The organism is Burkholderia sp. BCC1999 (assembly GCF_905339975.1).
Taxonomy (GTDB): domain Bacteria; phylum Pseudomonadota; class Gammaproteobacteria; order Burkholderiales; family Burkholderiaceae; genus Burkholderia.
The window spans coordinates 57,236-105,300 of the sequence record NZ_CAJPHP010000028.1 but is presented as its reverse complement, the minus strand read 5'-3'; the positions used below and the strand labels follow the sequence as shown (position 1 = coordinate 105,300).

At 64.6% G+C, this 48,065-nt stretch carries 38 protein-coding genes, 1 pseudogene and 1 riboswitch (1 of these 40 cut by a window edge); of the genes and pseudogenes, 24 read left to right on the top strand and 15 right to left on the bottom strand.

The annotated features are described in order from the left end of the window. The first annotated feature begins 532 nt into the window (after positions 1-532). Positions 533-1,957, top strand: coding sequence for a DHA2 family efflux MFS transporter permease subunit (locus U5809_RS30645; protein WP_322089261.1), 1,425 nt, complete (start codon positions 533-535; stop codon positions 1,955-1,957). A gap of 224 nt (positions 1,958-2,181) precedes the next feature. Here U5809_RS30645 and U5809_RS30640 read toward each other — a convergent pair whose 3' ends face one another. From U5809_RS30640 to U5809_RS30630, 3 genes are all read right to left on the bottom strand, one after another. Continuing rightward, the gene (locus tag U5809_RS30640; RefSeq protein ID WP_322089260.1) at positions 2,182-2,925 is read right to left on the bottom strand and encodes a 2OG-Fe(II) oxygenase; all 744 of its coding nucleotides are present in this window, start codon (positions 2,923-2,925) and stop codon (positions 2,182-2,184) included. Positions 2,926-3,211: 286 nt separating this feature from the next. Next, the gene (locus tag U5809_RS30635) at positions 3,212-4,804 is read right to left on the bottom strand and encodes an inorganic phosphate transporter (protein WP_282508484.1); all 1,593 of its coding nucleotides are present in this window, start codon (positions 4,802-4,804) and stop codon (positions 3,212-3,214) included. Positions 4,805-4,972: 168 nt separating this feature from the next. After that, complete coding sequence (locus U5809_RS30630; RefSeq protein WP_322089259.1) at positions 4,973-5,560, bottom strand: histidine phosphatase family protein; 588 nt, start codon at positions 5,558-5,560, stop codon at positions 4,973-4,975. Between the two features lie 46 nt (positions 5,561-5,606). Continuing rightward, positions 5,607-5,750: riboswitch (cobalamin riboswitch) on the top strand. Positions 5,751-5,782: 32 nt separating this feature from the next. Between U5809_RS30630 and U5809_RS30625 the strand changes: the two genes are divergently transcribed. Together U5809_RS30625 and U5809_RS30620 are read left to right on the top strand one after the other, a co-directional pair. Next, positions 5,783-5,992 (top strand): CbtB domain-containing protein, encoded by a 210-nt coding sequence (locus tag U5809_RS30625; RefSeq protein WP_006488502.1) that lies wholly within the window; start codon positions 5,783-5,785, stop codon positions 5,990-5,992. Between the two features lie 13 nt (positions 5,993-6,005). After that, positions 6,006-6,728: a CbtA family protein gene (locus U5809_RS30620; protein ID WP_322089263.1), complete on the top strand. Its 723-nt coding sequence runs from the start codon at positions 6,006-6,008 to the stop codon at positions 6,726-6,728. A 27-nt stretch (positions 6,729-6,755) separates the two neighbouring features. Here U5809_RS30620 and U5809_RS30615 read toward each other — a convergent pair whose 3' ends face one another. After that, positions 6,756-7,664, bottom strand: coding sequence for a LysR family transcriptional regulator (locus tag U5809_RS30615; protein ID WP_282508486.1), 909 nt, complete (start codon positions 7,662-7,664; stop codon positions 6,756-6,758). Between the two features lie 128 nt (positions 7,665-7,792). On the opposite strand from U5809_RS30615, the gene metE reads away from it, so the two are divergent. Further along, entirely contained in the window at positions 7,793-10,087 is a 2,295-nt protein-coding gene (gene metE / locus U5809_RS30610) for a 5-methyltetrahydropteroyltriglutamate--homocysteine S-methyltransferase (protein ID WP_322089258.1), read from the top strand. Between the two features lie 171 nt (positions 10,088-10,258). Here the strand turns inward: metE and U5809_RS30605 are convergent, their stop codons facing one another. Both U5809_RS30605 and speB read right to left on the bottom strand, forming a co-directional pair. Then, a complete protein-coding gene (locus U5809_RS30605) occupies positions 10,259-11,584 on the bottom strand; it encodes an MFS transporter (protein ID WP_322089257.1) in 1,326 nt (441 codons plus the stop codon). 54 nt (positions 11,585-11,638) lie between these two features. Then, on the bottom strand, positions 11,639-12,595 hold the full coding sequence (gene speB, locus U5809_RS30600) for an agmatinase (RefSeq protein ID WP_011353980.1): 957 nt from the start codon (positions 12,593-12,595) through the stop codon (positions 11,639-11,641). Between the two features lie 133 nt (positions 12,596-12,728). On the opposite strand from speB, the gene U5809_RS30595 reads away from it, so the two are divergent. After that, the gene (locus tag U5809_RS30595) at positions 12,729-13,646 is read left to right on the top strand and encodes a LysR family transcriptional regulator (RefSeq protein ID WP_262389975.1); all 918 of its coding nucleotides are present in this window, start codon (positions 12,729-12,731) and stop codon (positions 13,644-13,646) included. A 63-nt stretch (positions 13,647-13,709) separates the two neighbouring features. Here U5809_RS30595 and U5809_RS30590 read toward each other — a convergent pair whose 3' ends face one another. Beyond that, positions 13,710-14,174 (bottom strand): Lrp/AsnC family transcriptional regulator, encoded by a 465-nt coding sequence (locus U5809_RS30590; RefSeq protein WP_059238912.1) that lies wholly within the window; start codon positions 14,172-14,174, stop codon positions 13,710-13,712. Positions 14,175-14,308: 134 nt separating this feature from the next. On the opposite strand from U5809_RS30590, the gene U5809_RS30585 reads away from it, so the two are divergent. The 3 genes from U5809_RS30585 (at position 14,309) to U5809_RS30575 (ending at position 18,536) form a co-directional block, all read left to right on the top strand. Next, on the top strand, positions 14,309-14,935 hold the full coding sequence (locus U5809_RS30585; protein WP_322089256.1) for a LysE family translocator: 627 nt from the start codon (positions 14,309-14,311) through the stop codon (positions 14,933-14,935). A 258-nt stretch (positions 14,936-15,193) separates the two neighbouring features. Further along, a complete protein-coding gene (locus U5809_RS30580; protein ID WP_322089255.1) occupies positions 15,194-16,786 on the top strand; it encodes a S53 family peptidase in 1,593 nt (530 codons plus the stop codon). A 73-nt stretch (positions 16,787-16,859) separates the two neighbouring features. Next, the gene (locus U5809_RS30575; protein WP_322089254.1) at positions 16,860-18,536 is read left to right on the top strand and encodes a S10 family serine carboxypeptidase-like protein; all 1,677 of its coding nucleotides are present in this window, start codon (positions 16,860-16,862) and stop codon (positions 18,534-18,536) included. A gap of 135 nt (positions 18,537-18,671) precedes the next feature. On the opposite strand, the gene nadE is transcribed toward U5809_RS30575, so the two are convergent. From nadE to U5809_RS30560, 3 genes are all read right to left on the bottom strand, one after another. After that, positions 18,672-19,520, bottom strand: a complete 849-nt coding sequence (nadE, locus tag U5809_RS30570) for an ammonia-dependent NAD(+) synthetase (RefSeq protein ID WP_176051804.1) — start codon at positions 19,518-19,520, stop codon at positions 18,672-18,674. 211 nt (positions 19,521-19,731) lie between these two features. Beyond that, positions 19,732-20,601: a DMT family transporter gene (locus U5809_RS30565; RefSeq protein ID WP_322089253.1), complete on the bottom strand. Its 870-nt coding sequence runs from the start codon at positions 20,599-20,601 to the stop codon at positions 19,732-19,734. A gap of 204 nt (positions 20,602-20,805) precedes the next feature. After that, positions 20,806-20,991, bottom strand: a complete 186-nt coding sequence (locus U5809_RS30560; protein ID WP_006480515.1) for a hypothetical protein — start codon at positions 20,989-20,991, stop codon at positions 20,806-20,808. Positions 20,992-21,198: 207 nt separating this feature from the next. Between U5809_RS30560 and U5809_RS30555 the strand changes: the two genes are divergently transcribed. Then, complete coding sequence (locus U5809_RS30555) at positions 21,199-21,957, top strand: DeoR/GlpR family DNA-binding transcription regulator (protein ID WP_059238924.1); 759 nt, start codon at positions 21,199-21,201, stop codon at positions 21,955-21,957. A gap of 105 nt (positions 21,958-22,062) precedes the next feature. After that, a complete protein-coding gene (locus tag U5809_RS30550; protein WP_322089252.1) occupies positions 22,063-23,880 on the top strand; it encodes a phospholipase D-like domain-containing protein in 1,818 nt (605 codons plus the stop codon). A gap of 73 nt (positions 23,881-23,953) precedes the next feature. Here U5809_RS30550 and U5809_RS30545 read toward each other — a convergent pair whose 3' ends face one another. From U5809_RS30545 to U5809_RS30535, 3 genes are all read right to left on the bottom strand, one after another. Further along, positions 23,954-24,628 carry a TetR family transcriptional regulator gene (locus U5809_RS30545; RefSeq protein WP_176048528.1) on the bottom strand — a complete coding sequence of 225 codons (675 nt, stop codon included), beginning with the start codon at positions 24,626-24,628 and terminating at the stop codon, positions 23,954-23,956. Positions 24,629-24,756: 128 nt separating this feature from the next. Beyond that, positions 24,757-26,025, bottom strand: coding sequence for an FAD-binding oxidoreductase (locus U5809_RS30540; protein ID WP_322089251.1), 1,269 nt, complete (start codon positions 26,023-26,025; stop codon positions 24,757-24,759). A gap of 146 nt (positions 26,026-26,171) precedes the next feature. After that, entirely contained in the window at positions 26,172-27,752 is a 1,581-nt protein-coding gene (locus tag U5809_RS30535; protein ID WP_322089250.1) for an amino acid permease, read from the bottom strand. Between the two features lie 634 nt (positions 27,753-28,386). Here U5809_RS30535 and U5809_RS30530 point away from each other — a divergent pair. After that, positions 28,387-29,898 (top strand): aldehyde dehydrogenase family protein, encoded by a 1,512-nt coding sequence (locus tag U5809_RS30530; RefSeq protein ID WP_322089249.1) that lies wholly within the window; start codon positions 28,387-28,389, stop codon positions 29,896-29,898. 123 nt (positions 29,899-30,021) lie between these two features. Here U5809_RS30530 and U5809_RS30525 read toward each other — a convergent pair whose 3' ends face one another. After that, a complete protein-coding gene (locus tag U5809_RS30525; RefSeq protein ID WP_322089248.1) occupies positions 30,022-32,478 on the bottom strand; it encodes a DUF3772 domain-containing protein in 2,457 nt (818 codons plus the stop codon). A 464-nt stretch (positions 32,479-32,942) separates the two neighbouring features. Here U5809_RS30525 and U5809_RS30520 point away from each other — a divergent pair, with 464 nt between their 5' ends. The 13 genes and pseudogenes from U5809_RS30520 to U5809_RS30465 all read left to right on the top strand — a co-directional run bounded on the left by U5809_RS30520 (position 32,943) and on the right by U5809_RS30465 (position 47,178). Then, a complete protein-coding gene (locus U5809_RS30520) occupies positions 32,943-37,556 on the top strand; it encodes an RHS repeat-associated core domain-containing protein (RefSeq protein WP_322089247.1) in 4,614 nt (1,537 codons plus the stop codon). 12 nt (positions 37,557-37,568) lie between these two features. Beyond that, complete coding sequence (locus U5809_RS30515; RefSeq protein WP_322089246.1) at positions 37,569-37,796, top strand: hypothetical protein; 228 nt, start codon at positions 37,569-37,571, stop codon at positions 37,794-37,796. 144 nt (positions 37,797-37,940) lie between these two features. Beyond that, a complete protein-coding gene (locus U5809_RS30510) occupies positions 37,941-38,201 on the top strand; it encodes a hypothetical protein (protein ID WP_322089245.1) in 261 nt (86 codons plus the stop codon). Between the two features lie 17 nt (positions 38,202-38,218). Further along, complete coding sequence (locus U5809_RS30505; protein ID WP_322089244.1) at positions 38,219-38,434, top strand: hypothetical protein; 216 nt, start codon at positions 38,219-38,221, stop codon at positions 38,432-38,434. A 36-nt stretch (positions 38,435-38,470) separates the two neighbouring features. Next, entirely contained in the window at positions 38,471-38,869 is a 399-nt protein-coding gene (locus U5809_RS30500) for an SMI1/KNR4 family protein (protein WP_322089243.1), read from the top strand. 103 nt (positions 38,870-38,972) lie between these two features. Next, positions 38,973-39,159 (top strand): annotated as a pseudogene (locus tag U5809_RS34700) (RHS repeat-associated core domain-containing protein); the annotation flags it as partial. Between the two features lie 36 nt (positions 39,160-39,195). Further along, on the top strand, positions 39,196-39,459 hold the full coding sequence (locus U5809_RS30495) for a hypothetical protein (protein ID WP_322089242.1): 264 nt from the start codon (positions 39,196-39,198) through the stop codon (positions 39,457-39,459). Positions 39,460-39,603: 144 nt separating this feature from the next. Further along, entirely contained in the window at positions 39,604-40,107 is a 504-nt protein-coding gene (locus tag U5809_RS30490) for a hypothetical protein (RefSeq protein ID WP_322089241.1), read from the top strand. 891 nt (positions 40,108-40,998) lie between these two features. Continuing rightward, a complete protein-coding gene (locus U5809_RS30485) occupies positions 40,999-41,574 on the top strand; it encodes an imm11 family protein (RefSeq protein ID WP_322089240.1) in 576 nt (191 codons plus the stop codon). Between the two features lie 166 nt (positions 41,575-41,740). Beyond that, positions 41,741-43,168, top strand: coding sequence for an MFS transporter (locus U5809_RS30480; RefSeq protein WP_322089239.1), 1,428 nt, complete (start codon positions 41,741-41,743; stop codon positions 43,166-43,168). A gap of 386 nt (positions 43,169-43,554) precedes the next feature. Further along, positions 43,555-44,838 carry a hypothetical protein gene (locus tag U5809_RS30475; protein WP_322089238.1) on the top strand — a complete coding sequence of 428 codons (1,284 nt, stop codon included), beginning with the start codon at positions 43,555-43,557 and terminating at the stop codon, positions 44,836-44,838. Positions 44,839-44,999: 161 nt separating this feature from the next. Next, a complete protein-coding gene (locus U5809_RS30470) occupies positions 45,000-46,112 on the top strand; it encodes a porin (RefSeq protein WP_282508514.1) in 1,113 nt (370 codons plus the stop codon). 10 nt (positions 46,113-46,122) lie between these two features. Continuing rightward, a complete protein-coding gene (locus tag U5809_RS30465) occupies positions 46,123-47,178 on the top strand; it encodes a nucleoside hydrolase (protein ID WP_322089237.1) in 1,056 nt (351 codons plus the stop codon). A gap of 34 nt (positions 47,179-47,212) precedes the next feature. Here the strand turns inward: U5809_RS30465 and U5809_RS30460 are convergent, their stop codons facing one another. Beyond that, positions 47,213-48,065, bottom strand: the 3' portion of a protein-coding gene (locus U5809_RS30460; protein ID WP_282508516.1) for a LysR family transcriptional regulator. 59 nt of this gene lie beyond the right edge of the window; only the last 853 of its 912 coding nucleotides appear in the window; the start codon falls outside the window, past its right edge; its stop codon occupies positions 47,213-47,215.

Here is a 48,065-nt window from a genome sequence, read left to right as displayed (position 1 = left end):
AGGCGGGGGTTTTTGCATTTGAGCGGCGGAAATGCACGCGAGCTGGCCAGGCGCAATGCGGCCGGAACTGAGGCGGCAGACGGCAGACGGTCGCGGATCAGGCATCTGCCATCCTCGAGCAATCCGCGGCCAAGCACCCCCGATATCCCCGGTACGTTCTTCTACGGATCACGCTAATCCACCTGCAGTCAGTCTCCGGTCGATGTCGACACATCGAGAGACGATGTCTTGATGGTCGAAAATGAGCGACGCTCGTCGACGATGATCGACAAATACCATCTTCTGACGAACATTCCCTGCTTCATCCACCGGTCTTTCGACGCACCCTGTCGACCTGTCCGTGTGCGCCCTTCGGCGAACGCACCACGAATCCGTCATAAAAATCTATGCGCATAAAGTCCGTTCTCGCGACATGCGCTGCAGAGCGGAGAGCGGCCCCTTCGGGGTAATATCGCCATTCGTCCCGATTCGCGGCGCTTGTCCACATCTGCTGGCGATCGGTGTCTTTCGCATTCCCTCTCCTGCATCGTTCATGACTGACAGCCCTGCCCAAGGTGGTCGGACGACCGACTTCTTGCCGTATCTCGTCGCCGCAACGTTCTTCATGGAGTATCTCGACACGACCGTGATCGCGACAGCGCTGCCGCAAATGGCGCATTCGTTCGGTGTCGGTCCGAACGCGCTGAGCCTCGGGATGACGGCCTACATGCTTGCGCTGGCGGTGTTCATTCCGATCAGCGGCTGGATCGCGGACCGCTATGGGTCGCGCACGGTATTCGCGAGCGCGATCGTCGTCTTCACTGGTGCGTCGGTGCTGTGCGGGCTGTCCGAGGGCGTCATGACGTTCACGGCTGCACGGCTGCTGCAGGGCGTCGGCGGGGCGATGATGGTGCCGGTCGGACGGATGATCGTCGTGCGTAGCACCGAGAAGGCCAAGCTGATGCGAGCGATCGCGACGATCACGTGGCCGGGCATCGTCGCGCCTGTCGTCGGGCCGCCGATCGGCGGCTTCATCACGACCTATGCGTCATGGCGCTGGATCTTCCTGCTGAACGTCCCGTTCGGTATTGCCGCGCTGGTCTGTACCTTGCTGATCGTCCGGAACACGCGGGCCGACGAGCAACGGCCGCTCGACTGGGTTGGATTCGTGCTGGCCGGTGGCGCATTGACTTGTCTGTTGATCGGTACCGAAGCGGCAGGCCAGCAGGATGTCGACTTCACGCGCGCGGGTGTCCTGGTGGGCGCGAGCGTGCTGTTCGGCGCGGCCGCGTGGTTGCATGCGCGACGCTGCGCGCATCCGCTGCTCGACTTCACCACGCTGAAGGTGCCGACCTTCTCGGTGACGGTGATCACCGGTTCGATCACGCGGATGGCGATCAACGCCGTGCCGTACCTGTTGCCGCTGTTGTTCCAGATCGGCTTCGGGCTGTCGCCGTTCCAGTCTGGCCTGTTGTTGCTCGCGAGTGCGCTCGGCAATCTGGGGATGAAGGCGGGAACGTCATGGATTCTCGACCGATATGGCTTCCGGCGCGTTGCACTCGTCGACGTGACCATTGTCGGCATCTTCACGATTGCGTGCGGCTGGCTGACCGCGTCGACGCCGCTGACGATCACGCTGCTTGTCGTATTCGTCTACGGACTCACGCGGTCGATGCAGTTCACGACACTCGCGACACTCGCCTATGCGGATATCCCGGCTCATCAGACGAGTGCCGCCAGCACGCTGTGGAGCGCTGCACAGCAGATGACGATCGGGATGGGGATCGCGTTCGGTGCGTTGTCGCTGCGGCTCGCGGCGTTGGCGCGCGGCGATGCGGCCGGCATGCATTACGTGCTCGACGATTTCCGCTGGGCCTTCGTCGCGGCAGGCGTGCTCGCGCTGCTGACGCTGCCGGGCTATGCACGGCTGGCCTCCAATGCAGGCGACCGGCTGCGGGCGAGTGTGGCGCGAGGGTAGGCAGGGTTACGAATCGAATTTGCACTACGACGGGTGAGCATCTCCATTTTGCGTCGCTCACCGGAAATGTCGAGCCGTCGTGATTGCGATGGGCTGGCGGTCAGCGCAATCGGTTGTTTGCCACTTCTGCGGGTGCGTGAGCAGACCGCGCGGTGCTTTAGCGCAAACCGGAAATCATCCGCGTGACGAACGTCGAGACGGCGCCACGCTCGTCCTCGCTGCCATCACTGCGCGTCATGGAAAATGATGCCGACCGTGTGGCGGTGGCCGCTGCGGATCCGGCTTACGCCGTGGCGCAGGTTGACGCGATAGACGCCTCGCGTCCCCTGCACGGGTCTGCCGTGCACGGCGAATATCACCGCGTCGCCTTGCATCAGCGGCACCACTTCCGCCCGTGATTGCATGCGTGGCCGCTGTTCCGTCAACACGAATTCCCCGCCCGTGAAATCGCGGCCCGGCGCCGACAGCAGGATCGCAACCTGCAGCGGAAACACGTGCTCGCCATAGAGATCCTGATGGAGGCAGTTGTAGTCGTCGGGACCGTATTGCAGGATCAGCGGCGTCGGTCGCGTTTGCCCCGCCGCATGGCAGCGATCGAGGAGTGTCGTGTGGTCTTTCGGATAGCGGACGTCGATTCCGAGCGCCTGGTTCCAGCGATTCGCGATTGGGGCGAGATGCGGGTAGATCGTCGTGCGCAGCTCGGCAATGTCCGCGGGCAGCGGGTACGCGAAATATTTGTATTCGCCGCGGCCGAATCCGTGCCGCGCCATCACGACGCGTGAACGATAAAGCGCATCCCGCGGATAGAGCGACGCGAGCGTATCGCATTCGTTCGTCGAAATCAGGCCCGGCACGCGCGCGCATCCATGGCGATCGAGTTCGGCGCCGACAGTCGGCCAGTCGATGGCGTCGATGCGTTGTGCGATGTCCAGCGATTCGACGGCAGGTTGCAGATCGGCGATGTTCACGGGCATCCCTCGGTTCGTCAGCGATGTGGCGCCGATCCGTGCGTAATGCTCGAAAGCATTGCGAGCACGATTGGCGCCACGAAGAAAATTGATGAACCCAGTCTAGCGACGTTCGTGTGCAGGTGCGCTCCAGATCTTGCGCTTCAATTCGGAAGCGAGAGGGGGCACGGGGCGCGCACGGACGCATCGAAGGCTGCGACGTATCAGTGCGGAGAGGCGGAGAGGCGAGCAGCGAATCTTCCACGACAAGCGGCCGGCGCATACCGGCCACCCGTCGCAACGCGCATCAAGCCATTGACCGGAACAACCAGTAGAGCCCGCCGGCAAGCACGATCGACGCCGGCAGCGTCAGCACCCACGCGAGCACGAGGCTGCGCACCGTGCCCCATTGCAGCCCCGACCCGTTCGCCGCCATCGTGCCCGCGACACCCGACGACAGCACGTGCGTCGTCGACACCGGCAGCCCGTACACGTCGGCGGCGCCGATCGTCAGCATCGCGACGAGTTCGGCCGATGCGCCCTGTCCATACGTCAGATGCTGCTTGCCGATTTTCTCGCCGACGGTCACGACGATCCGTTTCCAGCCGACCATCGTACCGAGGCCCAGCGCGATCGCGACGGCAACCTTCACCCACGTCGGAATGAATTTGGTCGCGTGGTCGAGCTGCTTGCGATAGTTGTCGATCGCGAGCTTGTCGTCGGCGGCGAACGCGGGCTGGCCCGACTTCTCGATCAGGCGGATTGCTTCGGACACCAGATACATCGTGTTGCGCACGTTGTCGACGTCACGCTGCGGCACGGCTGCCATCGAGCCCGACGCGCCGACCGCGGTCGCGAGCGACGTCGACAGCTGCTGCACGGCCGGCAGCACGGCGGGCGTCAGTTCACGACGCTGCACGTAGTGTTCGACGTCGGCGCGCGGGTTCGCGGACGGCGCGACGCCGTTCGTATACTTCCCGAATGTCGCGGCGGCCTGGGTCGCGACCGCCACGAACGTCTGCGATTCGGCCGGCGTGACGGCCTTGTTCAGTGCATACGCAGTCGGTACCGTGCCGATCAGGATCAGCATGATGAGGCCCATCCCTTTCTGCCCGTCGTTCGACCCGTGCGCGAACGACACGCCCGTGCAGGTCAGGATCAGCAGGCAGCGAATCCAGAACGGCGGCGGCTGATCCTTCGGCGGCTCCTTGTACAGCTCCGGGATCCGCACGAGCGTCTTCAGCACGAGCAGCAGCAGCGCTGCGCACAGAAAGCCGACGATCGGCGAGAACAGCAGCGACTTGCCGACACCGAGCGCCTGGCCCCAGTCGACGCCGCTCGTACCCGACGGCCCGTGCATCAGCTGGTTCATCAGCCCGACGCCGATGATCGACCCGATCAGCGTATGCGAACTCGACGACGGCAACCCGAAATACCAGGTCGCGAGGTTCCACACGATTGCGGCGATCAGCAGTGCGAACACCATCGCGAAACCCGCGCCGCTGCCGACCTGCAGGATCAGCTCGACCGGCAACAACTGCAGGATCCCGAATGCGACGGCGCCGCTCGAGACCATCACGCCCAGGAAGTTCCACATGCCGGACCAGATCACCGCGACGTTGGGCGTCAGCGAGTGCGTGTAGATCACGGTGGCGACCGCGTTCGCGGTGTCATGGAAGCCGTTGACGAATTCGAAGCCGAGCGCGATCAGCAGCGCGGCGCCGAGCAGCAGGTACGGGAACAGCTTCCCTTCGCGGACCGGCGACAGATCGTCGATCAGGTGCGTGGCGATATAGATCGCACCGAGCGCGAGCACCAGCAGGAAGACGGCATAGCCGACCTGTCTGGTGCGTTCGACGGAGCCCGAGTTGTTCGGTGCGGACGAAGCAGGTTGATTCATGACGGCATCTCGTAAGGGAACCGCGTCCGATCCTATCTGCGGCCAGCAGTCAGTTTGATGACAGTCGGGATCACGAACGGTGTGTCTTACAGCGATGTAAGGTGTGCTTGCGGCGAGACGCGTCGGCTCGTATCGCGATTCACATCGTGACCGCGACGCGGAAGGGGCTCACGCGTGAGTGTCGCGCCGATCGTCGTCCCCGCTCAACGTCCAGCCATGTGGCGACGCAACGAACGTCGTGCAGGACAGCGGCGGGACGTCGATGCGGGTTGCTGCCTTCGAATCCATCCGCAGCACGTGTGCGACGGCCGCGCGGACGATTGGCGCATGTGTGACTGCGACGATGTCGCGGTCGTGCTGCAGCGCGTTCAACCATGTGCCGACGCGGCGCATGGTTGCTTCGAACGATTCACCGCTGTGCGGCGACGCCGACGGATTTCCGATCCACGCACCCAGTTCGTCCGGCAAGTCGCGAGCGAGGTCGTGCAAGCGCTGGCCTCGCCAGTTGCCGTAATCGATGTCGCGCAGCGCGTCGTCGATGTCGACATCAAGGCCGAGCGCATCGGCGGTCTGCCGCGCGCAGCAAGCAGGGCTGCATAGCACGAGCACGCCGGCGGTACCCGCCCACCGGTCGCGTAGCGCTGCGGCTTCGGCGAGCCCGTGTGTATCGAGCGGATCGTCGTCGGGAAACGTGCCGGTACGCATCGCCCGGGTCGATGCGTGTGCGATCAGGCGTAGCGAGGCATGCAGGGTCATGTCGGTTTTCGGGGGGGCCGGAGCGGGACGCGATCGCCTTTGCGCGATCACTTCAATACACGAACGTTCGCGCGTACAATTCGCCCGATACGAAACGCGGAAGCCGGTGCAATTCCGGCGCGGTCGCGCCACTGTAACCGGGGAATCCATGATCCCGGAAGCCAGACCTGCCTTCGTACCCATCCAACATTTGTCGGGGCGCGATTCCCCTGAGGTGCATCCATGAGCGAAGCAGTGCTGAAGCCGGCAGTCGTGCCGGCACCCATCCCCGTCCGTGAACTGTTGCCGTGGGCCGTATTCGTCGGCCTGATCCTGTTGCTCGCCCTCTATTTCGTCGGCGCGGAACAAGGCGCGACGTCGCTCGTGCCGGGCATGTACGTCCACGAATTCGTCCACGACGGCCGCCATCTGCTCGGCTTTCCCTGCCACTGACGCGGAGGTCATGATGGTCGGAAAGCTGCTCATGCGCGGGATGCTCGCAGGCATCGCCGCAGGCCTCCTCACGTTCGGTTTCGCCAGAGTCGTCGGTGAACCGCAAGTCGATCAGGCGATCTCCTTCGAAGAAAAAGCCGACGCCGCCAAAGGCGACGCACCGGAGCCCGAGCTGGTCAGCCGCCACACGCAGGCCGGCCTCGGGCTGCTGACGGGCGTCGTGACCTACGGCGCGGCATTCGGCGGGCTGTTCTCGCTGGTCTTCGCGTTTGCCTACGGGCGGGGCAGCCGCCTTCCGGCCCGTCCGCTGGCCGCGTGGCTCGCGCTGGCGGCGTTCGTCGCGCTCGTGATCGTGCCGAACCTCAAGTACCCGGCCAATCCGCCGTCGGTCGGCGATCCCGACACGATCGGCTATCGCACGGGCCTGTTTTTCCTGATGATCGCGATCTCGGTCGCGACGATGGTGTTCTCGGTCAGCGTGCGCCGCCATTTGCTGGCGAAGCTCGGCCAGTGGAACGCGTCGATCGTCGCCGGGCTCGTGTTTGTCGCGATCATCGCGGCCGTGCAGATCGGGCTGCCGTCGGTCAGCGAGCTGCCGGCCGATTTCCCGGCCGCCGTGCTGTGGAAGTTCCGCGTCGCGGCGATCGGCATGCAGGTGATCATGTGGACGACGATCGGCCTGCTGTTCGGCGCGTGGGTCGAGCGCAGCGAACGCGTCGGCGTGCGCGCCGCGTAACGCACAGCGCAACGGAGCGGAGCGCGCCTAGCGCAGGATGCGCGGCGCGCTCCACGTCGATTCGCGCGCGAGCGCGACGAACGCGGCCAGATAGTCGATCGATGCCTCCGCTTCGCGAATGCCGAGGAAGATCTGCTTCGAGATCCCCTTCTTGCCGAGCTTGACCGGCACGACCGGCATCCGGTCCGCGTACTCGTCGGCCAGCCATCTCGGCAGCGCGGCCACGCCGCGTTCGCTCGCCACCATCTGCAGCATGATGTCGGTGGTCTCGATCGATTTGTGCCGCCTCGGCACGATGCCGGCCGGCGTCAGGAACTGGTTGTAGATGTCGAGCCGGTCGGTCTCGACCGGGTACGTGATGAGGATCTCGTCGGTCAGTTGCTCGGGCGTCACGTAGTCGGCGTTCGCGAACCGGTGCGAGTCGGCGACCACCAGCACCTGCTCGTAGTCGAACACGGGATCGAAGCGCAGGCCCGGCTTGTTCAGCGGATCGGGCGTCACGAGTACATCGATGTCATGGCCGAACAGCGCGCCGATACCGCCGAACTGGAAGCGCTGCTTCACGTCCACGTCGACGTCGGGCCAGCGCGACAGGTACGGCGACACGACCTTCAGCAGCCACTGGTAGCACGGGTGGCACTCCATCCCGATGCGCAGCGTGCCGCGCTCGCCCTTCGCGTACTGCTTCATCCGCTCCTCGGCAAGCTCGAACTGCGGCAGCAGCCGGTTCGCCAGTTTCAGCAGATATTGCCCGCCCTGCGTGAGCCGCAGGCCGCGGCCTTCGCGGTCCCAGATCGGTGTGCCGAGCTGCTGCTCGATTTTCCGGACGGTATGGCTGAGCGCCGATTGCGTGAGGTGCAGCGCATTGGCGGCTGCGGTCAGCGAGCCCTGGCGCTCGACTTCACGAATGACGACGAGATGGAATCGTTCCAGCATGGATTTCGCTCGCGCAACAGATGCATGAATAACTTTAATGGATGAATGAAATAATGCCATTTTATTTCATGGTTTGAAATCCCTATGATGGCTGCCGGATCTTCAATTTTTCTCTGGACGGCAGCTTCATGGTTACGACACACAACCTCGGTTTTCCGCGCATCGGCGCGAAGCGCGAACTCAAGTTCGGTCTCGAACGCTACTGGAAGGGCGAGTCGTCGCGTGACGAACTGAAGGCGCTCGGCGCCGAGCTGCGCCGGCGCCACTGGCACGACCAGCGCGACCTGGACCTGGCGCCGATCGGCGATTTCGCGTTCTACGACCAGGTGCTCGACATGAGCTTCACGCTCGGCAACCTGCCGAAGCGCGTGCTGGATTTCCATGGCGACGCGCTCGACAACTATTTCCGCGTCGCGCGCGGCCGTTCGGCGCAGTCGGCGGAAGAACACGCGGCATGCTGCGGCGGTGTCGCGGCCGGTGAAATGACGAAGTGGTTCGACACGAACTACCACTACATCGTGCCGGAGTTTCACGCGGACACGAACTTCTCGCTCGATCCGTCGCGCCTGCTGCAGCAACTCGCCGAGGCGAATGCGCAGGGCGTGAACGCGAAGCCGGTGATTCTCGGCCCCGTCACGTACCTGTGGCTCGGCAAGGCGAAGGACGATTCCGATCGCGTCGCGCTGCTGCCCAAGCTGCTGCCCGTGTACGGCGCGCTGCTCGACACGCTGACCGCGCAGGGTGTCGAATGGGTGCAGATCGACGAACCGATCCTCGTGACGGAGCTCGATGCCGAATGGCGTCAGGCATTCCGCACCGCGTATGCGGCGCTGGAAACGCGTCGCATCAAGCTGCTGCTCGCCACGTACTTCGGCCAGCTTCAGGACAACCTGACGCTCACGGCTTCGCTGCCGGTCGACGGCCTGCATGTCGATGCGATCAACGCACGCGACGAAATCGACGCACTGGTGCGTGAACTGCCGTCCGAGCGCGTGCTGTCGGTGGGCGCGATCAACGGCCGCAACATCTGGAAGACGGATCTGAACGCGACGCTCGACTGGCTCGAACCGCTCGCGAAGCAACTGGGTGATCGTTTGTGGCTCGCGCCGTCGTGCTCGCTGCTGCACGTGCCGGTCGATCTCGCGAGCGAGGAGAAGCTCGATCTGGAAATCCGCTCGTGGCTCGCGTTCGCTCTGCAGAAGCTCGACGAGCTGAAGGTGCTCGCGACCGCGCTGAACGTAGGCCGCGACAAGGTGGCCGAGGCGCTCGCTGCGAACGCTGCCGCGATCGACTCGCGACGTCGCTCGCCGCGCGTGAACAACCCGGCGGTGAAGGCCGCGATCGCGCGCATCGATGCGCAGCTCGGCAATCGCGTGAGCCCCTATGCGCAGCGTGCGTCGAAGCAGTCGGCGCGACTGAAGCTGCCGGCTTTCCCGACGACGACGATCGGCTCGTTCCCGCAGACCGCCGAAATCCGCCAGGCGCGCAGCCAGTTCAAGGCCGGCGCGCTGGACGAGGCCGGCTACCGCACGGCGATGCAGGCTGAAATCGAGCGCAGCGTGCGCGAGCAGGAATCGCTCGAACTCGACGTGCTCGTGCACGGCGAAGCCGAGCGCAACGACATGGTCGAATACTTCGGCGAGCAGCTCGACGGCTACGCATTCAGCCAGTTCGGCTGGGTGCAGTCGTACGGTTCGCGTTGCGTGAAGCCGCCGATCCTGTTCGGCGACATCAGCCGCCCGAAGGCGATGACGGTCGAATGGATCACCTACGCGCAGTCGCTGACGAACAAGCCGATGAAGGGCATGCTGACCGGCCCCGTGACGATCCTGAACTGGTCGTTCGTGCGCGACGACCAGCCGCGCTCGGTGTCGTGCTACCAGCTCGCGCTGGCGATCCGCGAGGAGGTACTCGATCTCGAGAAGGCCGGTGTGCGCGTGATCCAGATCGACGAGGCCGCGCTGCGCGAAGGGCTGCCGCTGCGCCGCGCGCAATGGGGCGCGTACCTGAAGTGGGCGGTCGAATCGTTCCGCATCACCGCGAACGGCGTGCAGGACGACACGCAGATCCATACGCACATGTGCTATTCGGAGTTCAACGACATCATCGCGTCGATCGCCGACATGGACGCGGACGTGATCACGATCGAGACGTCGCGCTCGGACATGGAGCTGCTCGACGCGTTCGACAGCTTCAGGTATCCGAACGAGATCGGGCCGGGCGTGTACGACATCCATTCGCCGAACATCCCGACGCAGGATCACATCGTCGGCCTGATGAGGAAGGCGGCGGAACGGATTCCGGCGGAGCGCCTGTGGGTGAACCCGGACTGCGGCCTGAAGACGCGCCAGTGGGCGGAGGTGATCCCGGCGCTGACGAACATGGTTGCTGCGGCGAAGACGCTGCGCAATCAGGTGCATTGACGCGGGCAACGCGGGCCGGTCGTATTGCGCGCGCCGCGGCTCGCGCAACGCGATGCCTGCCTTGGCGCTCGGACTTCCGTACGGGCAAATGAAAAAGGGCAGCGCGGTGCGCTGCCCTTGCTTGCGATGACCGGGCAGGCGGGTGAAGCTGCCTGCGCCGGTGCACGGGTGTTACACGGTGCGCGCGCCGCGCGGCAGCGCGTCGTCCTGCTTGCGGGGCGCACCGGCATCGTCGATGCTGACGCGGCGCGAGATCAGCCACACGCACAGCGACGACACTAGGGCGGCACTCGTGTACTGGATCGCGAGCGGCCACCATTGCGGCGCGGTATTCTGCGCGATGATGGTCGCCACCAGCGGCGTGAGGCCGCCGGCGAGCGCACCGCACACCTGGTACGCGATCGAGATCGCCGTATAGCGGATGCGCGCGACGAAGATGCCGCTGACGAAGCCCGCGACGACCGAGTAGTAGCCCGATTCCGCGAGCGTGGCGAGGCCGACGCCGACCGTGATCGACAGCGGCGTGCCCATGTGCACGAGCGGCAGCATCAGGAACGGGACGATCGCGGCCCATGCGCCGGTGATCAGCAGCACGCGCGTGGTGCCGAAGCGTTGCGCGAGGAACGCGGCCGCGAGCTGCACGACGAACTGCAGCACCGCGACGATCGTCATGCAATGCAGCACCATCGACCGGTCGAGCGACAGGAATTGCGTCGCATAGCTGATCATGAAGATGTTGCTGAAATACACGCCGGCGATGCCGTACACGTTCGCACCGATCGCGAGCAGCAGCAGCGGCCAGTACTTGAGCGCTTCACGCAACGGCTTTTGCGCGATGTTGCCGCTCTTCTTGACTTCCTCGAACTCGGGCGACTCGGACACGCTCGCGCGGATCACGAAGCCGACGATCAGCAGTACGGAACTGGCGAGGAACGGCACGCGCCAGCCCCAGCTCATCATGTCGTCCTTCGACAGCGTGCTGATCGCACCGAACGCGAGCATCGACAGGATCAGGCCGCTTGCGCTGCCGAGCTGCGCGAACGACGCGAAGAACGTGCGCTTGCCTTCGGGCGCATGCTCGCCGGCGAGCAGCACCGCGCCGCCCCATTCGCCGCCGACCGCGATGCCTTGCAGCACGCGCATCAGCACCAGCAGGATCGGTGCGATCACGCCGGCTTGCGCATGAGTCGGCAGCAGGCCGATCGCGACGGTCGACACGGCCATCAGCATCAGCGTCGCGAGCAGCGAGCGCTTGCGGCCGAAGCGGTCGCCGAGATAGCCGAACATCACGCCGCCGAGCGGCCGCGCGAAGAAGCCGACCGCGAACGAGCCGAACGACGCGAGCAGGCTGATGAAGCGGTTTTCGCCGGGAAAGAACAGCGGCCCGAACACGATGGCGGCGGCGGTCGCGTAGCTATAGAAGTCGTACCACTCGATCGTGGTGCCGACGAACGAAGCGAGCGCCGCCCGCTTCGGTTGCTTGACGGAAGTCCCCATCTTTATGTGTGCTCCTCTGGAATCCTTTGATTTGGAATAGTGGTGGCGCCGGGATCAGTCGCGGTACGCGACGCCCGGCAGCACGCACAGCAGCTCGTACGCGAGGTTCGCGCCGAGCAGCGCGGTGGTGCCGAACGGGTCGTACGGCGGCGCGACTTCGACGAGATCGCAGCCGACGATGTTCAACCCCTTCGCGCCGCGGATGATCTCGAGCGCCTGCGGCACCGTGAGGCCCGCGATTTCCGGCGTGCCGGTGCCCGGTGCGTAGGCCGGGTCGATGCCGTCGATGTCGAAGCTGATGTAGACGGGCGTATCGCCGACGCGTGCGCGCACTTCTTCCATCAGCGGTGCAAGCGACTTGTTCCAGCATTCCTCGGCCTGGACGACGCGGAAGCCCTGCTCGCGGCACCAGTCGAAATCCTCGGCCGCGTAGCCGGTGCCGCGCAGGCCGATCTGCGTGACCTTGTCGCCGTGCAGCAGGCCTTCCTCGACCGCGCGGCGGAACGGCGTGCCGTGCGCGATCTTTTCACCCATCATCGTGTCGTTCACGTCGGCGTGTGCATCGACGTGGATCAATGCAACCTTGCCGTGCTTGCGGTGGATCGCGCGCAGGATCGGCAGCGCGATCGTATGGTCGCCGCCGAGCGTGATCGGCTTGCAATCGTGTTCGAGGATCGCGTCGTACGCGGCTTCGATGCGCGCGATCGAATCGTGCAGGTTGTACGGGTTGATCGCGACATCGCCGATATCGGCGATCTGCAGCGAATCGAAGGGCGCTGCGCGCGTGGCCATGTTGTACGGACGCAGCAGCACGGATTCGGTGCGGATCTGGCGCGGGCCGAATCGTGCGCCGGTGCGGTTGGACGTGCCGAGATCGAACGGCACGCCGACGAAACAGGCGTCGAGGCCTTCGGCGCTCGCCACGTGCGGCAGGCGCATCATGGTGGCGATGCCGCCGCAGCGCGGCATTTCATTGCCGCCGAGCGGCTGGAAATGGGTGTGGTCGTTCATGGGCTGTCTCTTCCGATGTGGGGTTGCCGTATCATGCGACGCGGCTTGGCGCACAGTTTTACGCGCTCCGCCGGGAAAGAAGAATGCGAAGATATCGACGTAAACATCGATTTTCATCGATGTATGGAAGGGGATGAACGTGCTGGGGAATCTGTCGACCCTCGATCTGCGGCTGATCCGCGTGTTTCTCGCGGTCACGGACGCGGGCGGTGTATCGGCCGCGCAGGCCGTGCTGAACGTCGGGCAGTCGACGATCAGTGCGCAACTGTCGTCGCTCGAGACGCGGCTCGGCTACCGGCTCTGCGAGCGCGGCCGCAGCGGCTTCCGGCTCACGCCGAAGGGCGAACGGTTCCACGCGATGAGCCGCAAGCTGCTCGCGGCGCTCGACGAATTCGGGATGGCCGCGCGGCACATGGACCGCCAGCTGGTCGGCACGCTGAACATCGGCCTGATCGGCCATACGCCGGTGAGCCAGAACGCGCGGATCGCCGAGGCGATCGCCGCGTTCCGCACGCGCGACGAAGCCGTACGTTTCTCGATTTCAGTGCGCGCACCCGGCGATCTCGAGGAGAAACTGCTGAGCGACGAGATCCAGATCGCGGTCGGCTACTTCTGGCACCGCGTGCCGTCGCTGCACTACACGCCGCTGTTCATCGAGCGTCAGGTCGCGTATTGCGGCCGTGGCCATCCGCTGTTCGACGGCGCCGGCATGCTGACGCCGGCCGACGTCGCGGGTTTCGAATGGGCGTGGCGCTCGTATCCGCTACCGGAGGCGCAACTGTCGACGACGCCCGACCGCGTGACCGCGACCGCCGACAACATGGAGGCCGTCGCGCTGCTGATCCTGTCCGGCCACCACCTCGGCTACCTGCCGCAGCACTTCGCGGCGCCGTACGTCGCGCAGGGATTGCTCGCGCCGCTCAATCCCGATGAACTGCGCTACGACGTGACGTTCCACATGGTCGTCGCGCGCAACGGACGCGGGAATCCGCTCGTGGAAGCGTTTCTCGAGGATCTGGAGCGCGCGCACCAGTCACCCGACGTCGCATGAGGGCGGCGTTGCCGCCAATGTGAACAAGCGTTACACCGGAGCAGGTCGTCGCCCCGGTGCGTATCACGGCACCGGCAAGCCCGCGTCGTGCTTCACCTCGCGCAGCGACAGCGCCGATTCGATCGACGTCACACCCGGCAGCATCCGCAGCGAGTCGCGCAGGAACGTGCCGTAGTCGTCGAGGTCGCGCGCGACCACCTGCAGCAGGTAGTCGGCGGTGCCCGCGACGTTGTGGCACGCGAGGATCCGCTCGATGCCGAGCACTTCCCGTTCGAACCGGTCGGCGACCTTGCGGTCGTGCGTGGCGAACCGCACGAGCACGAACGCGACGACGCCGAAGCCGAGCGCCTGCCGTGACAGCTGCGCGCGGTAGCGCTCGATGTAGCCGTCGCTTTCGAGTCGTTTGAGGCGCCGCGCACAGGGCGTCTCGGACAAGCCGACAGATTCGGCGAGACGCGCGATCGGCAGGCGGCCGTCGCGCTGCACCGCAGCGAGAATCGCGCGGTCGGTTTTGTCGAGCTCGGTCATGTTGGCGGAATCCTTGTGTCGATTCCGTCATTGTGGCGGATTCCCCTATGAATTACCAATTCCGAGCCAAAGATGGCCAATAATCCCTCGTCCTTCAGCGGCAACATATCGTCATTGAAGGACGGGGGCAGACCATGATTTCCACGCATTTGCTGTTGATTTATCTCGCCGCGCTGGCGGCCATCTATGCGGTGCCGGGGCCTGACATGGCGCTCGTGCTGCAGACCAGCATCGGCCGTGGCGTGCGGCCGGGCATGGCGGCGGCGGCCGGCCTGTCGCTCGCGCGCACCGCGCACGTGACGCTGTCGGCGTGTGGCGTCGCGGCGCTGATCCGCGGCGCCCCGTGGCTGTACGAGGTGATCCGCTACGGCGGCGCGCTGTATCTCGCCTATGTCGCGATCCAGGTGTTCCGCTCGCCGGTGTTCGCGCTCGGCGACGGCGACACGGCGGCGACGGCCGGCGAACTGCGTCAGTCGTTCGTGAAGGGGCTGCTGACGAACCTGCTGAACCCGAAGGCGCTGCTGTTCTGCTCGGTGCTGCTGCCGCAGTTCGTGCGTCCCGAGGCCGGGCCGGTCGTCTGGCAGATGTTCGAGCTGGGCGCGCTGCTGGTGGCGGCCGGCGTGTGCTTCGACCTCGCGTGCGTGTTCGGCGCGTCGCGCATCGCGGCGTGGATGCGCGCGCATCCGCTCGCGCAGACCGTGCAGCGCTGGACGTTTTCGGCGGCGCTGATCGGTTTCGCGCTGCGCCTGTCGATGGACTGAACGGGGTTCTTGCACCGTTGGCGCGTCGGTCGACAGCCGCGCGGCAACGATGCGCCGATCGCCGCAGGCCGTGCGCCATGCCGGCCGTCACGCGCATGCCTTGCTGCAGAAGGGCGTGCGCGCAAATCGTCTGACTGTTCTAAACTTCCTTCACCTTCGCGCAATCGCGAACCGACTGACCGAACGGAACCGACTTCCGCCGGCTATGTCCGATTTCCTGGCTGTTCCGTGCAACGCGGTACCAAGGAGGGTCTGAACATGGCAAGGCATCTTCACGCCGACCGTGAACCCCGAATCGTCGCCGAGTCCAAGTGCCTCGGCCCGTGCGATCCGGCAGAACGCATCCACGTCACGATCATGTTGCGGCGGCAGGAAGAAGGGCAACTCGATACGTTGGTCCACCAGCTCGCCACCGGCGACACACAGGCGAAACCGCTGTCACGCGAAGCATTCGCGCAGCGTTTTTCCGCCAATCCCGACGACATCCGCAAGACCGAGGACTTCGCGCGTCATCACCAGCTCACGGTCGATCGCGTCGATCCGGTCGAGAGCGTCGTCGTGCTGTCGGGCACGATCAAGCAGTTCGAAGCCGCATTCGGCGTCACGCTCGAGCGTTTCGAGCATCGGTCGATCGGCCAGTATCGCGGCCGCTCGGGCCCGATCGCGCTACCCGACGATCTCGGCGATGCCGTCACGGCCGTGCTCGGCCTCGACAGCCGCCCGCAGGCGCGGCCGCATTTCCGGCTGCGTCCGCCGTTCCGGCCCGCACGCGGCGGCGCGGCGGGCGTCACATTCACGCCGGTCCAGCTGGCGTCGCTGTACGGCTTTCCGGCCGGCGACGGCGCCGGCCAATGCATCGCGATCGTCGAACTCGGCGGCGGCTATCGCGCGGCCGATATCCAGCAGTACTTCCGCGGGCTCGGGATCACGACGCCGCCCACGCTCGTCGACGTGAACGTCGGGACCGGCCGCAACACGCCGACCGGCGACCCTAACGGCCCGGACGGCGAAGTCGCGCTCGACATCGAGATCGCCGGTGCGATCGCGCCGGCCGCGAAGATCGCCGTCTACTTCGCATCGAACAGCGACGCGGGCTTCATCCAGGCCGTCAACGCGGCCGTCAGCGACACGACCAACAAGCCGTCGGTGATCTCGATCAGTTGGGGCGGCCCGGAAGCGACCTGGCAGGCGCAGTCGGCACAGGCGTTCAACCGCGTGCTGCAGGCGGCCGCCGCGCAGGGCGTTACCGTGTGCGCGGCGTCCGGCGACAGCGGCTCGGGCGACGGGCTGCAGGACGGCGCCGATCACGTCGACTTCCCCGCATCGAGCCCGTACGTGCTCGGCTGCGGCGGCACGCAGCTCGACGCGCTGCCGGGGCAGGGCATCCGCAGCGAGGTCACGTGGAACGACGAGGCGGCTGGCGGCGGCGCGGGCGGCGGCGGCGTCAGCACGCTGTTCGACGTGCCGGCGTGGCAGCAGGGGCTCGCTCTCACGCTTGCCGACGGCAGCCGCACGCCGCTCACGAAACGCGGCGTGCCCGACGTGGCCGGCGATGCGTCGCCGCAGACGGGTTACGAGGTGTCGGTCGCCGGCACGGCTACCGTGATGGGCGGCACGAGCGCGGTCGCGCCGCTGTGGGCCGCGCTGATCGCACGGATCAATGCGGCGGCCGGCGCATCGGCCGGCTGGATCAATCCGGTGCTGTACAAGAATCCGGGCGCACTGCGCGACATCACGAAAGGATCGAACGGCACCTATGCGGCCGCTTCGGGCTGGGATGCGTGCACGGGCCTCGGCAGCCCGAACGGCGCGCAACTCGCCGCGATCCTCGCGCGCAAGCCGTCGAGCTGACGCGCGGGCACACGCCTTTCCGTTCGACGCGGGTGTCCTGCCCGCGTCTTTTTTCACCTCCAGGAGCAGCACGATGGGCATCGATTCCGCATCTTCCGGCGGCGTGTATCCGCTGCATCACGGCGACCACAATTCACACGGCGTGCCGCCGACCATCAACCCGGTCGCGCTGAGCCACGGCCGGGACCAGCCGTTCTTCGACCCGGTCGCGTACGGCAATGGCCCCGACGACTCGGTGACCGATACGACCGAGGCGGCCGCGATCACGCATCACACGATCCTGATCGACGGCAAGCGCATCGCGTACACGGCGACGGCCGGCCACCTCGTGACGGTCGACTCGAGCAGTTCGCAGCCGGCCGCGAAGATCTTCTACGTCGCGTTCACGGCCGACGGCGCGACGGAGGAAACGCGCCCGGTGACGTTCTTCTATAACGGCGGGCCCGGCTCGTCGTCGGTATTCGTGCTGTTGGGTTCGTTCGCGCCGAAGCGCATCAAGACGTCGATGCCGGGTTTCACGCCGCCCGCGCCGTACCAGATGGAAGACAACCCGGACAGCATGATCGACCACAGCGATCTCGTGTTCATCAACCCGGTCGGCACCGGTTATTCGGCGGCTGTCGCACCGCACAAGAACCGCAACTTCTGGGGTGTCGACCAGGATGCGGATTCGCTGAAGCAGTTCATCAAGCGCTACCTGACGAAGAACAACCGCTGGAATTCGCCGAAATACCTGTTCGGCGAATCGTACGGCACCGCGCGCAGCTGCGTGCTCGCGTACAAGCTGCACGAGGACGGTGTCGACCTGAACGGCGTCACACTGCAATCGTCGATCCTCGACTACCGACAGGCCGGCAATCCGGTCGGTGCGTTGCCGACCGCCGCGGCCGACGCGTGGTATCACAAGAAGCTCGGCGTCACGCCGGCGCCGACCGATCTCGGCGCATTCGTCGAGGAGGTCGCGCAGTTCTCGCGCACCGATTACCTGAACGCGCTGCGCACGGTGCCGCATGCGGACCCGGCCGCCGTGCAGAAACTGTCGCAGTACACGGGCATCGACACGGCGACGCTGCAATCGTGGAGCCTCAACATCGCGGGTTACGACACGCGTGGCAATTCGCTGTTCCTGACGACGCTGCTGCATGCGCAAGGGCTCGCGCTCGGCTCGTACGACGGCCGCGTGACAGGGATCTCGTCGGGCATCGCCGGCAAGATCGACCCGAACTCGGGCGGCAACGATCCGACGATGACGGCCGTGACGGGCGTCTATACGGCGATGTGGAACAGCTACCTGAACGAGCAGCTGAAGTTCACGTCGAATTCCGCGTTCACCGACCTGAACGACCAGGCGTTCCAGAACTGGGATTTCAGTCACATCGACCCGACCGGCGCGCAGCAGGGCATCGATGCGCAGGGGAACGTGATTCTCTACACGGCCGGCGATCTCGCGGCGGTGATGGCGTTGAACGTCGATCTGAAGGTGCTGTCGGCGAACGGTTTCTACGATTTCGTCACGCCGTTCTACCAGACCGTGATCGACCTGCAGCAGATGCCGCTCGAGGACCAGCAGGTGCGGCAGAACCTGTCCGCGCGCTTCTATCCGTCGGGGCACATGGTGTATCTCGACGGCGGCTCGCGCACCGCGCTCAAGCGCGATCTCGCGACGATGTACGACGCGACGGTCAGCAATACGGGCGCGCGGATGCGGATTCGCGCGCTGCAGGCGAAGAAGACGGGCGGGCACGCATAGCGGTGCCCGTCGCCGGGTTGCCGCGCGTAGCTGTCACGGCCGCGCGCGGCGGTTGGGCTCCGACGCTGCCGGCCGGTCGCCGGGCCGCAGCGCCGGATGCGTGTGACGAGCCGGTCGCTCAGCGTCGATAGCGGCTTACGCGGCCGGCCAGTCGAACATCGTGTACGGCAGCGCGCGCTTGTGGCGCGAACCTTCGTGGAAGCGCAGCACGGTTTCGTACACGTGGTCGCTGACCGGCTTGCCTTCGAGGAAATCGTCGATTTCGTCGTAGCTTACGCCGTATGCGTGCTCGTCGGGGCGCAGCGGGCGCAGTTCCTCGAGGTCGGCCGTCGGCACCTTCATCACGATCAGCTCCTCGCCGCCGAGTGCACGCGCGACCGCGCGTACGCGGCGCTTGTTCAGGCCCGCGAGCGGCAGGATGTCCGCGCCGCCGTCGCCGAACTTCGTGAAGAAACCCATCAGCGATTCGGCGGCGTGATCGGTGCCGATCACGATGCCGCGCTGCGCGCCGGCCACCGCGTACTGCGCGATCATGCGCTCGCGCGCCTTGATGTTGCCGTGCACGAAATCCTGCTGCGCGGGTGTTTCGAATACGTGGCCGGCTGCGGCCAGCGAGCCGAGCATTGCGTCGGCGGCCGGCTTCACGTCGACCGTCAGCACCTCGTCCGCGCGGACGAACGCGAGCGCGCGCTGCGCATCGGCTTCGTCGTTCTGCACGCCGTTCGGCAAGCGCATGGCGATGAAGCGCGCATCGTAGCCGTCGGCGCGCAGGCGTTCGACCGACAGTTGCGCGAGCCGGCCGGCCGTCGACGAATCGACGCCGCCGCTGATGCCGAGCACGTAGGTCCGCAGGCCGGTTGAACGAAGGTACTGCGCGAGGAACTCGACGCGGCGGGCGATCTCGGCCTCGGCGTCGAAGTGCGGGGCGACGTTCAGTTCGGCAATGATCGCGCGTTGGCGGCTGGCGTAATCGGCGGATGTCATGAAGGAAGTTCCGGAACGAAATGCAAGGCGCCCATCATAAGCGCAATCGCGGCGCGCCGCCGCGCCGGGCGTGCGTTCCGGCGATTTCGCGTTGCTTCGGCGAGACGCGCTGCATCGCCGTGGTGCACGGTGCGCCGGGCGGGTGCAGGATGCCTCGCGAAGGGCATCCGTGCGCAGGGTGTCGATGCGAACGAGGACCCGATGAGCGCCGTCAGCGCCGCGCGAGCACGACGCCCACCAGCGCGAGCGCGAAGCCGGCGAGCTGGATCGCCGCGAGCGTTTCGCCGAACAGCCAGTAGCCCTGCAGCGCGGCCAGCGGCGGCGCAAGGAACAGCAGCGACGTCGCGCGCGCTGCATTGCCGCGGCGCAGCATCCACATCAGCATCGTGACCGCGCCGCCGGACAGGAACACGACGCCCCACACGAGCGACACCCACAGTGCCGGTGCGCCGATCCAGCGCGTTTCATGAAGCAGCGCGACGAAGACCGCTGCGACGATCGCCGCGCCGAAGTTTTGCACGGCAACCGCCGTGCGCAGGTCGCTCTGCGCGAGCTTGCCTTTCTGGTACAGCGAGCCGGCCGTGATCGATCCGACCGCCAGCACCGACACGGCGACGACGAGCCACGCGGGCGCCGCGCCCGGCGGGGGCGCGACGCCGCCCGTGACCTTCGGCGCCAGCACGAGCGCGACGCCGGCGAGCCCGAGCGCCATCCCGAACCAGCCGCGCCTGGGCAGGCGCTCGTTGAACAGCGGGACGGCAAGCACGGCGGTGGCGAGCGGCTGCAACGCGCCGAGCAGCGCCATGACACCGGCATTCAAGCCTTGCGCGACGGCCCAGTAGCTCGCGCCGAGATAAACGCCTTGCAGCAGTGCGCCCGCGATCAGGTGGCGCGGCCATTCGCGGCGGGCCGGCCACGGTGCGCGCGCGACGAGCGCCACGACGCCGAACAGCGCGGCCGTGCCCGCGAAACGCGCGAGCAGGAACAGGTTGGGGTCGGCGTAGGGCTTGATTGCCCGCGCAACGATGAAGCCGGTGGACCACAGCGCGACGAACGCGGCGGCGACGATCGAGGTAAGCATGCGTGACGGGCCGCGAGGCGGCCGGACAGAAACGGGAAGTCGGCCAGTATCGGGGGAAGCGGCGCCGGCGTCTTGTCGAATCCTGCACTCATGCGGGACGATGCGCGGCAGTGCCGGTCGTCACGGTGCTTGGGGGGGCGCGGAAGGGAGGGGTGCCGCGCAGCACGAGGCGGCGCGGGTGCGAAGCCGCGGCGGTCGGCCGAATCAGTCGATCGAGAATGTGTCGAGCGGCTGGTTCGCGCGCGCGTCGGTCGCGAAGCGCGCGGCGAGCTGTTCGTAGAGCCGGCGCGCCTCGTCGAGCGTCAGGTCGATCCAGTACGGATCGCCGGCCGCATCGTTGAGGCGTTCGGGCGGAAACTGGATTTCGATCACACTGCCTTTGCGATACATGGCGCGAGCCCCTTTGCTTGATCTGTCGTTCGGCGAAACGCAAAGTGTAGCAACCGGCATCGCGCCGATTCGCGCGCGTGAGGCAATACAGAATTTCGCTTTCGGGAAACGCGGCCGGCTCCGTTTCGCGCCGTCGTCAAATGCCGGTCAAACGGCCGTAATACAATGGCCAGCTTACCCATTACAGTCGCCTCGGGCGCACACGCGATGCTGGCGGAACAACGTCATCAATACATCCTGTCGGAGCTCGGTCGGTCGGGCGCGCTGTCGGTCGCGGAACTCGTCCGTTCGCTCGACGTGTCGCGCGAAACGGTCAGGCGGGACCTGAACGCGCTGGCCGCGCGCGGCCTGCTCGTGATGACGCACGGCGGCGCGCTGGCCGCGGATCGCCGCGAGCCGAGCCTGTCCGAGCGCGAAGCCGCGAACGCCGAAGCGAAGCGCACGATCGGGCGGCGCGCGGCCGAATTCGTTCCCGACGATGCATCGGTGCTGATCGATTCGGGCAGCACGCCGCATGCGGTCGCGCTGGCGCTCGCCGACCGGCACCGGCTGTCGATCTACACGAACGACTGGCGTACCGCGTTCGTGCTCGCGCGGCGCAACGGCAACCGCGTGACGTTGCTCGGCGGCGAGCTGTCCGACGACGAGGACGCAACCTTCGGGCTCGACACGATCCACCAGCTCGCGCAATACCACGTCGATTTCGCGTTCGTCGGCGCCGGCGGCATTACGCCCGATGGCGAATGCACCGACTACTCGCGGCTCGCGGCCGAAGTGCGCAGCCGGATGATCGCGGCGGCCGGCACGGCGATCATCGTCGCCGACCATTCGAAATTCGGCCGCGTGACGCCGGTGCGGATCAACGGCACGGCCGCCGCCCGCTATCTCGTGACCGAGCGCGCGCCCGACAAGGCCGTGCGCCGTGCGCTGACCGCGCGCGGGATCGAACTGCTCGTGTGCGACTGACGCGCGTCCGACATACAAGGTTCACCGAACCGTCATCCCGCGGGAAGAACCGCCGTCAACACTGACCCATTCACCTCGACCGGCCGCCAGGCCAGGGAGCAACGAATGACCGTCAGCGTGCGCAGCTATCTTTCCCCCACCTTGGTCCTGCTGGCCTTCGACTGGCCCGATGCGGCGTCGCGGTCCGATTTCCTCGGCTTCGCGATCCGGCGCACGCCGGGCTTCTGGTCGATCGACGGCAAGACGCGTGCGCCGGACAGCTGGTTGCCGAACCGCCTGACCTTCGACGGCCCGGCCGCCGACACGCAGGGCGATGCACCGACCGACCAGGCGCCGATCCAGAAATTCATGTGGTGGGATGCGCGCATCGATCCTCAGGACCGCGATGCGTCGTTCCGCTACGACGTCTATCCGGTCGTCGGCACGCCGGCGAACCTGCAGGTGCTCGACGCGCAAGCCGGCGTGTGCGATGTCGTGCTGCCCGCGCACATCGAGGACGGCATCGGCACGTGGTTCAACCGCGCGGTGGTCAGCTCGCAGGCGTTCGCGAAGCAGGTCGCGGCGCTGGGCCTCGCGCCGAACGAGGCGCCGAACGAGGCGCCGAGCGAGGCGCCGAGCGACGCGCAGGCGCTGAAGCTGCGCACGTGGCTCGCGAACGACATGGAGCAGGTGTTCGCGGAGATGCTCGACCCGGCGTCGCGCGCGGCCTCGGCCGTTTATCACCTGACCGACACGCTGTGGGCGCTGCCCGCATTCGAAGCATTCGGGCGCAAGCACGGCGAAGCGTCGCTCGCGATCGTCTACGATGCGCACACGACGGCGCGCAAGGGCAAGCCGCCGCTGCCGTCGCCGAACCAGCCGGCCGTCGACGCGCTGCAGGGTCTCGCGACGCTCGCGCCGCGCGACAAGACGCACATCATGCACGACAAGTTCGTCGTGACCGATGCGCCGTCGAACCCGGCGCCCGCGCGTGTGCTGACCGGTTCCGCGAACTTCACGACCGAGGGGCTGACCGAGCAGGCGAACGTGCTGCACGCGTTCGACTCGCCCGTGCTGGCTGCGCTGTACAACGACCGTGCGCATGCGCTGGCCGGGAATCCGTCGATCGCGGAGACGGCGAAGCTGACGTCGGGCTGGTCGGCGCCGATGACGATCGGAAGCGCGCAGGTGCGCGTCGCGTTTTCTCCGGAGCCGGCGGGGCAGCGCACGGAGATCGACACGATCGTCGCCGCGATCGCGGCGGCGAAGCATTCGGTGTCGTTCTGCCTGTTCATGCCGACCGACGCTGCGCTGCGCGACGCCTGTTTCGCGGCCGGCGACCGCGGGTTGATGATGTTCGGGCTGGTGAACAAGATCAACGTCGGCAGCGCGACGAAGGCCGATACCGCGCAGCAGGCTGGCCAGACGCTCGATGCGGCGACGCTCGCGAACCTCGAGCTGTACCACCGCAGCCGCGACAACCACGACGTGATCGATGCCGCGTATTTCTCGCCGGCCACCGTGCCGCAGGGTTTCACGCCGGAACTGCGGCTCTTTCCCGGCGAGCCGGCGCCGGCTTTTCCGCCCGTCGTGATCCATCACAAGTTCATCGTGATCGATGCGGAAGGCGCGAATCCGGTCGTCTATACGGGCTCGGCGAACATGAGCCGCAACTCCGAGCAGTACAACGACGAGAACCTGCTCGAGATCCGCGACAAGCGGATCGCGGCGATCTATCTCGCGGAATTCCTGCGGCTCTACGAGCACTATCGCGCACGGGCTTTGGCGATCAATGCGAAGCAGCACGGCACGGACGCGGGGACGGCCGCGCATGCGCGGCTCGTGCTCGCACCCGATTCGAGCTGGGCGAAGAAGTATTACGTGGCGGGAAGCCCGGAAGAGAAGGCGCGGATCGCGCTGGCGTCGACCGCGCCGACGGACTGACGCGCTGAAGTGCTGAAGTGCTGAAGTGTGAAGGGCGCGGATGGTGCGCGCCCCGGCCGGCGGTTGCCGCCGCTTACGCGGCGACGTAGCGCAGCACGGCGTCGGCGATCGTGTCGCGATGCCGCGCGCGCAGGCGCGGCGCCGACGGGTCGCGGCCGAACGCGGCGCCGAACGTGTAGCGGTTCGACACGCGGTGGAAGCAGAACGAACTGATCAGCAGGTGCAGGTCGAACGCGTCGATGTCCTGGCGGAACGCGCCGCTGGCCGCGCCACGCTCGACCAGTTCCTCGAGCGTCTTGATGATGCTGACGTTGCGGTTCTTGAACGACTTCAGCTGTTCGAGATACTTCGCGCCGTGGATGTTCTCGATCGACACGAGGCGGACGAAGTCGCGATGCTTGTCGTGATAGTCGAACGTGAATTCGACGAGGCGGCGCATGCCTTCGCGCGGCTCCATGTCGCCGACGTGCAGTTCCTGCTCGAGCGCGCGGATGTCGCCGTACACCTTCTCCAGCACGGCCTCGTACAGGCCTTCCTTGCTTTCGAAGTAGTAGTAAAGCATGCGCTTCGTCGTGTTCGTGCGCTCGGCGATCGCGTCGACGCGTGCACCGGCGAGGCCCATCGCAGAGAATTCCTGCGTGGCGACATCGAGGATGTTGCGCTTGGTTTGCTCGGGATCGTATTTACGCCGCGCTTCGGACGCAAGCGCGCGGGTGTCGGACGTGGCGGCCTTGCTTCCTGCTTTCATGTGACTTTATTGTGGGTTCGCGGCGGCTTGGAAAAGGCATTCTAGCATGTGGGAAACCCCCGCCCGGCCGACCTTCCGCTCTAATCGGCCAGGCCATCCGGCCCGGCCGTTGCGGCCGCCGCGGCCGCTCAGCGGCGGCAGGATGCGAGCGCGTCGCGGGCCTGGTACGCGGTGTACGTGAGCTGCGCGGCCGCGAGGCCGGCCAGCCCGAACGTGCGCGTGAGCCCGAACGCGTTGAAGCCTTCCGGCACCGGCCGGCCTTCGGCCAGCGCGGCGGCGAGCGCCTCGCCGGCCACCGTGGTCGGCGCCATCCCGTGACCGCCGAACGCGATCGCGTGCCACACGCCGTCCGCGTCGCGGCCGATCTGCGGCATCTTGTGCCGCGCGTAGCTCATCAGCCCGCCCCACGCGTAGTCGACCTTCACGCCTTCCAGTTGCGGATACACGCGCAGCAGGTCGCGCCGCAGCAGGCGCGCGATCGCGTCGGGGCCGCGGTCGAGCACCGAGATCCGGCCACCCCACAGGATGCGCGTGTCCTTCAGCGGGCGGTAGTAGTCGAACGCGAAACGGGTGTCGTAGATCGCGTATGGCGCATCGATCGCGTCGGGCAGCCGCGTGCCGAGCGGTTCGGTCGCGATCACGTAGGTCGCGATCGGCAGCACCGCGCGCTCGATGCGCGGCGACACGCCGCGTGCGTAACCGCCGCCGGCGAACACGACGTCCTTGGCGCGCACCGCGCCCTGCGCCGTGCGCACGACGTACCCGGCGCCTTCGCGCGCGATGCCGAGTGCCGCCGAGCGTTCATACACGCGTGCGCCGCCGCGCGATGCGGCCGCCGCGACGCCGAGTACGTACTTGAGCGGATGGAAGTGGAACGCGTTCGGCTCGAACAGGCCGTCGTAATACCGCTGCGTCTTCAGCCGCTCGCGCAGTGCGCCGGTCGGGACGGGTTCCCAGTCGACGCCCAGTTCGCTCTTCATCAGCGTGCGCACGCTGTCGAGCCGCGACGGATCGTCGAACCAGTTCGCGAGCATCACGCCCTGATCGACGATGTCGCAGTCGATCCCGTAGCGCGCAATGCGCGCGCGGATCAGGTCGACCGCGTCGACGGTGAGCCGGTACAGCCGGCGCCCTTCTTCACGGCCGAGCGTGCGCAGCAGGTCGGCGTTGTCGAGGCTGTAGCCGCCGAACACGAAGCCGCCGTTGCGGCCCGATGCGCCGAAGCCGACCCGTTCGCCGTCGAGCACGACGACGTCGTGCACGCCGCGCTCGACGAGGCCGAGCGCCGTGCACAGGCCGGCGAGGCCGCCGCCGACGATGCAGACCTGCGTGTCGATCGTGCCGGTCAGTTGCGGGTAGGGCTGGCGGGTAACGGTGGCTTCGTAGAAGTTCTGCATGCGATTTCGATGATTCGTAACGGCGGAAAAACGGACGGCGCGCGTCGATCTTGCCTGAACGCGCGCGCCGCGTCGAATGGAGGTTGTTTGGGCGCCGGCTGCCGCGCGAGGGCGGCGGCTGGTGCGATGCGGGTCGATCCGGGCGGTCAGGCGCCCGGCGCCGGGTTGGCCGGACGCGCGACGTAGCCCGCGTAGCCGGCGTCGGCCTGCGGCGCGGTTTCAGGCGTCGCGTTGCGTTCGATCCACGGTGCGATCTCCATGTCCTCGTAGCGTACGAGGCGGCACTTGCGCACCAGCGCATAGCCGAGCCAGATCGCGAGGAAGAACGGCAGGCCGATATAGGTCGCGGCGACGCCGACCCAGTCGATCTTGTCGGAGAGGAACGCCTGGTAATCCTGGCCGAGCGCGACGACTGCGCACAGCGCGAACGCGAACAGCGGGCCGAACGGGAACCACTTCGCCCGGTACGGCAGCTGGTCGAGCCGGTAGCCCTGCTTCAGGAAACCCTTGCGGAAGCGGTAGTGGCTCACCGCGATGCCCAGCCACGTGATGAAGCCGGCCATGCCCGACGTGTTCAGCAGCCACATGTACACGGTCTTGTTGCCGTACAGCGACGTGAGGAAGCACAGTGCGCCGACGGCCGTCGTCGCATACAGCGCGTTGCGCGGCACGCCGCCCCGCGACAGCTTCGCGAAGATTTTCGGCGCACGGCCTTCGACCGCGAGGTTGTAGAGCATCCGCGTCGACGCGTACATGCCCGAGTTGCCGGCCGACAGCACGGCCGTGAGGATCACCGCGTTCATCACGCCGGCTGCGAACGCGAGGCCCGCGTGGCGGAACACGAGCGTGAACGGGCTCACGCCGATGTCGGTCACGTCGCTCTTCAGCAGGCTCGGATCGGTGTAGGGAATCAGCACGCCGATCACGAAGATCGCGAGCACGTAGAACAGCAGGATCCGCCAGAAGATCTGGCTCACGGCGCGCGGGATCGTCGTGCGCGGGTTTTCCGATTCGCCGGCCGCGACGCCGATCATTTCGGTGCCCTGGAACGAGAAGCCCGCGATCATCGCGACGCCGAGCATCGTCGCCCAGCCGCCCGCGAACGGCGCATCGCCGATCGTGAAGTTGCTCCAGCCGGCGCTCGGGCCGCCGCGCATGATCCCGAAGATCATCAGCAGGCCGACGCCGACGAACGCGAGCACCGTCAGCACCTTGATCAGCGCGAACCAGTATTCGGCTTCACCAAAGCCGCGCACCGACAGCGCGTTGAGCGCGAAGATCAACGTGAGGAACAGCGCGCTCCACCAGACGCCCGGTACATGCGGGAACCAGTAATTCATCACGAGTTGCCCGGCGACGAGCTCCACCGCCAGGGTCACGGCCCAGCTGTACCAGTAGTTCCAGCCGAGCGCGAAACCGAAGCCTTCGTCGACGAACTTCGCGCCGTAGGTCGCGAACGAACCCGACACGGGCATGAACGCGGCCATCTCGCCGAGGCTCGTCATCAGGAAGTACACCATCAGGCCGATCACCATGTACGCGAGCATCGCGCCGCCGGGGCCGGCCTGCGAGATCGACGCGCCGGACGCGACGAACAGGCCCGTGCCGATCGAGCCGCCGATCGCGATCATTCGCAGATGGCGGGCCTGCAGCGCACGGTGAAGGGACGGCTTCGCGGGCGGCGAGCCGGACGGGCGGGGCGAATCGGGGCGGGCATCTGAATGCATGGCGGGCGCTGGGCGCTGTCTCCGGGATTGTTTTTTCGGCGACGAAGCGCGACGCGTTGCCGGCCGCGGGGCGGGCAGCGGTGAGGCGGTGCGGAAGCGGGCTCGACGAGCCGGGCCGCGAGGCGTGTCGCGTTCGTCTGGCATCCGGCTGCCGTAGTGGCGGCCGGCGGCGCGCCGGGTGCGCTGCACCTCGACGTCGCCCCGATTGTGTGTGCCCGATGCACGGCCGGCAAACGATATTTCCGAACAGGGTGATGCAGGTTTGTCATCAACTTGAATCGCGCCACGGTGTGTCTGACAGCATGGATACGGGCTTTGGATACGTCCCGTATCAGGGCGGGAGCGTGCGGGCTGGACCGCCGAGTTGTTGCGTTTTGAGAATGAAGTCGTGAGTTAATATCAATAGCGGCCCGACTTGTGGCCACCGACAATGTGTTTCATGGATCGTGCCTTGCGAGGCGGGTGTGCGCCGTCCGGCCGGGCTTCCGGCGGTGGCGCAGCGCGATGCGCCGTACGGCGCACCGGGCCCGCCGCGCGGCACATCCGCTTGCACCGGGCGCGCGAACGCGCTCCAATCGAATCACGCGGGCGGCGCTGCCGCCGCACCGATCAATCTGTCCCTGAAGAGGAAGTGATGCAATTCAACGACATTCTTGCCGCGCTCGATATCGATCTCGCCCAGTGGAAAGGCAATGCGCTGACCGCGCGTTCGCCGCTCGACGGCGCGACGCTCGCGACGCTGGCTGTCGACACGCCGGCCGACGCGGAACGCAAGATCGACGCTGCGCACGACGCATTCCTCAAGTGGCGCACGGTGCCGGCGCCGGTGCGCGGCGAACTCGTGCGCGTGTTCGGCAACGTCCTGCGCGAGCACAAGGCCGAGCTTGGCCGCCTCGTCACGCTCGAGGCCGGCAAGATCACGTCGGAAGGCCTCGGCGAAGTGCAGGAAATGATCGACATCTGCGATTTCGCGGTCGGTCTGTCGCGCCAGCTTTACGGCCTGACCATTGCATCCGAGCGCCCGGGCCACCGGATGATGGAAACGTGGCACCCGATCGGCGTGTGCGGCGTGATTTCGGCGTTCAACTTCCCGGTTGCGGTGTGGGCGTGGAACGCGGCACTCGCATTCGTGTGCGGCGATTCGGTCGTGTGGAAGCCGTCCGAGAAGACGCCGCTCACGGCGATCGCGTGCCACGTGCTGCTCCAGAAGGCGATCCGCGAGTTCGACAAGACGCATCCGGGCGTCGCGCCGGCCGAGCTGAGCCAGCTGGTGCTCGGCATGCGCGATGTCGGCGAGGTGCTGACGGCGTCGAAGAAGGTACCGGTCGTCAGCGCGACGGGCAGCGTGCGGATGGGCCAGGAAGTCGCGAAGGTGCTGAGCCAGCGTCTCGCGCGCGGCATCCTCGAACTCGGCGGCAACAACGGGATGATCGTCGCGCCGAGCGCGGATCTCGACCTCGTGGTGCGCGCGGTCACGTTCGCGGCGGTCGGCACGGCCGGCCAGCGCTGCACGACGCTGCGCCGCCTGATCGTGCATCGCAGCCTGGTTGAGCAACTGCTGCCGCGTATCGAGAAGGCCTACGTGTCGGTGAAGGTCGGCAACCCGCTTGAAGACGGCACGCTGGTCGGCCCGCTGGTCGATCGCGCGTCGTTCGATGCGATGCAGAAGGCGCTGGGCGATGCACGCGAGCAGGGCGGCGAGGTGAAGGGCGGTGAGCGCGTCGACGTCGGTCACGCGGATGCATACTACGTGCGTCCGGCCATCGTGCGGATGCCGAAGCAATCGGCCGTGGTCGAGCGCGAGACGTTCGCGCCGATCCTGTACGTGATGGTCTACGACAACTTCGACGACGCGATCGAACTGCACAACGCAGTGCCGCAAGGCCTGTCGTCGGCGATCTTCACGAACGACATGCGCGAGGCCGAGCAGTTCATGTCGGCAGCGGGCAGCGATTGCGGGATCGTCAACGTGAACATCGGCACGAGCGGCGCGGAAATCGGCGGCGCGTTCGGCGGCGAGAAGGAAACGGGCGGTGGCCGCGAGTCGGGTTCGGATGCGTGGAAGGCGTATATGCGCCGCGCGACGAATACGATCAACTACAGCCGGCAGCTGCCGCTGGCGCAGGGCGTGAAGTTCGACGTGTGATGTAGGGCGCCCGACATCGGGCGCCGTGCATGAACGAAAAGGGCCGGTTACCGCGTTGCGGTACCGGCCCTTCGTTTTTTCAGGCGCGAGACGGTGGAGCGCGCGATGCGTCTCCATGCGTCTCTATGTGTTGCTTGCGTCTCCGACCGCCGGCATGTTCTGCACGACCAGCATCTGCGGGCTCGACAGCGTGATCCCCGCCGCGCGCAACTGCTTCAGGATCTCGAACAGCAGATCGCTCTTCGTCGAACTCGCGATCCGCGGGCTCGACACGTAGCCCGTCACGCTCAGCGTGATCCCGTCCGGCGTGAGCTGGCTGAACGTCACCGACGGCGCCGGCTTCTCGAGGATCGCCTGATGCTCGCGATACGCGTCGAGCAGCAGGTCGCGCACCTGCTCGGGATCGGTGTTCAGCGGGAACGTCAGCACCAGCGTCGCGACGCCCTGCGTGCTGTTGCCCATCGTCACGTTGCGCACGTTCTGCGAGATCAGCTGCGAGTTCGGCACGATCACGGTCGAGCGGTCGCTGAGCTGGATCTCGGTCGCGCGGACGTTGATGCGGCGGATGTCGCCTTCGACGCCCGCGATGCTGACCATGTCGCCAACCTTCACCGGACGCTCGGTCAGCAGGATCAGCCCCGACACGAAGTTCTTCACGATCTCCTGCAGGCCGAAGCCGATACCCACCGACAACGCGCTGACGATCCACGCGAGGTTGTTCCAGCGGACGCCGAGCAGCCCGAGCGTCATCAGCACGAGCAGCACGTAGCCGACGTTGGTGAACAGCGTGATCAGCGATACGCGCATCCCCGTATCCATGCCGAGCGCGGGCATGAACTCGCTGTCGAGCCAGCGTCGCAGCGAGCGCAACAGGTAGAAGCCGATCGCGAACCCGATCACGGCGTTCAGGATCCGGTCGGGCATGATGTTCAGGCTCTGCAGCCGCTGGCTGCCGATCATCGCGACCGCGCTGTCGAGCAGGTCGCCCGGCGTCGTGCCGAAGCCGCCCGTCAGCAGCGCAATGGCCGCGATCAGCATCAGCAGGCTCGTGCCGAAACCGGACAGGACCGTGCGCGCCTGGTCGAGGTGACGGTCTTCGAGCGCGAACAGGTGCTTGATCTGCTGGCCCGTCGACAGGCTCGACGAGAACAGGCTTTCGCTCGCGTCGCGCGTCAACTGGATCAGGATGTAGGTCGCGCACAGCACGATCTCGAACCACACGAGCTCATACGTGATGAAACGCGCGACCGTGATGTAACCGATCAGGAGTGCGATCAGCGATGCGACGATCGCCAGCGTGACGCCGGCATGGATCAACCCCGCGAGCGTCGAGCGCTGCTCGGGCGCTTCGCCTGCCGCCGCGAGCGCGCTGCGCGCCCGGTTCGCGCGCAACAGCGACGCGCCGACCGTCAGCGCGACGACGAGCGATACGATGCCGCGACCGAACAGCGTGACCGACAGGCTGGTGTCGACGATCCGGTTGATCGATTCGAGCGTGCCGGACACCAGCAGCAGCCCGGCCAGGATGGCGGGGAACGGCTTCATCGCCAGCGCGACGGGATCGGCGAGCGCGGGCAGGCGCCACGACGGATGCCTGGTGCAGAGCAGTGCGCGGCCGAGCCCGGCGATCAGTGCGCAGGTTGCGGCGAGCTTCGCGAACTGGTCCCACAGATCGGTCAGCGACGGCGTGAGCTCGTAGTGGCGCGCGACGGCGAGGTAGAGGATCTGAATCGCAATGGCCGTGGCGAGGAAGGTCGATAGCGCAGTCGACAGCGCCAGCGCGCTGCGGCGCAGGCGGGTGTGCGGCAGCCGGTTCAGCGCGATCCAAGCGAGCCCGCGTTCGATCAGCCGGCGGCCGCCGAGCCACGCCGCGAACGCGGCAATCAGCAGCACCGTCGTGATCGCGCGCTGCCCGGGCACCCACGACGAACGCAGCATGTCGAACAGCTCGTCGTTGAAATCCTCGAGGCGCTGGCGGTCGTCCGGCGACAGGTGGAACAGCGGCAGCCAGAACTGCGCGCTGAAGATGCTGCCCGAACGGAACGCGAGCTGGTTCTTCAGCAGGCCGCGATGGAGCTTCGCGAACTGCTCGGTCAGGTTCGTGAGGCTGGTTTTCTGGTCGGCGGCCTGCTTCAGCGCCGCGTCGATCTGCGTCTTGCGCGCGTCGAGCGTGGCCCGCTGTTTCGCGACGGCTGCCGTTTCCGGCGCGGCGCCCTCGGCAGGCGGTGGGCCGAGCACGTCGAGTTGCGCCTGGATCTGCGCGCGTTGTGGCGTGAGATCGCTTTGCAGTTTCGCGACGTCGCTGCTCAGTTCCTGCGCCGAGTCGTCGAGCGCATCGAGTTCCTTGCTGTTGGTCGACGTCGAGGTCTGCTGCTTGATACGGTCGAGCTCGACCTGCATCTGCTTGAGCTGCGCGACGGCGTCGTTCAGCGAGATGGCCGGCACGGGCGCGCCGACGCCGCTTGCGCCCGGGGCGGAAGCGGGCGTCGGAAACGCCGACGCGGTTGCGATCGCCGCGAACTGCAGCAACGCGATCAGCGCGACCCGGCGGGCGTACGTGGATAGTCGTTGTATGAACATGGAATGCTTACGATTTGCCGACAATGCCGGGTGCCGAAAGGCAGCCGGAAGCCGGTGGTTGGCCCGGTAGCATGTTACCGGGGTGCGGGCCATCGATTTCCGAATATGCATTGCCGACGTTTCGGCGTCGGGCACGTGCGGCCGACCGCGGGAAATCCGGCTCGCCCCTGTTTTATTAAGGGTGTGCCGATCGAATCGCATCCGAATACGCGCGATGTCGCCGTTCAGCCGCGGCGGGCGGCGGGACAGATGGTTACGAAATTTACATGAAGTCGGCCCGAGGGCGGCTCGTGCTAATTGGGGCGCGAGTCATTGCTGGATGCGCCGCCGAGGCGGACCTTTCATTTTCCCGTCGTTCAATCGTCGGTACAATGCCGCGAGTCGTTGGCAGGACGTCCGGGACATGACAAGAGGGGCCGCCTGCCGCAGGCCGAAAAACGAACAACGAGAAGAATCCTGAGAGCATGGCTGATCAAAAACTCCCTCCGGGAGCGGAGCACGAACAGGCCACCCCGTGGCTGACCGATGTTCATCCGGAAGACGTCGTCGCGTCCGGTGAAGGTTTCAACGCGTGGCTTATCGACGTGACGCATGGCTACGTGAACGTCGATCGACTGGCGGCGGTGGCCAGCATGATCCCGATCCTGAACAACCTCATGGCGTTGGCCGACGCGCTCACCGACATCGTTTCGATCATCCGCAAACGCGGCGGCGAACTGCTCGACTATCTCGGACTCGCAATCAACCTGATCGGCGTGGTTCCGTTTCCGCCGGTACTGGCGCCCATGCGCCTCACGGCCAGGCCGCTGCTGGCGCTGATTCGCAACGAACTCCTGATTCACAAGCGCGACATCGGGGCAGCGATCGTGTCGATCGTCGTCACGCACATACAGGCTTCGTGCTCGACCGAAATCGAGAACTTCCTGACGAAGCTGCAGAGCGTGGTCGACGAACTGATCGACAACTGTGCGGCGAAGGCGCGGGAAATCTTCACGGGCCTGGCCGACGGTATCGACGCAGCGGTGGCCGGCAAGCTGTTCGATCCGGCGGAGAACAAGCGGAGGGCTGCCGAATACCGGCAGCAGATGAAGAAGAGCGGATGGTTCAGCACGGATCTGGTGACGGGGGCCTGGGGGTATCTGTCCGAGTCCGGGGTGGCACTCGGCAAGAGCAATGTCAATTCCGCGGGCAGCACGATGGCGGGGCTCGTTCCCGAGAAGTACGTTGCGCCGATTCGCCAGTTGGCCGCGTCGTTGCGGACGTTGGCCCCGGTGGTGGTCGGCAAGATCAACGAGCTGAAGGGGAGCGATGAAGGCAAGCTGATGTGGCTGCTGCTGAAGCTGATCAATGCGCTGCGGCACAAGCGCGAAGCGATGCGGGCTGGATCGGTCAAATCGCAGGGCACGACGGAAGTCGAGGCCCGGCGGCAGCAGGTACCGCTCGCAGCGACAAAGAAGGAGGCGAAAGCGAAGGGTTCCGGCGTTGACCACTGCGAAGAGTGCGGGGTCGGCGCGTCGGGCGGTTCGATCAGCTACTCGTTCGGCGACGAGACGTTTTCTCATGCCGATTTCGAATTGCCGGGTGCGATGCCCGTCGTCTGGATGCGCGTCTATCGGTCCCGGCTGGCCGGATACGATGCCGGCGAACTGGGCGCACGCTGGCTCTCGCCGTACATGACACGCATCGATGTTCGGGACGGCAAATGGATCTACAGCGATTCGACCGGCCGCAACATCGAATATCCGGCACTCGCGGCAGGCGCCGTTCACGACGACCGTGTGGAAGGCGTGACGTTGAGCCGGCTCGACGATACGTGGACGACTGTCGCGTACGGTCACGATTTGCTGCACGTCTACGAGAAGCGCGGCGATTCGTTCCGCCTCGCGTTGCAGAAGGATCGCGCGGGAAATACGATCGCGCTCGATTACGATGATGCGAATCGTCTGGCGCGACTGGTGAGTTCGGCCGGTCATACGCTCGCGTTTCGTCACGACAGCCGCGGACGTATCGCGACGATCGAGCAGATCGTCGACGCGAACACGCGCACCACGCTTGCCCAATACCAGTACGACGAGAATGGCGACCTGGTGCGTGCAGCGGATCGATACGGCAACGTGCGCCAGTATGCGTACGACCGTCATTTGATCACTCGCTACACGGATCGCACCGGCCGCGGCATGAACCTCGAGTGGGAAGGGGCAGACCGCGACGACAACACGAATGCACAGTGCGTGCGTGAATATGCCGACGACGGCAGCCACGACATTCGCCTGATGTGGCATCCGAACATTCGCTTGACCTATGTGACCGACGCGCTGGGCAACGTCACGCGGTACTACTACAACATCCGCGGGTACATGTACCGGATCGCGTATCCGGATGGAACCGAGGAGTGGATGCGGCGTGACCAGGACAACAACCTGGTAATGCATGTTCATCGCGACGGTGGCATCGAGGAGATGGACTACGATGCACGCGGGAACATGACGAAGCATTATCGCGTCGACGGGGCAATGGTCGAGATGGGTTACGACGACCAAGATCATCTCGTTCGTTTCAAGGACCCCGAAGGATACGTGTGGGAACGCTCGTACGATGACGCGGGTAATCTGGTCGCGCAGAAGGACCCGCTCGGGCACGAGACGAAGTATGCGTACGACGCCGCCGGGATGCCCGTCAAGATGGTCGACGCGAAGGGCGGTGCGAAGGTACTCGTCTACGATAACGCCGGGCAATTGCTTCAGTACACCGATTGTTCCGGCAAGGTGACGAAGTGGCGCTACGACCGCGACGGGCGACTCGCGCAATCGACCGATGCGGCGGGCAATGTCACGGCCTACCAGTATGGCAAGAATGGGGCGGTCAGCGAGATCTCGTCTGCAGCAGGCACTTATCGATACACGTACGACGCCGAAGGCCGTCTGCTGTCCCATACCGATCCGCTGGAGCGTGTGACGCGTTTTTCATACGACGTCGCGGGGCGCGTGGCAAGCCGCGTCGACGCGCTCGGATACACGCTCGCTTACCGTTACGACCGCCTCGGTCGCCTGACTGCGTTGACCGATGCGAATCGCGCAACTTATCAATTTCACTATGATCCCGCAGGGCGATTGCTGGAAGAGATCGGTTTCGACGGCAAGCGGACGACATACGAATACAACGAGGGCACGCTGCAGCCGGTGAAGATCGACGAGGGCGGGCAGGTGACCGAACTCGAATTCGATCAGGCGGGCCGCATCGTATGCCGGACATCGGGCGCGAGCAAAGAGCGATTCGCGTACGACGCCAGTGGGCGACTCATCGAGGCGCGTAACAGTCACAGCCAGATGCAGATGTTCTTCGATCCGGTTGGCAATCAGGTGCGCGAACATCATGCTTATCGGCTGTTCGGTGAGTCGCGCAGCTACCTGTGGCATCACGAGTTCGATGAAATCGGCACGCGGATCAAGACCGTCCGCCCCGATGGTCATGCACTGGACTGGTTGATCTACGGTTCCGGTCACGTGCACGGGCTCATGCTTGACGGCGAGGAGCGAATTCAGTTCGAGCGCGACGATCTGCACCGCGAAACCGGGCGGATGCTGTCAAGCAAGGTGGCGCAGCAGACGCAATACGATCCGGCAGGCCGAATCACCAGACAGGCCGTTCGGCGATCGAATGCGCCGGCGGCGCTGGCCGAGCGCCGGTATCGGTACGATGCCGTGGGGCAGCTCGAGCATATCGAGGACAGCCGCAAGGGGCTGGTCAACTATCGTTATGACCCTGTTGGTCGCCTCATCGCGGCGATTGGGCCGCTCGGTACGGAGACATTCGCCTTCGACCCGGCAAGCAACATCATCGATCACGGCAGTCCCCGGCACGCGCGTACTTCGGGACCGGTGAAAGCAAGTCCCGTGGTGCCGGACAGCGTGGACAGTACGCTGCCGGCGGAAGTGCCTCGAGTGCTCGGGAACCTGTTGAAGGAATATGCCGGTACCCACTTCGAATACGACGCGCGCGGGAATCTGATCGGGAAACGTTCGCCGTCAGGCCGGCAGGAATACGAGTGGGACGGATTCAACCGGTTGAGAGTGGCGCGTGTCGCGGAGACTGCGCGGCAGCATGAGGCCCGGTATTTTTATGATCCTTTCGGCCGCCGGATCGGTAAGGACGTGGATGGCGTGCGGACGGTGTTCGGCTGGGATGGCGATCAGCTTGCTTACGAAAGCAGCGAAGCCGGAGCGACACAGTACGTGTACGAGCCGGAATCGTTCGTGCCGCTTGCGCAATATGTGACGGCGCAACCGGTTGCCGGGATTCAGACGCCGGTGTGGCATGAGGGCGAGCCGTATGTGCCGGAGAAGGATCCGCTGCAACGTGTGCCCGAAAGACAGTCGGACGCGCATTTGTTCTACTACCACTGTGACCAGATCGGCACGCCGTTGCTGATGACGGACGAGGTGGGAGAGGTGGTATGGGAGGCGTCGTATCGGGCTTGGGGCGAAGCGCGGGAGGTGATTGCGCGGGCGTCGAAGGCGACGGGTGTGGAGCCGAGGAACCCGATACGGTTTCAGGGGCAGCAGGAGGATGCGGAGACGGGGCTGAGGTATAACCGGCATCGGTATTACGATGCTGTACTTGGGCGCTTTGTCAGTAAGGATCCGATTGGGCTGACTGGTGGGTTAAATGGCTATCAATATGCACCTAATCCCATCGAGTGGATCGATCCGCTGGGACTTAGGTGCGACAGCCCAGCAGAGAAGCTCGCACGTAAGCTGCGCGCGCTCCAAAAAGCACAGGGAAGTGCGGTCACGACACGACAACTCCCAGACGGGAGAATCAGGTATTACGATGCCGAAGCTCCTGCTCTAAAGCCGGGGCCCACACGCGGACGTTCGCACGTAACTGAATGGAACCCTGGAACCGGCCAAGTTCGGTCGTGGGAGGAGACATACAATCAGGCTGGCGAGGTCAACAGAGTTCATCCCAAGATGAACAATGGTGAGGTACTAGACTTGCCTCACTATCCGCCGACAAAAGCGGATATTGATCAAGGTAAGGCTACGGCCTCTGGTCGAGCAACGTCGAGATGTCCATAAGGAAAAGTAATCATGTCAGAAATGAAAGCACGGTTTCTCAACGGCCTGAATTCCCTCATCAAGATGGAAGGTTATGCCCCAGATAAGGTCGCGCGTTACGCGTACGAGTTTTATCTGGATCATTCTTTTGATGATCCTCGTCTAGAGCATGTAGTGAATTTTCTTAAAGGAATGGATGCGGGGCCTGAGTTCGAATTATCGGAGGCGGAGCTGAAAGAATTTCTGATTAAAGAGTTATAAAAGAGCAGTCCGGTAGGTGTATAAAGAACTATTTTTACCCGCTTTAGGTCGACCAAGGGCGATGCGTACGTCGGCGGACGAGCTTGCCTTCCGGCTGACGTGCTCTGGCCAGTATCTAACAATGGCGAGTCGTTGGTTCATCTGATGAGTGTTCTCGGATGGTGGTTCGATGAGAGCTTTAAAGATGATAATTTCTGGATTTCGATATTTATTCCTTACGTAAGAGATCGGGTCGATCATTACCGACAGCTACGCGAAGCGGATGGGCGTTCTGAGGCAGTTGTTGTTGGGCATTCGGTGAGCGAATCTCTTCGTAATGAAGGTGAGGAAGAGATAAAGGATGTTGGGGAGGTTGCAATTTCGCTGAGCGGTGGCCCAGACGACTCTGAAAATCTGACTTCGTAAATTGATGGAGTGGATGCGTGGTTGCAGCGTCCAATTATAGTGTCGGGAATGCGCAGGCGGCGTCAGTGTACTGCGGTGATCTTGATGTGGCGCTGCCGAATTATAAAGGCATTCTTTCGGATGGAATGAGATACCTGTTCATCGATAACTCGGCGCTTGAGGAAAAGCACGCGGAGCTGGATAGCTTCTTTCTTCAACTTGGCTGGATATATGTATTGTCGCGTGCGACGTAGACAAAAGATGTCGTCGTAAGACGATGGGAGATTTCAATGTTAAATAGAGCGTATCTTAGTCAACGCTTCGAGCTGAGAATTCCAGCGACTTCTAGCCAGATTAATGTTGCAGAGGCGAAAGTCGGACTGTCTTTTTCTAAGGAATACGTTGATTTTCTGCAAATTTCCAATGGGCTAAATTCGATGGGCTGTTTGGCTTTGCATGAAATAGAAATTCTGCCTGAGAGGAATGTAGAATATGAAGTCCAAAAGTACATTCCGGGATATTTCATGATTGGGGATGATGGCGGTGGCCAAGCAATTTTGATTAATTTTAGTGGAGAGGTATTTGAGGTGGGAATGGGTGTAATGAACCAGAAATTTCTGGAGAGATCGGCTGATTCACTGACAGATCTGTTGGTGAATCTCAAAGGCTTGACGCTTGGGGAGAGGTGAGATCCAGGTTCCCCCTCGGAACCGTTGACCAGCTAAGGAAACACGGATTAATAGGCGATCGCGCAAGGCGATGAGCAACGCGGTACGCCGGGAAGGGATTAGCAATTCGCTGCACTTTGAGGGGCAATACTTCGACGCTGAAGCGGGCTGCACTATAACCGGCAAGGTACTACGATCCAAGTAACGAACGGTTCATTTCGAAAGACCCCATCGGCCTGGCCGGCGGCATCAACGTTTATAGGTACGCACCCAATCCTCTGCAGTGGATTGATCCGCAAGGGTTAAAGTCCGTTTGGCAAACCAATTGGGAAGCTGTTCATGATCCATTGTCCGATGGATATCAGGTTCGCCATATCGCCCCCAAAAGCGCGAGCTCCGTAAAATCTGCAAAAGCGCTGTGTAAATTATTTGATGAAAATAATGCAGGTAATTTAATTGCTTTGCCAATGGATAGTGAGGTGCGCTCCAAGGCGGATGGTGGTTTTGGAAAAACCACCCGTCAGGGCTATCACCTTGGCTATAGTGGAGCGGCTACATCTGCCATGGCCGTGGCAGTGAGATTTAAGAAATCGGGTTTAAGGGGGGGCTAAATTGAAAGCAATTCAAGGTGCTTTGAAAAAGCGACTGGAGACGGGCAGCCTCACCATGTACGGTAATCAGCATCCAGGTGGCGTTGATGGTGTGTAGTCCGATTGAGAGCAAAGTATTCGAGATGGAATTAAGAGGATGTGACGATGAAGACATGGCAGCAGATTTTGATCGCCGCCGATGTGTTTGTTCGGTTTCTTGAAAGAGGGTCTTTCTACGATAGACCTTACACGGGAGATCTGTCCGGGAAATTTGTAACCGCGGATGCTGTCGATGCGCGCCGCTTTGCTACCGACGATTCATTCGATGAGTTTGATGAGTGGGAAACCGTTTCCGACTCTTCTAACGTGTTTCCCGATGATTTCGAATGGAGTCTTTTGGTTAAATCTCAATTAAGAAAAAATGGACATTGGGGCATTGAATCAAAAAATTTCAATGGTACCATCGAGAAATGGTCGGACTTGACGTCGTTTTCAATGCTTGAATTGATGCGTCGTGACGTTGAGATAATATTTCAATGCTATGCAAATGAATATTTTCCGAGTATTTGGAAGGATATTTTGAATGTTTACTTGAATGGTGGCTTTCCATGTGGGTGGAATGGAAGGTATCCTGGTGGCCAATTGGTTGTGTTTTCTAATGTAAGTTGACTCCAGCCTAGGTTCCCGTGCCCATGTAATTGCGAGGATCGTAGATGTTCAATGAGTTGATCTTTGTTGGCGTGGAGCCAACCTCATCCGTAGCCTATTTGGGTGAGGGTCAGTGGCTTGTTGTGATTGCTATTGGTGTCGAAGTGCTGGGCGACAGGGTGGTGGGATGGAGTTAAGCTGTAGATATGTCAATTCTTTGGTTCCCGATATGGATCGCGCCGTAAGCAAGGCTAACGTAATTCGATACCACTCCGACGATATGCAGAAGTTATTTTGCTACATCTATGAGTGGGTAGATAATCTGAATTTTTGTCTTCCAGCAAGTGACTTCGTGGATGACTGGCGTGCGTATGAGAAAAGCGCGGGCGAGCAATTTTCCAGACATGGCTGGAATGGATAGGGACGTATCGAGCTTATGTGGCTTCCTTCCTTTGCGTTAGGCCGTATTCTGGCAATTGGGGTGGATGACTTTCTTCGTGTGGTAGGGGATTCCTGGTCGCACGGTTTAGTTGTTTGGCAAGTCAAGCAAAATCGGGATGGACTCTCTTTTATATTGTCTCCTGTAAAATTGAATTTATCTGATTTTGGTGTGGATTAGTCCAGGGTTTTCGTATGGGATGCTCTGTTTTTGCTGGGGATGGTAAGTGCGGCTGCCCGGTTGGCTCCATCTAAGCATCGTCTATGATCGTTTCGTCGAGCGTATTGGCGAGTATGAATATGCGCGAAATTCATGAGGTTTCGGTGTGTCATTGCGGTTCATTCATTAAGCGCTCCTGTCGACAAGGTATTGGATCGTTCCGTGTGAATCAGATGCCGTGAGGTGTGGCACTGGGATTCGATAGCAATGGTGGGGTTGGGCGGTATGGGCGCACCGGAACAGGGCGAGAAAGCATGACAAAAATATGGACCACCGAAGCGGACTATCCGGAAAGCCTGATGGCAGTCTACGACGAGGCAAAGAGCGGGATGGATCGTTTCGAGTTGCAAGCGGCAAAGCGCTTCGTAAATCCCACTCCGTTGTTGTTCGAGCTTCCCCAAAAAGGGTCGCCGAGGATTCGAGACTACGGCGTCATCTGGTCAAACATCCTGATTCCACTCGTAAATGAAGCGGTGCGTGCAGCGATCGAAGGACTGGCGAATGATGGTGATGTCCAATTTATCCCGGCTGTGATTGAATCGCGTGGAGACGTGGCTGATGACACCTACTTCCTTCTCAACCCGACGAGGAAAGTTGACGTGGTCGATCACGACGCTTCCGAGCCGGTCATGGTGAAAATTCCGGGATTTCCTGACGTCAAGGTCGGTTTCAACAAGATGATCTTGCGCCTCGAGTTCCCGGCCAATGGCGTTGGCCGTCAATACGACTCACCGACATACATCATCGTCGGAGATCAACTGGCAGATGCTGTACTGCACGCCACGAAGAATGGCGTCAGGTTCACTACAGGTATCCCATCAGCCGGCTGATGGCAAGGGTCCGCCGCTCGTTGAGCCGCACCGAAGACGGTTGGCACGCACCCGCGCATCAACCGATTGATGTGCTCAGGCCCTCGCCTCGCTAAAATGCGCGAAGCCGCTCGCCAGCCCCCTCTGCTGGCGCCAAGGACAATCAAGAATCCGGAGACTCGCCACCATGGCATCCACCCAGCCCGACCCGCTCGCTGCAGCAGGCGCCGCTCGCCCCGCGGCAATCGACCCCGGCTCCATCTCGGCCCGCCTCGACCGCCTGCCGCCGACCCGCAGCGTCTGGAAACTCGTCGTCCTGCTGAGCCTCGGTTTCTTCTTCGAACTCTACGACCTGCTCTACAGCGGCTACGTCGCGCCCGGCCTCGTGAAAAGCGGCATCCTGTCGGCGACGACGCATGGCCTGTTCGGCACCACGGGCGTTGCGAGTTTCATCGCCGCGCTGTTCTCCGGGCTCTTTATCGGCACGATCGCATGCGGCTTTCTCGCCGACCGCTTCGGCCGCCGCGCGATCTTCACGTGGTCGCTGCTGTGGTACACGGCCGCCAACGTCGTGATGGCGTTCCAGGACACCGCCGCCGGGCTGAACTTCTGGCGCTTCGTCGTCGGTCTCGGCCTTGGCGTCGAGATGGTGACGATCGGCACGTACATCTCCGAACTCGTGCCGAAGCAGATCCGCGGCCGCGCGTTCGCGTGCGAGCAGGCGGTCGGGTTCGTCGCGGTGCCGGTGGTGGCGTTCCTTGCGTACCTGCTCGTGCCGCACGCACCGCTCGGCCTCGACGGCTGGCGCTGGGTCGTGCTGATCGGCGCGCACGGTGCGCTGTTCGTGTGGTGGATCCGTCGCGAACTGCCGGAGAGCCCGCGCTGGCTTGCGCAGCAGGGGCGCGTCGATGAGGCGGACCGCATCATGCGCGCGCTCGAGGCGAAAGTCGAAGCCGAGTACGGCCGGCCGCTGCCGCCGCCCGCACCGGCCGAGCCCGTGCCGCCGCGCGGCCGCTTCCGCGACATGTGGGTGCCGCCGTATCGCAGTCGCACGATCATGATGACGATCTTCAACGTGTTCCAGACGGTCGGTTTCTACGGTTTCGCGAACTGGGTCCCGACGCTGCTGATCAAGCAGGGCATCACGATCACATCGAGCCTGATGTACTCGAGCGTGATCGCGCTCGCGGCGCCGATCGGCCCGCTGATCGGCCTCGTGATCGCCGATCGATTCGAGCGCAAGTCGGTGATCGTCGCGATGGCGGCGGCGATCGTCGTCTGCGGGCTGCTGTTCAGCCAGACGACGGTGGGCGCATTCCTGATCGTGCTCGGTATCGGCCTCACGCTCGCGAGCAACATCATGTCGTACAGCTTCCACGCGTATCAGGCCGAGCTGTTCCCGACGTCGATCCGCGCACGGGCCGTCGGGTTCGTCTATTCGTGGAGCCGCTTCTCCGCGATCTTCTCGTCGTTCGTGATCGCGGCCGTGCTGCGCGGCTTTGGCACGTTCGGCGTGTTCGCGTTCATCGCAGGCGCGATGGTGATCGTGATGGCCGCGATCGGGTTCATGGGCCCGCGCACGAAGGGCATCGCGCTCGAAACCATTTCGAAGTAGCCGGCAGTCGCGCACGCGTGCCGCATCGTTCGTGCGGCATGCGTGCGATGCGGTTTCAATGGACACCTCGCGTCGCCACAATGATTTGGCATGCGAATCAATAACACCGGGAAATCGGTTCGCTTCGAACGCACGGGCTACCCGTGCCCACGCAACGAACCGTCCAACCCACAAGCCTTACACGCAACGAAGCCGCAAACGGCAACGAGTTGAAACAAACCGTGACGAAGCGCAAATCTGGCGAAAACCATGCCTTTTGCCTCTGCCGATTCCTGCGCCGGCGCGTAAAATGAAGGGCCTGACGACTCATTAGCCGCCATCGGACCGCACGCGTTGCATCAGCGAACGGCTCCGCCGCGAAGAGGCGTCGGCGCCGGGCGCACGCGATGCGCCGGACGTGTCGATGGCTCGCGCGGAAGATGCGCCGCCCGCAACAGCACCATGCGGCGGCCGGATCGGCCGATGGCTTCGAACGTATGATGCTTTCCAGCCCGAAGCGGCCATTTGCGAAGCCGCACCGTCTTGCCCGCGCCGCTGCCGTGTACGTGTGGCTCGCGGCCGCGTTGCCGATTTCCGTTCTTGCCGGGCGGCCTGCCTTTGCCGCGTCGGACGTACCGCCACCAGTTGATACGTCATCCTCATCAGTGACGTCGCCCGCGTCGGCGGCTTCTCATGTGCATCCGGCTTCTTCCGCGCGTGCGTCGTCAGGCGCATCGGCCGCACAGTCCGCGTCCGCCGCGAATCATGCGGCGTCCGCCAGCGCGGCATCGGGCGCATCGGCTGCGTCCGCCGCGGAACCTGCGTCGGCCGCATCCGCCGGCGCAGCCAGCGAGGCGGAAGCGCCTGCACCGACCCCGCCACGCCGGCATCCGCCGCTATCGGCCGACGAAGCGAAGAACGCGACGGCGCGTGCGGTCGACATGCGCAAGCGCTTCACGCAGGAAGTCACCCGCCGCCTGAACGTGCCCGCGGGCGAACAGCGCGCCTACGGCGAGCGGCTCCAGAAGGCGCTTGCCGATGCGGATCTCGGCGACCTCGCCGGCGAGTACGTCGCGATGGTCGATCGCGCACCGAACGTACAGGCGCTCTTCATCTACTTTCGCGCAACGCCGGCCAACGCATGGCTGATGATCGGCGCGTCACCAGTCGGCACCGGGCTGCCCGGCAAGTACGACCACTTCCTGACGCCGCTCGGCGTGTTCCATCACTCGCCCGACAACATGGATTTCCGCGCGGAAGGCACGACGAACGAGAATGGCATTCGCGGCTATGGCCGCCGCGACATGCGCATCTACGACTTCGGCTGGGTGGACGGCGAACGTGGCTGGGGCAAGGGCGGCGTGTCGCCGATGCGCTTCCAGATGCACGCGACCGACCCCGACCGGCTCGAATCGCTGCTCGGCATCCGGCACTCTAAGGGCTGCGTGCGGATTCCCGCGTCGCTGAACGAGTTCTTCGACCGCCACGGCCTGCTCGACGACGACTATCAGGCGCGCGTCGAGGCCGGCAAGTCGCTGTGGGTGCTGCGGCGCGACCGCGACATCACGCCGATCGCGGGCCGCTACCTGGTCGTGATCGACAGCGCACGCAAGACCCGCCCGGCCTGGACGCCGATGCCGGGACGCAAGGCGTGGTCGAAAGTGCCGAAGAGCGGCGACACGGCGGACTGACCGCCGCTCCGTCGAGGGTAGGAGGCGCAAGAATGAGAATAAATCCGTTTTATTGATACATAAGAAAAGCAAACTTTTATTATCCGAGCCGGGTTCGTATAGTCGAGTCCAGTTTCGCGGAACCCTGCCGCGCCTGGACCACCACCGATCACACGACCCGCATGAAAACTCTCTACAAGCTCGCTCCGCTCGCGATGCTCGGCGCCTTCGCGACCCATGCCTGTGCGCAAAGCAGCATCACGCTGTACGGTCTCATCTCGGCTGGCGTCGGGTTCGCGACCAACCAGGGCGGCAAGAACGCCTGGCAGGCGCTGTCCGGCACGAACCAGAACCCGCGCTGGGGCCTGAAGGGCAAGGAGGATCTCGGGCAGGGGCTGTCCGCGATCTTCCAGCTCGAGAACGGCTTCAACGTGATGACGGGCACGGCCGCACAGAACGGCCGTGAATTCGGGCGCATGGCCTACGTGGGCCTTGCCGACCGCACCTACGGCTCGCTGACGTTCGGCCGCCAGTACGACGCGATCCACGACTACATCGGGCCCGTGATCATCGCGAGCAACGGCGTGAACATCGGCGACAACGACAACGGCTACAACGACATCCGCGTGCAGAACTCGGTGAAGTACGTGAGCCCCGTCTACTATGGCCTGAAATTCACCGCGCTGTACGGCTTCAGCAATGCGACGGGCTTCGCGAACAACAGCGCGTACAGCTTCGGGCTCGGCTACGAGCAGGGCCCGCTGCGCTGGAGCGCGGTGTACGCGCAGTACAACCATCCGTACAGCGCGACGAACCAGGACGGCGCGATCGCGAACGACTATGCGTCGCCGCTGCTGATCTTCAGCAAGAGCGCGATGACGCCGGCGGCGTATGCAAGCCGGCAGCGGATCGCGGGCACGGGCGGCTTCTACACGATCGGCCGCGCGCAGTTTGCCGCGATGTTCACCGACGTGCGCTACGATTACCTCGACAATTCGCACCTGCACCTGCAGAACCTCGGCGTGAACGTCGTCTACACGATGACGCCGCAGCTCTTCCTCGGCGCCGCGTATGCGTTCACGAACGGCAAGTACGACGTGATCGACAAGCGTCCGAAATGGCACCAGGTGAACCTGCAGGCCGATTACTTCCTGTCGAAACGCACCGACGTCGCGCTGACGGTGATCGCGCAGCAGGCGGCCGGCGACGCGGACCATGCGCAGATCTTCGCGTACGCACGCTCGACCAGCACGCGCCAGATGATGGCGACGCTCGGCGTCCGGCATGTTTTCTGACGGCCCGACCATGACCCATCCGATCGCATCCCGCCGCACCTTCCTGAAGCTGTCCGCCGCGCTGGCCGGCACCGCGCTGCTGCCCGAAGCGGGCGCGTTCGCGGCCGGCGGCGACGCCGCCGCGCGCCGCACGGTGATCATCGATACCGACCCAGGGCAGGACGACGCCATCGCGATCCTGCTCGCGCTGGGCGCGCAGGACCGGCTCGACGTGCGCGCGCTGACGGCCGTCGCGGGCAACGTGCCGCTCGACCTGACCGAACGCAATGCGCGCATCATCCGCGACTGGGCCGGCCGCACGAAGACGCTGCCGGTCCATGCAGGCTGCCCGCGCCCGCTCGTGCGCGATCTCGTGACGGCCGCGAACGTGCATGGCAAGACGGGGCTCGAAGGCGTCGAACTGCACGAGCCGCGCGCGCCGCTCGCGGCAGGCCATGCGGTGTCGTACCTTGTCGATACGCTGAGCCGCGCGGCGCCGGGCAGCGTGACGCTGTGCGCGCTCGGTCCATTGACGAACATCGCGACCGCGCTGGTGGAAGCGCCGCAGATTCGCGGCGCGCTCCGTGAAATCGTGCTGATGGGCGGTGCGTTCTTCGAGCGCGGCAACATCACGCCGGCCGCCGAGTTCAACATCTACGTCGATCCGCAGGCAGCCGAAGTCGTGTTCGGCAGTGGCGTGCCGATCGTCGTGCTGCCGCGCGACGTCGCGGTGAAGGCGCCGATCACGCCGGCGCGCGTCGCGCCGTTCCGCGCGCTCGGCAACCGCTGCGGCGCGATCGTCGCGGACATCATGGATGCCGAGCTCGCCTACAACAAGAAACGGCGCGGCGTAGAAGACGCGCCGATGTACGACCCGACGGCCGTCGGTTATCTCGTCGATCCGACGTTGTTCCGCGGGCGCAAGGTGAACGTGGTGGTCGAGACGACCGGGCAGTGGACGCTCGGCGAGACGATCGTCGACTGGAACGGGCGCAGCGGCCGTGCGGCGAACGCGACGTGGATCAACGAGGTCGACGCGGACCGCTTCTACGCGATGCTCGTCGAGCGGATCGCGAAGCTGCCCTGAGCACGGGCAGTCACGCGGCGAACGGCGAACGGCATCAGATGTGCTTCGCAATCCACTCGCGGCACGCGCGTACGTGCGGGCCGCGATCGTCGGCGGCGAGCGAGATCAGCGAGATCGCGCGCGTGACGCGCGGTTTGTCGACGCGCAGCGCGACGAGTTCGGGATCGTGCAGATGCATCGTGTAGAGGCTCGGCAGCACGGCGGTCGCGAGGCCGTTGCGCGCAAGCGCGTAGAGCGGCTCGGTGTATTCCATCCGGTACGTGACGTTCAGGCGCAGCTTCTCGGCGCCGCCGGTGCGATGCAGCGATTCGCTGACGCTGCCGCGCACGAACACCGCGAGCTCGCGATCGACGAGCTTCGCCCACGTGACGCTCTTCGCGCGGGCGAGCGGGTCGTCGTGCCGCACGACGATCACGATCTCGTCCTCGAACAGCTGCTGGTAGCGCAGCGTGCCGTCGTCGCTGTCCGGCTCGCGCACGCCGATGCCGAGATCCGCGACGCTGTCGCGCACGGCTTCGACGAGCGCGCTGTTCGGCAGGTCGGTGAGCGTGAAGCGCAGCGTCGGGTGCGTGCCGCGCAGTGCGTTGAGCGCGGGCAGCAGGCGGCCCGCGACCGACGGGATGAACGCGATGCGCACGGTCTGGATGCGTTCGCCGATGAGCCGCGTCATGTCGTCGAAGGTGCCGCGCGCCTGGTTGAGCAGGCGTTCGGCGAGCGGCAGCACGGCTTCGCCCGCGGTGGTGAGCGTGAGCCGGTGCGCGGAACGTGCGAACAGGCGCCCGCCGAGCAGGAACTCGATCTGGCGGATCGACGCGGTGAGCGCGGGCTGCGTGAGCGACAGCGCCTGCGCGGCCTGCGTGAAGCTGCGTGCGTGGGCGAGTACGACG

Bases quoted from the DNA above. Each gene is read 5' to 3' on its own strand.
- U5809_RS30645 (WP_322089261.1), top strand. From the start codon at position 533: ATGACTGACAGCCCTGCCCAAGGTGGTCGGACGACCGACTTCTTGCCG.
- U5809_RS30635 (WP_282508484.1), bottom strand. From the start codon at position 4,804: ATGAATCAACCTGCTTCGTCCGCACCGAACAACTCGGGCTCCGTCGAA.
- U5809_RS30630 (WP_322089259.1), bottom strand. From the start codon at position 5,560: ATGACCCTGCATGCCTCGCTACGCCTGATCGCACACGCATCGACCCGG.
- U5809_RS30625 (WP_006488502.1), top strand. From the start codon at position 5,783: ATGAGCGAAGCAGTGCTGAAGCCGGCAGTCGTGCCGGCACCCATCCCC.
- U5809_RS30620 (WP_322089263.1), top strand. From the start codon at position 6,006: ATGGTCGGAAAGCTGCTCATGCGCGGGATGCTCGCAGGCATCGCCGCA.
- U5809_RS30615 (WP_282508486.1), bottom strand. From the start codon at position 7,664: ATGCTGGAACGATTCCATCTCGTCGTCATTCGTGAAGTCGAGCGCCAG.
- metE (WP_322089258.1), top strand. From the start codon at position 7,793: ATGGTTACGACACACAACCTCGGTTTTCCGCGCATCGGCGCGAAGCGC.
- U5809_RS30605 (WP_322089257.1), bottom strand. From the start codon at position 11,584: ATGGGGACTTCCGTCAAGCAACCGAAGCGGGCGGCGCTCGCTTCGTTC.
- speB (WP_011353980.1), bottom strand. From the start codon at position 12,595: ATGAACGACCACACCCATTTCCAGCCGCTCGGCGGCAATGAAATGCCG.
- U5809_RS30595 (WP_262389975.1), top strand. From the start codon at position 12,729: ATGAACGTGCTGGGGAATCTGTCGACCCTCGATCTGCGGCTGATCCGC.
- U5809_RS30590 (WP_059238912.1), bottom strand. From the start codon at position 14,174: ATGACCGAGCTCGACAAAACCGACCGCGCGATTCTCGCTGCGGTGCAG.
- U5809_RS30585 (WP_322089256.1), top strand. From the start codon at position 14,309: ATGATTTCCACGCATTTGCTGTTGATTTATCTCGCCGCGCTGGCGGCC.
- U5809_RS30580 (WP_322089255.1), top strand. From the start codon at position 15,194: ATGGCAAGGCATCTTCACGCCGACCGTGAACCCCGAATCGTCGCCGAG.
- U5809_RS30575 (WP_322089254.1), top strand. From the start codon at position 16,860: ATGGGCATCGATTCCGCATCTTCCGGCGGCGTGTATCCGCTGCATCAC.
- nadE (WP_176051804.1), bottom strand. From the start codon at position 19,520: ATGACATCCGCCGATTACGCCAGCCGCCAACGCGCGATCATTGCCGAA.
- U5809_RS30565 (WP_322089253.1), bottom strand. From the start codon at position 20,601: ATGCTTACCTCGATCGTCGCCGCCGCGTTCGTCGCGCTGTGGTCCACC.
- U5809_RS30560 (WP_006480515.1), bottom strand. From the start codon at position 20,991: ATGTATCGCAAAGGCAGTGTGATCGAAATCCAGTTTCCGCCCGAACGC.
- U5809_RS30555 (WP_059238924.1), top strand. From the start codon at position 21,199: ATGCTGGCGGAACAACGTCATCAATACATCCTGTCGGAGCTCGGTCGG.
- U5809_RS30550 (WP_322089252.1), top strand. From the start codon at position 22,063: ATGACCGTCAGCGTGCGCAGCTATCTTTCCCCCACCTTGGTCCTGCTG.
- U5809_RS30545 (WP_176048528.1), bottom strand. From the start codon at position 24,628: ATGAAAGCAGGAAGCAAGGCCGCCACGTCCGACACCCGCGCGCTTGCG.
- U5809_RS30540 (WP_322089251.1), bottom strand. From the start codon at position 26,025: ATGCAGAACTTCTACGAAGCCACCGTTACCCGCCAGCCCTACCCGCAA.
- U5809_RS30535 (WP_322089250.1), bottom strand. From the start codon at position 27,752: ATGCATTCAGATGCCCGCCCCGATTCGCCCCGCCCGTCCGGCTCGCCG.
- U5809_RS30530 (WP_322089249.1), top strand. From the start codon at position 28,387: ATGCAATTCAACGACATTCTTGCCGCGCTCGATATCGATCTCGCCCAG.
- U5809_RS30525 (WP_322089248.1), bottom strand. From the start codon at position 32,478: ATGTTCATACAACGACTATCCACGTACGCCCGCCGGGTCGCGCTGATC.
- U5809_RS30520 (WP_322089247.1), top strand. From the start codon at position 32,943: ATGGCTGATCAAAAACTCCCTCCGGGAGCGGAGCACGAACAGGCCACC.
- U5809_RS30515 (WP_322089246.1), top strand. From the start codon at position 37,569: ATGTCAGAAATGAAAGCACGGTTTCTCAACGGCCTGAATTCCCTCATC.
- U5809_RS30510 (WP_322089245.1), top strand. From the start codon at position 37,941: ATGAGTGTTCTCGGATGGTGGTTCGATGAGAGCTTTAAAGATGATAAT.
- U5809_RS30500 (WP_322089243.1), top strand. From the start codon at position 38,471: ATGTTAAATAGAGCGTATCTTAGTCAACGCTTCGAGCTGAGAATTCCA.
- U5809_RS30490 (WP_322089241.1), top strand. From the start codon at position 39,604: ATGAAGACATGGCAGCAGATTTTGATCGCCGCCGATGTGTTTGTTCGG.
- U5809_RS30485 (WP_322089240.1), top strand. From the start codon at position 40,999: ATGACAAAAATATGGACCACCGAAGCGGACTATCCGGAAAGCCTGATG.
- U5809_RS30480 (WP_322089239.1), top strand. From the start codon at position 41,741: ATGGCATCCACCCAGCCCGACCCGCTCGCTGCAGCAGGCGCCGCTCGC.
- U5809_RS30475 (WP_322089238.1), top strand. From the start codon at position 43,555: ATGCGCCGGACGTGTCGATGGCTCGCGCGGAAGATGCGCCGCCCGCAA.
- U5809_RS30470 (WP_282508514.1), top strand. From the start codon at position 45,000: ATGAAAACTCTCTACAAGCTCGCTCCGCTCGCGATGCTCGGCGCCTTC.
- U5809_RS30465 (WP_322089237.1), top strand. From the start codon at position 46,123: ATGACCCATCCGATCGCATCCCGCCGCACCTTCCTGAAGCTGTCCGCC.